The organism is Actinomycetospora flava (genome assembly GCF_037400335.1).
GTDB lineage: Bacteria > Actinomycetota > Actinomycetes > Mycobacteriales > Pseudonocardiaceae > Actinomycetospora > Actinomycetospora flava.
Genome location: NZ_JBBEGM010000013.1, coordinates 110,434 through 164,928, shown reverse-complemented (window position 1 = coordinate 164,928; position 54,495 = coordinate 110,434). Strand labels below are relative to the sequence as shown.

General features: G+C 74.7%; 61 protein-coding genes (2 of these 61 cut by a window edge). 36 read left to right on the top strand and 25 right to left on the bottom strand.

All coding sequences use genetic code 11. The annotated features are described in order from the left end of the window. From WCD58_RS26710 to WCD58_RS26685, 6 genes are all read left to right on the top strand, one after another. A protein-coding gene (locus WCD58_RS26710) for a DHA2 family efflux MFS transporter permease subunit (protein WP_373696292.1) crosses the window boundary here: on the top strand, window positions 1-996 show its 3' portion. 378 nt of this gene lie to the left of the window's left edge; 996 of the gene's 1,374 nt are visible here — the last part of the coding sequence; its start codon lies off the left edge, out of view; its stop codon occupies window positions 994-996. Between the two features lie 95 nt (window positions 997-1,091). Continuing rightward, window positions 1,092-1,298, top strand: a complete 207-nt coding sequence (locus WCD58_RS26705; protein ID WP_337706142.1) for a hypothetical protein — start codon at window positions 1,092-1,094, stop codon at window positions 1,296-1,298. 29 nt (window positions 1,299-1,327) lie between these two features. After that, complete coding sequence (locus WCD58_RS26700; RefSeq protein ID WP_337706141.1) at window positions 1,328-2,302, top strand: NADPH:quinone oxidoreductase family protein; 975 nt, start codon at window positions 1,328-1,330, stop codon at window positions 2,300-2,302. A gap of 10 nt (window positions 2,303-2,312) precedes the next feature. Then, the gene (locus tag WCD58_RS26695) at window positions 2,313-3,341 is read left to right on the top strand and encodes an LLM class flavin-dependent oxidoreductase (RefSeq protein WP_337706140.1); all 1,029 of its coding nucleotides are present in this window, start codon (window positions 2,313-2,315) and stop codon (window positions 3,339-3,341) included. Then, a complete protein-coding gene (locus tag WCD58_RS26690; RefSeq protein ID WP_337706139.1) occupies window positions 3,338-4,519 on the top strand; it encodes a thiolase family protein in 1,182 nt (393 codons plus the stop codon). The genes WCD58_RS26695 and WCD58_RS26690 overlap by 4 nt, the downstream gene beginning before the upstream one ends. After that, complete coding sequence (locus WCD58_RS26685) at window positions 4,516-5,250, top strand: enoyl-CoA hydratase/isomerase family protein (protein ID WP_337706138.1); 735 nt, start codon at window positions 4,516-4,518, stop codon at window positions 5,248-5,250. The genes WCD58_RS26690 and WCD58_RS26685 overlap by 4 nt, the downstream gene beginning before the upstream one ends. Here the strand turns inward: WCD58_RS26685 and WCD58_RS26680 are convergent. From WCD58_RS26680 to WCD58_RS26665, 4 genes are read right to left on the bottom strand one after another with little or no spacing between them, the layout of a single operon-like run. Continuing rightward, window positions 5,240-5,824: a TetR/AcrR family transcriptional regulator gene (locus WCD58_RS26680; protein WP_337706137.1), complete on the bottom strand. Its 585-nt coding sequence runs from the start codon at window positions 5,822-5,824 to the stop codon at window positions 5,240-5,242. The genes WCD58_RS26685 and WCD58_RS26680 overlap by 11 nt on opposite strands. Window positions 5,825-5,841: 17 nt before the next feature. Continuing rightward, on the bottom strand, window positions 5,842-6,954 hold the full coding sequence (locus WCD58_RS26675; protein WP_337706136.1) for a CaiB/BaiF CoA transferase family protein: 1,113 nt from the start codon (window positions 6,952-6,954) through the stop codon (window positions 5,842-5,844). Continuing rightward, window positions 6,951-7,736: an SDR family NAD(P)-dependent oxidoreductase gene (locus tag WCD58_RS26670; protein WP_337706135.1), complete on the bottom strand. Its 786-nt coding sequence runs from the start codon at window positions 7,734-7,736 to the stop codon at window positions 6,951-6,953. Before WCD58_RS26670 ends, WCD58_RS26675 begins: the two co-directional genes overlap by 4 nt. Further along, the gene (locus WCD58_RS26665) at window positions 7,733-8,545 is read right to left on the bottom strand and encodes an enoyl-CoA hydratase/isomerase family protein (protein WP_337706134.1); all 813 of its coding nucleotides are present in this window, start codon (window positions 8,543-8,545) and stop codon (window positions 7,733-7,735) included. The genes WCD58_RS26670 and WCD58_RS26665 overlap by 4 nt, the downstream gene beginning before the upstream one ends. A 77-nt stretch (window positions 8,546-8,622) precedes the next feature. On the opposite strand from WCD58_RS26665, the gene WCD58_RS26660 reads away from it, so the two are divergent. The 6 genes from WCD58_RS26660 to WCD58_RS26635 all read left to right on the top strand — a co-directional run bounded on the left by WCD58_RS26660 (window position 8,623) and on the right by WCD58_RS26635 (window position 16,603). After that, entirely contained in the window at window positions 8,623-10,215 is a 1,593-nt protein-coding gene (locus tag WCD58_RS26660; RefSeq protein WP_337706133.1) for an AMP-binding protein, read from the top strand. Further along, a complete protein-coding gene (locus tag WCD58_RS26655) occupies window positions 10,215-11,369 on the top strand; it encodes an acyl-CoA dehydrogenase family protein (RefSeq protein ID WP_337706132.1) in 1,155 nt (384 codons plus the stop codon). Before WCD58_RS26660 ends, WCD58_RS26655 begins: the two co-directional genes overlap by 1 nt. Before the next feature lie 152 nt (window positions 11,370-11,521). Continuing rightward, window positions 11,522-13,189 (top strand): RyR domain-containing protein, encoded by a 1,668-nt coding sequence (locus WCD58_RS26650; protein ID WP_337706131.1) that lies wholly within the window; start codon window positions 11,522-11,524, stop codon window positions 13,187-13,189. A gap of 197 nt (window positions 13,190-13,386) precedes the next feature. Further along, a complete protein-coding gene (locus tag WCD58_RS26645) occupies window positions 13,387-14,070 on the top strand; it encodes a hypothetical protein (protein WP_337706130.1) in 684 nt (227 codons plus the stop codon). Window positions 14,071-14,116: 46 nt separating this feature from the next. Further along, complete coding sequence (locus WCD58_RS26640) at window positions 14,117-15,718, top strand: trypsin-like peptidase domain-containing protein (protein WP_337706129.1); 1,602 nt, start codon at window positions 14,117-14,119, stop codon at window positions 15,716-15,718. Window positions 15,719-15,787: 69 nt separating this feature from the next. Next, window positions 15,788-16,603, top strand: coding sequence for a hypothetical protein (locus WCD58_RS26635; RefSeq protein ID WP_337706128.1), 816 nt, complete (start codon window positions 15,788-15,790; stop codon window positions 16,601-16,603). Between the two features lie 13 nt (window positions 16,604-16,616). Here the strand turns inward: WCD58_RS26635 and WCD58_RS26630 are convergent, their stop codons facing one another. Together WCD58_RS26630 and WCD58_RS26625 are read right to left on the bottom strand one after the other, a co-directional pair. Beyond that, window positions 16,617-17,003, bottom strand: coding sequence for a YchJ family protein (locus WCD58_RS26630; RefSeq protein WP_337706127.1), 387 nt, complete (start codon window positions 17,001-17,003; stop codon window positions 16,617-16,619). A gap of 32 nt (window positions 17,004-17,035) precedes the next feature. Then, the gene (locus tag WCD58_RS26625; RefSeq protein ID WP_337706126.1) at window positions 17,036-17,326 is read right to left on the bottom strand and encodes a hypothetical protein; all 291 of its coding nucleotides are present in this window, start codon (window positions 17,324-17,326) and stop codon (window positions 17,036-17,038) included. Window positions 17,327-17,527: 201 nt separating this feature from the next. Between WCD58_RS26625 and WCD58_RS26620 the strand changes: the two genes are divergently transcribed. Next, complete coding sequence (locus WCD58_RS26620; RefSeq protein ID WP_337706125.1) at window positions 17,528-17,740, top strand: three-helix bundle dimerization domain-containing protein; 213 nt, start codon at window positions 17,528-17,530, stop codon at window positions 17,738-17,740. A gap of 16 nt (window positions 17,741-17,756) precedes the next feature. After that, window positions 17,757-17,957, top strand: a complete 201-nt coding sequence (locus WCD58_RS26615; RefSeq protein ID WP_337706124.1) for a DUF1918 domain-containing protein — start codon at window positions 17,757-17,759, stop codon at window positions 17,955-17,957. A gap of 10 nt (window positions 17,958-17,967) precedes the next feature. Here WCD58_RS26615 and WCD58_RS26610 read toward each other — a convergent pair whose 3' ends face one another. Continuing rightward, entirely contained in the window at window positions 17,968-18,573 is a 606-nt protein-coding gene (locus tag WCD58_RS26610) for a hypothetical protein (RefSeq protein WP_337706123.1), read from the bottom strand. A gap of 316 nt (window positions 18,574-18,889) precedes the next feature. Here WCD58_RS26610 and WCD58_RS26605 point away from each other — a divergent pair, with 316 nt between their 5' ends. Together WCD58_RS26605 and ppk2 are read left to right on the top strand one after the other, a co-directional pair. Continuing rightward, window positions 18,890-19,090 carry a hypothetical protein gene (locus WCD58_RS26605; protein ID WP_337706122.1) on the top strand — a complete coding sequence of 67 codons (201 nt, stop codon included), beginning with the start codon at window positions 18,890-18,892 and terminating at the stop codon, window positions 19,088-19,090. A 70-nt stretch (window positions 19,091-19,160) separates the two neighbouring features. After that, window positions 19,161-20,024 (top strand): polyphosphate kinase 2, encoded by an 864-nt coding sequence (ppk2, locus tag WCD58_RS26600; protein ID WP_337706121.1) that lies wholly within the window; start codon window positions 19,161-19,163, stop codon window positions 20,022-20,024. Window positions 20,025-20,026: 2 nt separating this feature from the next. Here the strand turns inward: ppk2 and WCD58_RS26595 are convergent, their stop codons facing one another. Continuing rightward, window positions 20,027-20,563 carry an NUDIX hydrolase gene (locus WCD58_RS26595; protein ID WP_337706120.1) on the bottom strand — a complete coding sequence of 179 codons (537 nt, stop codon included), beginning with the start codon at window positions 20,561-20,563 and terminating at the stop codon, window positions 20,027-20,029. 18 nt (window positions 20,564-20,581) lie between these two features. Then, window positions 20,582-20,989, bottom strand: a complete 408-nt coding sequence (locus tag WCD58_RS26590; protein ID WP_337706119.1) for a GtrA family protein — start codon at window positions 20,987-20,989, stop codon at window positions 20,582-20,584. Between the two features lie 64 nt (window positions 20,990-21,053). Here WCD58_RS26590 and WCD58_RS26585 point away from each other — a divergent pair, with 64 nt between their 5' ends. Then, a complete protein-coding gene (locus tag WCD58_RS26585) occupies window positions 21,054-22,514 on the top strand; it encodes a glycosyltransferase family protein (RefSeq protein WP_337706118.1) in 1,461 nt (486 codons plus the stop codon). Here the strand turns inward: WCD58_RS26585 and WCD58_RS26580 are convergent. Genes WCD58_RS26580 through WCD58_RS26570 form a run of 3 tightly spaced genes read right to left on the bottom strand, consistent with a single transcriptional unit; the run spans window position 22,496 to window position 24,845 of the window. Continuing rightward, on the bottom strand, window positions 22,496-23,185 hold the full coding sequence (locus tag WCD58_RS26580; RefSeq protein WP_337706117.1) for a glycosyltransferase: 690 nt from the start codon (window positions 23,183-23,185) through the stop codon (window positions 22,496-22,498). The genes WCD58_RS26585 and WCD58_RS26580 overlap by 19 nt on opposite strands. Further along, window positions 23,182-24,033, bottom strand: a complete 852-nt coding sequence (locus tag WCD58_RS26575) for an NAD-dependent epimerase/dehydratase family protein (protein ID WP_337706195.1) — start codon at window positions 24,031-24,033, stop codon at window positions 23,182-23,184. The genes WCD58_RS26580 and WCD58_RS26575 overlap by 4 nt, the downstream gene beginning before the upstream one ends. Then, entirely contained in the window at window positions 24,033-24,845 is an 813-nt protein-coding gene (locus tag WCD58_RS26570) for an aldolase/citrate lyase family protein (RefSeq protein WP_337706115.1), read from the bottom strand. The genes WCD58_RS26575 and WCD58_RS26570 overlap by 1 nt, the downstream gene beginning before the upstream one ends. Window positions 24,846-25,052: 207 nt before the next feature. Between WCD58_RS26570 and WCD58_RS26565 the strand changes: the two genes are divergently transcribed. The 3 genes from WCD58_RS26565 to WCD58_RS26555 are packed head-to-tail and all read left to right on the top strand — an operon-like array spanning window position 25,053 to window position 28,662. Continuing rightward, window positions 25,053-26,084, top strand: a complete 1,032-nt coding sequence (locus tag WCD58_RS26565) for an iron ABC transporter substrate-binding protein (protein WP_337706114.1) — start codon at window positions 25,053-25,055, stop codon at window positions 26,082-26,084. Continuing rightward, entirely contained in the window at window positions 26,081-27,601 is a 1,521-nt protein-coding gene (locus WCD58_RS26560; RefSeq protein ID WP_337706113.1) for an ABC transporter permease, read from the top strand. Before WCD58_RS26565 ends, WCD58_RS26560 begins: the two co-directional genes overlap by 4 nt. Next, the gene (locus tag WCD58_RS26555; RefSeq protein WP_337706112.1) at window positions 27,598-28,662 is read left to right on the top strand and encodes an ABC transporter ATP-binding protein; all 1,065 of its coding nucleotides are present in this window, start codon (window positions 27,598-27,600) and stop codon (window positions 28,660-28,662) included. The genes WCD58_RS26560 and WCD58_RS26555 overlap by 4 nt, the downstream gene beginning before the upstream one ends. Here WCD58_RS26555 and WCD58_RS26550 read toward each other — a convergent pair. Beyond that, on the bottom strand, window positions 28,650-29,192 hold the full coding sequence (locus WCD58_RS26550; protein ID WP_337706111.1) for a TetR/AcrR family transcriptional regulator: 543 nt from the start codon (window positions 29,190-29,192) through the stop codon (window positions 28,650-28,652). The two genes, WCD58_RS26555 and WCD58_RS26550, sit on opposite strands and share 13 nt — an antisense overlap. Window positions 29,193-29,284: 92 nt before the next feature. On the opposite strand from WCD58_RS26550, the gene WCD58_RS26545 reads away from it, so the two are divergent. After that, window positions 29,285-29,935 carry a response regulator transcription factor gene (locus tag WCD58_RS26545; RefSeq protein ID WP_337706110.1) on the top strand — a complete coding sequence of 217 codons (651 nt, stop codon included), beginning with the start codon at window positions 29,285-29,287 and terminating at the stop codon, window positions 29,933-29,935. 3 nt (window positions 29,936-29,938) lie between these two features. Continuing rightward, complete coding sequence (locus WCD58_RS26540; protein WP_337706109.1) at window positions 29,939-31,300, top strand: sensor histidine kinase; 1,362 nt, start codon at window positions 29,939-29,941, stop codon at window positions 31,298-31,300. A gap of 11 nt (window positions 31,301-31,311) precedes the next feature. Here WCD58_RS26540 and WCD58_RS26535 read toward each other — a convergent pair whose 3' ends face one another. Together WCD58_RS26535 and WCD58_RS26530 are read right to left on the bottom strand one after the other, a co-directional pair. Then, window positions 31,312-31,974 carry a hypothetical protein gene (locus WCD58_RS26535; protein ID WP_337706108.1) on the bottom strand — a complete coding sequence of 221 codons (663 nt, stop codon included), beginning with the start codon at window positions 31,972-31,974 and terminating at the stop codon, window positions 31,312-31,314. A 98-nt stretch (window positions 31,975-32,072) separates the two neighbouring features. Next, window positions 32,073-32,693, bottom strand: coding sequence for a TetR family transcriptional regulator (locus WCD58_RS26530; RefSeq protein WP_337706107.1), 621 nt, complete (start codon window positions 32,691-32,693; stop codon window positions 32,073-32,075). 178 nt (window positions 32,694-32,871) lie between these two features. Here WCD58_RS26530 and WCD58_RS26525 point away from each other — a divergent pair, with 178 nt between their 5' ends. The 3 genes from WCD58_RS26525 to WCD58_RS26515 all read left to right on the top strand — a co-directional run bounded on the left by WCD58_RS26525 (window position 32,872) and on the right by WCD58_RS26515 (window position 35,758). Beyond that, window positions 32,872-33,675, top strand: a complete 804-nt coding sequence (locus WCD58_RS26525) for an SDR family NAD(P)-dependent oxidoreductase (RefSeq protein WP_337706106.1) — start codon at window positions 32,872-32,874, stop codon at window positions 33,673-33,675. Further along, a complete protein-coding gene (locus WCD58_RS26520) occupies window positions 33,675-35,228 on the top strand; it encodes an AMP-binding protein (RefSeq protein ID WP_337706105.1) in 1,554 nt (517 codons plus the stop codon). Before WCD58_RS26525 ends, WCD58_RS26520 begins: the two co-directional genes overlap by 1 nt. 89 nt (window positions 35,229-35,317) lie before the next feature. Further along, window positions 35,318-35,758, top strand: a complete 441-nt coding sequence (locus tag WCD58_RS26515) for a DoxX family protein (RefSeq protein ID WP_337706104.1) — start codon at window positions 35,318-35,320, stop codon at window positions 35,756-35,758. A 78-nt stretch (window positions 35,759-35,836) separates the two neighbouring features. Here WCD58_RS26515 and WCD58_RS26510 read toward each other — a convergent pair whose 3' ends face one another. Continuing rightward, on the bottom strand, window positions 35,837-36,055 hold the full coding sequence (locus WCD58_RS26510) for a CbtB domain-containing protein (RefSeq protein WP_337706103.1): 219 nt from the start codon (window positions 36,053-36,055) through the stop codon (window positions 35,837-35,839). A gap of 91 nt (window positions 36,056-36,146) precedes the next feature. Further along, window positions 36,147-36,890 (bottom strand): hypothetical protein, encoded by a 744-nt coding sequence (locus WCD58_RS26505; protein ID WP_337706102.1) that lies wholly within the window; start codon window positions 36,888-36,890, stop codon window positions 36,147-36,149. 107 nt (window positions 36,891-36,997) lie between these two features. On the opposite strand from WCD58_RS26505, the gene WCD58_RS26500 reads away from it, so the two are divergent. The 4 genes from WCD58_RS26500 to WCD58_RS26485 are packed head-to-tail and all read left to right on the top strand — an operon-like array spanning window position 36,998 to window position 40,312. After that, entirely contained in the window at window positions 36,998-38,545 is a 1,548-nt protein-coding gene (locus WCD58_RS26500) for an amidase (RefSeq protein ID WP_337706101.1), read from the top strand. 25 nt (window positions 38,546-38,570) lie between these two features. Further along, the gene (nthB, locus tag WCD58_RS26495; protein ID WP_337706100.1) at window positions 38,571-39,263 is read left to right on the top strand and encodes a nitrile hydratase subunit beta; all 693 of its coding nucleotides are present in this window, start codon (window positions 38,571-38,573) and stop codon (window positions 39,261-39,263) included. Between the two features lie 12 nt (window positions 39,264-39,275). Further along, a complete protein-coding gene (nthA, locus tag WCD58_RS26490; RefSeq protein ID WP_337706099.1) occupies window positions 39,276-39,878 on the top strand; it encodes a nitrile hydratase subunit alpha in 603 nt (200 codons plus the stop codon). Beyond that, window positions 39,875-40,312, top strand: coding sequence for a nitrile hydratase accessory protein (locus tag WCD58_RS26485; protein WP_337706098.1), 438 nt, complete (start codon window positions 39,875-39,877; stop codon window positions 40,310-40,312). Before nthA ends, WCD58_RS26485 begins: the two co-directional genes overlap by 4 nt. Before the next feature lie 2 nt (window positions 40,313-40,314). Here WCD58_RS26485 and WCD58_RS26480 read toward each other — a convergent pair whose 3' ends face one another. Further along, a complete protein-coding gene (locus WCD58_RS26480) occupies window positions 40,315-41,334 on the bottom strand; it encodes a coiled-coil domain-containing protein (protein WP_337706097.1) in 1,020 nt (339 codons plus the stop codon). Between the two features lie 143 nt (window positions 41,335-41,477). Between WCD58_RS26480 and WCD58_RS26475 the strand changes: the two genes are divergently transcribed. Further along, on the top strand, window positions 41,478-41,792 hold the full coding sequence (locus tag WCD58_RS26475) for a hypothetical protein (protein WP_337706096.1): 315 nt from the start codon (window positions 41,478-41,480) through the stop codon (window positions 41,790-41,792). A 62-nt stretch (window positions 41,793-41,854) separates the two neighbouring features. Here WCD58_RS26475 and fmdA read toward each other — a convergent pair whose 3' ends face one another. From fmdA to WCD58_RS26455, 4 genes are all read right to left on the bottom strand, one after another. Beyond that, entirely contained in the window at window positions 41,855-43,108 is a 1,254-nt protein-coding gene (fmdA, locus tag WCD58_RS26470; RefSeq protein WP_337706095.1) for a formamidase, read from the bottom strand. A gap of 54 nt (window positions 43,109-43,162) precedes the next feature. Beyond that, the gene (locus WCD58_RS26465) at window positions 43,163-43,798 is read right to left on the bottom strand and encodes an AmiS/UreI family transporter (RefSeq protein ID WP_337706094.1); all 636 of its coding nucleotides are present in this window, start codon (window positions 43,796-43,798) and stop codon (window positions 43,163-43,165) included. A 108-nt stretch (window positions 43,799-43,906) separates the two neighbouring features. Beyond that, window positions 43,907-44,194, bottom strand: coding sequence for an FmdB family zinc ribbon protein (locus WCD58_RS26460; RefSeq protein WP_337706093.1), 288 nt, complete (start codon window positions 44,192-44,194; stop codon window positions 43,907-43,909). 134 nt (window positions 44,195-44,328) lie between these two features. Further along, window positions 44,329-45,426, bottom strand: a complete 1,098-nt coding sequence (locus WCD58_RS26455; RefSeq protein WP_373696289.1) for a substrate-binding domain-containing protein — start codon at window positions 45,424-45,426, stop codon at window positions 44,329-44,331. A gap of 136 nt (window positions 45,427-45,562) precedes the next feature. On the opposite strand from WCD58_RS26455, the gene WCD58_RS26450 reads away from it, so the two are divergent. Beyond that, a complete protein-coding gene (locus WCD58_RS26450) occupies window positions 45,563-46,045 on the top strand; it encodes a MarR family winged helix-turn-helix transcriptional regulator (RefSeq protein ID WP_337706092.1) in 483 nt (160 codons plus the stop codon). Here the strand turns inward: WCD58_RS26450 and WCD58_RS26445 are convergent. From WCD58_RS26445 to WCD58_RS26435, 3 genes are read right to left on the bottom strand one after another with little or no spacing between them, the layout of a single operon-like run. Further along, complete coding sequence (locus WCD58_RS26445) at window positions 46,038-47,243, bottom strand: ferritin-like domain-containing protein (RefSeq protein WP_337706091.1); 1,206 nt, start codon at window positions 47,241-47,243, stop codon at window positions 46,038-46,040. The two genes, WCD58_RS26450 and WCD58_RS26445, sit on opposite strands and share 8 nt — an antisense overlap. Further along, a complete protein-coding gene (locus tag WCD58_RS26440) occupies window positions 47,240-48,085 on the bottom strand; it encodes a phosphate/phosphite/phosphonate ABC transporter substrate-binding protein (RefSeq protein ID WP_337706090.1) in 846 nt (281 codons plus the stop codon). The genes WCD58_RS26445 and WCD58_RS26440 overlap by 4 nt, the downstream gene beginning before the upstream one ends. Further along, a complete protein-coding gene (locus tag WCD58_RS26435; RefSeq protein WP_337706089.1) occupies window positions 48,085-49,236 on the bottom strand; it encodes an acyl-CoA dehydrogenase family protein in 1,152 nt (383 codons plus the stop codon). Before WCD58_RS26435 ends, WCD58_RS26440 begins: the two co-directional genes overlap by 1 nt. Window positions 49,237-49,528: 292 nt before the next feature. Between WCD58_RS26435 and WCD58_RS26430 the strand changes: the two genes are divergently transcribed. The 5 genes from WCD58_RS26430 to WCD58_RS26410 form a co-directional block, all read left to right on the top strand. After that, entirely contained in the window at window positions 49,529-50,305 is a 777-nt protein-coding gene (locus WCD58_RS26430; protein WP_337706088.1) for a cyclase family protein, read from the top strand. Next, window positions 50,302-51,912 carry a thiamine pyrophosphate-binding protein gene (locus WCD58_RS26425; RefSeq protein ID WP_337706087.1) on the top strand — a complete coding sequence of 537 codons (1,611 nt, stop codon included), beginning with the start codon at window positions 50,302-50,304 and terminating at the stop codon, window positions 51,910-51,912. The genes WCD58_RS26430 and WCD58_RS26425 overlap by 4 nt, the downstream gene beginning before the upstream one ends. A gap of 139 nt (window positions 51,913-52,051) precedes the next feature. Further along, window positions 52,052-53,533: a class I adenylate-forming enzyme family protein gene (locus tag WCD58_RS26420; RefSeq protein ID WP_337706086.1), complete on the top strand. Its 1,482-nt coding sequence runs from the start codon at window positions 52,052-52,054 to the stop codon at window positions 53,531-53,533. Continuing rightward, window positions 53,530-54,285: an SDR family NAD(P)-dependent oxidoreductase gene (locus WCD58_RS26415; protein ID WP_337706085.1), complete on the top strand. Its 756-nt coding sequence runs from the start codon at window positions 53,530-53,532 to the stop codon at window positions 54,283-54,285. The genes WCD58_RS26420 and WCD58_RS26415 overlap by 4 nt, the downstream gene beginning before the upstream one ends. Window positions 54,286-54,363: 78 nt before the next feature. Then, window positions 54,364-54,495 carry the 5' end (the start) of a helix-turn-helix transcriptional regulator gene (locus WCD58_RS26410; RefSeq protein WP_337706084.1) on the top strand. It continues 798 nt past the right edge of the window, so the window shows 132 of its 930 coding nt (coding positions 1-132); the start codon lies at window positions 54,364-54,366; the stop codon falls past the right edge of the window.

Below are 54,495 nucleotides of genomic sequence, written 5' to 3'. Positions count from 1 at the left end.
CTCGGCCCGGTGATCGGGGGAGCGCTGGTGGACGCCGTGGGGTGGCCATCGATCTTCTGGATCAACGTCCCGGTCGGCGTCGCGGCGATCGTGCTGACCGCGCTGGCCGTGCCCGAGTCCCGGGCGCCCCGTGCCCGCCGGCTCGACCCGGTCGGCCAGGTGCTGGTCATCGTGCTGCTGGCGAGTCTGTGCTACGCGGTCATCGAGGCGCCGCGCCACGGCTGGTCCTCTGCTCTGATCCTCGGCCTCTTCGGCGTCGCCGTGCTGAGCGCCGTCGGTTTCGTCGTCTACGAACGACGCCGCCGCGAGCCGCTCCTGGATCCCCGGTTCTTCCGCAGCGCGCCGTTCTCCGGGGCGACCGTGGTCGCGGTCTGCGGGTTCGCGGGTCTCGGCGGCTTCCTGTTCCTCAACGCGCTCTACCTCCAGGACGTGCGCGGTCTCAGCCCGCTGAACGCCGGTCTGGTCACCCTTCCCGGGGCGCTCGCCATCTTCGCGATGGCGCCGTTGTCCGGGTGGCTGGTGGCGACTCGGGGTCCGCGCATCTCGCTGGTGGCGTCGGGCGTCGGCCTGGGGCTGAGCGGACTGATGCTCACCGGCCTGCGCGCCGACAGCGACATGGGATGGCTGGTGCTGGCGTACGTGGTCTTCGGCCTCGGCTTCGGGATGATCAATCCGGCGATCTCGGACACCGCGGTGGCGGGGATGCCCCGGTCCCAGGCCGGTGTGGCCTCGGGGGTGGCGGCGGCGAGCCGGCAGGTCGGGGCGTCCCTGGGCGTCGCCGTGTTCGGCACGGCCGTCGCGGGACACGTCTCCGCGAACGTCGTGACCGACCTTCCCGCCGCGAGCCACCTCGCCTGGTGGATCCTCGCCGGCTGCGGCGCTGTCGTCGCCGTCGTCGGTTTCCTCACCTCGAGCAGCTGGGCGCAACGCACCGCCCGACGGACGTCGCGCCTGCTGGAGGAGCCGGAGCTCGCGCTGTCCGGAAGCCGGCCATGACCGTGCTCCGTCCCGCCACCAGCATGCGTCGCGCGCATGGGAGAGACCCGCAGGTTGCGTTGTCGGAGCCGAGATCGCCGATGGAGCGTGGGGGCATGACGCGGTACGAGGGCATCAACCGCCGGGAACTGTTCGGGCTCGCGGGCGCAGCGACCGCGGTCGCGGCGGTGTCGCTCAACAGCGACGCCACGGCGGCCGTCGCGGTCGCGGACACGGTGCAACAGGCCTTCATCGACCAGGGCGGCTCGTGCCTGTCCTGCGGCGGGGCGCGGCGAGGTCGGACCCGCGTCAATATTGACTAGTTAGTTAATATTGTGCGAGGGTCCTGCCCGTGAGAGCGGTGAGGGTCGACGGGTTCGACGGGCCCGCGGGCGTGGTGTGCGCGGAGGTCGCGGCACCCGAGGCCGGGGCCGACGAGGTGCTGATCGAGGTGCGGGCGGCGGGGGTTGCGTACCCGGACGTCCTGCACACCCGCGGCGCCTACCAGGAGCGACACGACCCGCCCTTCGTCCTCGGCGGCGAGTGTGCGGGGGTCGTGCTCGCGGCACCGGCGTCCTCGTCGCACCGTCCCGGCGACCGGGTCGCGGCGGTGCTCCCGATCGGCGCCTTCGCCGAGGTCGTCGCGGCGCCCGAGCACCTGGTGCTCCCGCTGCCCGACTCGCTCTCGTTCGACGAGGGCGCGTGCCTGCCGATCAACTACCTGACCGTGCACTTCGCGCTGGGGGAGCGGGGCGGGCTGCGTCCCGGCGAGACGGTGCTCGTGCAGGGTGCCGCGGGCGGGATCGGCACCGCGACGATCCAGCTCGCCGCGGCCCTCGGCGCGCGCGTGCTCGCCGTGACGTCCACGCCGGAGAAGGCGGCGTTCGCCCGGAAGGCGGGGGCGCACGAGGTCGTCGACGCCGCCGCGTTCCGCGCGGAGGTCGCCGAGCTCACCGGCGGTCGCGGGGTCGACGTCGTAGTCGACCCGGTGGGCGGCGACCGGTTCACCGACTCGCTGCGCTGCCTGCGCTCCCGGGGCGGGCGCCTGCTGGTCGTCGGGTTCACCGCGGGGGCGATCCCCACGGTCACGGTGAACCGGCTCCTGCTGTCCAACACCGACGTGCGCGGGGTCGGGTGGGGCATGCCAGCGTTCGCCGAGCCGGGGTTCGTCGCCGCGCAGTGGCGGGAGCTGACGCCGCACCTACGCGCGGGCGCCCTGTCCCCGCCGGTGTCGGCCGTCTACCCGTTCGCCCGGGCCGCGGACGCGCTCGCCGCCGTCGACGGGCGGCGGGTGCTCGGCAAGGTCGTGCTGCACCCCGGATCCTGAAGGAGGAGCGATGCGCTGGGGCGTCTCGGTCGCGTACTGGCCGTGGTTCTCGTGGGACGAGCAGGTCGCGCTCGCCCGCCGCGCCGATGCGCTCGGCGCGGACTCCGTCTGGGTCGCCGAGGGCTACGGCCAGGAGGCGGTGGCGCTGCTCGGCGCGCTGTCGGCCCTGACCGAGCGGGTCCGTCTGGGCTCGGGGATCCTGCAGATCCCGGCGCGGACCCCGTCGGCGGCCGCGACGGCCGCCGCGACCCTGGACCGCATCTCCGGCGGGCGCCTGCTGCTGGGCCTCGGGCTCTCGGGGCCGCAGGTGTCGGAGGGCTGGTACGGCGTCCCCTTCACCGCGCCGCTGCGCCGCACGCGGGAGTACGTCGAGATCGTGCGCGCGGCGCTGTCGGGGGAGCGGCTGACCCACGCGGGGCGGGAGTGGACGATCCCGACCCCCCACGGGCGCGGCCTCGGCAAGCCGCTGAAGATGCTCGGTCCCGGTGCCGTGCAGGAGCGTGTGCCGGTCTACCTCGGGGTCGGCGGGCCGCGCACGGTCGCGCAGTGCGGGGAGATCGCCGACGGCTGGATGCCCTTCCTGTTCAGCCCCGAGCACGCCGACGAGCTCACGGCCCCGCTGCTCGAGGGCATCGCGACCGCCGGCCGGCAGCGCGCGGACCTGACGGTGGCGCCGATGGTCCCCGTGGCGGTCGAGGACGACCTCGACGCCGCCCGCGACGCGCTGCGCCCGATCGTCGCGTTCTACCTCGGCGCCATGGGGGCGAAGGACGCGAACTTCTACGTCGACCTCGCCGTGCGCTACGGGCACGGCGCGAGCGCGCTGGCGTGCCAGGAGCGCTTCCTCGCCGGCGACCGCACCGGCGCCGCGGCGGCGCTGACCCCGCAACTGATCGACACCGTGACCGTCGCGGCGACCCCTTCGACGCTGGAGAAGCGGCTCGGCGCGTTCGCCGACGCCGGCGTCGACACCCTCGTCGCCACCCCGTTCGGGGACCGACCCGCGGTCCTCGACGCCCTGGCAGGAGCCTTCGCATGAGAGACGTCGTGATCGCCGGGGTGGGCAGCACCCGCTTCGGTCGGCACCTGGACCGGACGTTCGGCTCGCTGGTCGGCGAGGCCGTGTCGACCGCGCTCGGCGACGCGGGCGCCTCGCCCGCGGACGCCGGGCTGGTCGTCTACGGCAACAGCGGCGCCGGGGTCGTGTACGGCCAGGAGTCCGTCCGCGGGCAGCACGCCGTGCGCGGCACCGGGCTGGACGGCGTTCCGCTGGTCAACGTCGAGAACGCGTGCGCCACCGGGTCGACGGCGGTGAACCAGGCGTGGCTCGCCGTCGCCGCCGGGCAGGTCGACGTCGCGGTGGCGATCGGCGCCGAGAAGCTCAACCACACCGACCGGTCGCGGGCGTTCGCCGTCATGACCGCGGCGCTCGACCAGGACCGCCTCGACGAGATCCGCGACGACCTCGGCACGTCGGGCAGCGGCTCGGTGTTCATGGACCTCTACGCCCGCTGGACCCGCTGGTACGCCGAGCGCACGGACGCCACGGCCGAGGACTTCGCCCGGGTCGCGGTGAAGAACCACGCGCACGGCGCCCTGAACCCGGACGCCCAGTACGGCGCCACGCTCACGGTGGACGAGGTACTGGCCGCCCGCCGGATCAGCGGGGACCTGACGCTCCCGATGTGCGCGCCGATGTCGGACGGCGCCGCCGCGGCCGTGATCACCACGCCGGAGATCGCCCGCCAGTGGGGCGCGGCGCCGGTGCGGCTGCTCGCCACGGTCGTCGGGGCCGGCCGGGCCGGCAGCTACGGCGAGGTGGTGCCCGAGACCGCGCGCCGCGCCTACGCCATGGGGGGCGTCGGGCCCGGTGACGTCGACGTCCTCGAGTGCCACGACGCCGCCTCGCCCGCGGAGCTGATCGTGCTGGAGGAGCTGGGGCTGGCCCCGGCCGGCGGAGCGGTCGGGCTGCTGCGCGACGGCACGACGACGCTGGGCGGGCGGCTGCCGGTCAACCCGAGCGGCGGGCTCGGCAGCAAGGGTCACCCGATCGGCGCCACGGGGCTCGGCCAGCTCGTCGAGCTGGCCGACCAGCTGCGCGGGCGCTGCGGGGAGCGTCAGGTCGAGGGCGCCCGCATCGGGATGGCGGAGAACGCCGGCGGCTACGTCGGCCCGGACGCCGCGGCCGCCTCCGTGACGATCCTGGGTGCGGCGTGACCACCCTGCGGGTCGAGCGTGACGGGCCGGTCGCGCGGCTCGTGCTCGCGCGCCCGGAGCGCCACAACGCGCAGACCCCGCGCCTGTGGGCCGAGCTCCGGGCGGCCGGGGCCGAGCTCGTCGCCGACGAGGGCGTGCGCGCCGTGGTCGTGGCGGGGGAGGGGCCGTCGTTCAGCTCCGGGCTCGACCTCGCCGAGCGGGAGCCGGGCGGCTTCCTGCACCGGATCGCGCACGCCGACGAGGCCACCGCGCTGGCCGCGATCGCCCAGGCGCAGGACGCGTTCACGTGGATCGGCGCGGCACCGTTCCCCGTCGTCGCCGCCGTCCGTGGCTACGCGATCGGCGCCGGCATCCAGCTCGCGCTCGCCTGCGACGTCCGCATCGTCGCCCCGGACGCCGTGCTCGCCGTCGCGGAGGTGGGGCTCGGCGCGGTCCCGGACCTCGGCGCGACGACCGCGCTGCCGTCGCTCGTCGGCCTCGAACGGGCCCTCGACCTCGTGCTCACGGCGCGCCGCTTCGACGGCACCGAGGCCGTCGCGATGGGGCTCGCCCTGCGGACGGCCACGGACGTCGACGCGGAGGCCCTGGCCTACGCGCACGCCCTCGCCGCGGCGCCGCGCGCCGCCCTCGCCCCGACGAAGGCGGCCACCCGGGCGTCCGACCCGGCCACCTCCCTGGCGATCGCGGCGCGAGGTCAGGTGGCGTGCGCGCGGGGCGTGCTCACGTCGTGACCTCGCTCGGCAGCAGCGCGCCGAGCAGGACCTCGATCTGCCGCGAGAGCTCGTCGGGCCCGACCTGCCCGTCCGGGTCGTACCACCGGAACAGGGTGGACAGCATCGACAGCACGAGGTTGGCCGCGACCGTCGGGTCGAGCGGCGAGCCGGGCGGCAGGCACTCCTCCAGCAGGACGCGGAAGTCCTGGGTGCGGGCGTGCGCCCACGCGCGGAACGCGGCCCGTCCGGCGTCGGAGAGCTCGACCTCCTCGGAGAAGACGATCGCGTAGAACGTGCGGTTCTCCGTGGCCGACTCGATGTGCGTCTTGATCATCTGCCGGAGGCGGGCCGTCGGCGGCTCGCCGCTGTCCATGACCTCCTCGAGCTGGCGCCCCATGTCGCCGGTGACCTCGTCGACCATGAGGTCGAGCAGGTGCTGCTTGCTGCGGGTGTACTTGTAGACGGTCGGCCGGGAGATGCCCGCCGCCTCGGCGATGTCGTCGATCGTCGCGTTGCGGTAGCCCTTGCGACGGAAGGTCTCGGCCGCCGCGGCGACCAGCGCGGTGGTGTCGGTCGCCCGTCCTCGTGCCATGGCGCAATACTGCCCGGTCAGTATCGGGCGGGCAGGCCGGCCAGCACCGCGGCGAGCGTGTCGGCGTCGACGCCGGCCTCGCCGAGGACCTCGGCGGTGTGCTCCCCGAGCCCCGGCACGCCGCGCCGCGGCCCGGGCCGCTCGCCGTCGACCACCAGCGGCTGGCTCAGGAACCTCTGGCCGCCGACGGGTGCGAGCAGACCGCGGGCGTCGATCTGCGGGTCGGCGAGCACCTCGTCCGGCCCGCGCACGACGGCGGTGCACGGCACGCCGTCGAGGACCGTCCGCCAGTGGGCGAGGTCGTGCTCGGCGAAGCGCCCGGCCAGCCGCCCGCGCAGCTCCTCGCGCCGGGCGACGCGGTCGGCGCCCGGGACGTCGGCGAGGTCGGGGAGGCCGGCGGCCGTGCACAGGTCGCGCCAGAAACGGTCCTCGAAGGCGATCGACAGCGACACCCAGCCCCCGTCCGCCGTGGCGAAGAGCCCGTAGCCGGGGTCGTCGCCGAGCCGGTCGGGCGCCATCCCGTTCGCGGCGGGCACGAGGCGGGTCATCGCGAGGGCCATGACCGCGTCGAGCATCGCGACGTCGTAGTGCCCGCCCTGCCCACCCGTGGCGCGCCCCGCCAGTCCGGTCAGCGCCGCGACCGTCGCGAACAGCCCGGCGGCGAGGTCGGCCAGCGCAAGCCCGGGCATCGCCGGCGAGGCCGGGTCCAATAGCCCGGCGAGCGCCTGGAACGTCAGGTCGTGCGCCGGCTGGTCGCGGCGCGGCCCCGTCCGGCCGAAGCCGGAGACCGACACGACGACGAGCCCGGGGTTGGTCCCGGTGAGCTCGGCCGGGTCGAGACCGAGCCGCGCGAGGACCCCCGGCCGGAACCCCTCCAGCAGCACGTCGGCCCGGTCGACCAGCGCCCGGCACGCGGAGCGCCCGGCGTCGGACTTGAGGTCGAGGGCGACCGAGCGCTTGCCCCGGGCCAGGGCCGCGAAGTGCCCGGGGAACGCCCGCGCCGGGTCGCCGCCCTCCGGGCGCTCGACCTGGACGACGTCGGCACCGAGATCGGACAGCAGCAGGGTCGCGAAGGGGCCCGGGTACTGCTCGGCGAGGCTGACCACCTGGCAGCCGTGGAGCGGCGTCACGGCGTGATCGCGTATCCGCCGTTGACCGGGTACGTCTGCCCGGTGACCCAGGACGCGGCGTCCGAGGCGAGGAACAGGACGGCGTTCGCGGCGTCCGAGGGCTGCCCGAAGCGGCGCACGACGTACCCGCGCAGCATCTTCTTCGCGACTTCGGGGTCCGCGATCGCGGGCGCGATGGTGGGCGTCTCGATCGTGGACAGGGCCACGCAGTTGACCGTGATGCCGTGGCGTCCGACGGCCTTCGCCAGGCCGCGGCAGAAGCCCGCCGCGCCGGCCTTCGCGCCGCCGTAGACGGCGAGGTTCGCCTCGCCGGTCCGGCCGGCGTCCGAGATCACCGTGACGATCCGCCCGTAGCCGCGCTCGACCATCCCGGGCAGGACCGCGCGGGAGGCGTTGAGCACGCCGTAGAAGTTGGTGGCGATCCACGGCTGCCAGTCCTCGGGTCCGGTCTCCCAGAACGGCGGGGTGTGCGACAGCGGGTCCTCGGCGGGCCCGGCGTTGCCGGCGTTGTTGACCAGCACGTCCACGGGGCCCAGCGCCCGCCCGGCCTCCGCCACCATCGCGGTGACGCCGTCGAGGTCGGTGACGTCCCCCGGCAGCCCGACGGCCTTCGCCCCGGCCTCCGCGAGCTCGGCGGCGACGGCCTCGGCGCGGTCGGCGTGGAAGTCGTTGACGGCGACGGCGGCGCCGTGGGCGGCGCAGTGCAGCGCGACCTGCCGGCCGACGCCCTGCCCGGCGCCGGTGACGAGCACGGTGCGGCCGGTCATGTCGAGGACGTTCATCGGGAGCTCCCGGGGAAGACGGGCGTGCGCTTCTCGGCGAACGCGGCGATGCCCTCGCGCCAGTCGGCGGAGCGCTCGTGCAGGGCGGCGACCTCCAGCTCGCGCGTCAGCGCGACCGCCTGCGGGGTGTCGACGGCGGCGTTCGCGAGGTGCTTCATCGCCGCCAGCCCGAGGGGGCTGCGGGCGGCGACCACCGCCACGAGCTCGTCGACCGCGCCGACCAGGTCGTCGTCGTCGACCACGTCGACGAGCAGGTCGGTGCCGCGGAAGCGCTCGGCGGGGAACAGCGTGCCGGTGAACATGAGGTGCTTGGCGGTGGCGAGCCCGAGCCGGCGGACGAGCCGGGCCGACGCGCCGCCGCCGGGCACCTGCCCGTAGACCGCGTGCCCGTCGCCCAGCCGCGCGGACCGGGCGGCGATCGCGACGTCGCACACCAGCACCAGCTCCAGGCCGCCCCCGACGGCGAGCCCGTTGACCGCGGCGATCACCGGCCGCGGGAATGCCTCGAGACGGTCGAGCACCGTGCGCACGCGGTGCAGGAAAGCGTTCGTCGCGCTCGCCGCGCCGGGGGGCGGGTCGGCGTCGGCCAGCGCCCGGGCGTAGGCGAGGTCGGCGCCGGCGCAGAACGCGCGTCCGGCGGCGGCGACGACGACGGCCCGGACATCGGGGTCGGCCTCGGCCGCGTCGAGGCCCGCGCTGAGGCCGTCGAGGACGTCCTGGTCGAGCCCGTTGAGCACGTCGGGGCGGTTCAGGGTGAGCCAGAGCGCGGCGCCGCGGCGCTCCCGCAGCACGGCTTCGGACGAGGACATGGCGAGGAGGCTTGCAGAATACTAACTGATAAGTCAAGATTGCCCGCGTTCCCGCCCCGACACGAGGGGAGAGCGACGTGGCTCCCGTGGCACCACCGATGACGACCCCGCCCTGGGCGGTCGGCCCCTCCTACGGCGACGTCGTCGTCGAGGCCCTCACCCGCTATCCGCGCCGCGACGCGTTCGTGCTCGGCGACCGCCGCGCGACCTACGCCGAGATCGCCGACCGCGTCGCGCGCACCCAGTCGGTGCTCGAGGGGCTCGGTGTGCGCGAGGGCAGCGCGGTGGGGGTGCTCAGCCCGAACGCGCCCGAGGTGTTCGTCGTTCAGACGGCGACGGTGCTGAACGGGGCCCGCTACACCGGGCTGCACCCGCTGTCGTCGCTCGAGGACCACATCTTCCTGTGCGACGACGCCGGGATCGAGGTCCTGGTCGCGCACCCCGCCTACGCGGAGCGGGCGGCCGCCGTCGCGGAGCGCGCCGCCTCCGTGCGGCACCTCGTGTCCCTCGGTCCGTCGGAGGCCGGTCCCGACCTGCTCGAGCTCGGCGCGCAGGCGCCCGCGCGGGCCCTGCGCGCCCCGGACCTCGGCGAGGAGACCACGGCGTGGCTGCAGTACACCGGGGGCACGACCGGCACGCCGAAGGGCGCCGTCATCCCGCACCGCGCCCTGGTGCAGCTGGCGCAGTCGGTGACGAACTCGTGGGGACTGCCGGAGCGCCCCGTCTACCTGGCCGCCTCGCCGATCACCCACGCGGCGGTGCTCCCGGTGACCGCGACGCTGGTCCGCGGGGGCACGGTCGTGCTGCAGCAGGGGTTCGACCCCGACGCCTGGCTCACCGCGGTGGAGACCGAGCGCGTGAACTTCACGTTCATGGTCCCGACGATGATCTACGCGCTGCTGGAGAAGGCGGACCCGGCGTCGCGCGACCTCTCGTCGATGGAGACGCTCTGCTACGGCGCCGCCCCGATGACGCCGCAGCGCCTCGCGGAGGCGCAGGAGGCGTTCGGGCCGGTCATGCTGCAGGGTTACGGGCAGAGCGAGTCCATCGGCATGGCCACCAGCCTGCGCAAGGACGAGCACGACCCGGTCGGCCGGCCCGACCTGCTGACGTCGTGCGGGCGTCCGGTGGCCGGCGTGCGCATCGAGCTCCACGACGACGACGGGATGCCGGTCGCCGACGGTGAGGTGGGCGAGGTCTGCATCCGCTCGCGCGCGGTCATGAACGGCTACTGGCAGCGCGAGGAGGAGTCCGCGCAGGCGCTGCGGGGCGGCTGGCTGCGGACCACCGACCTCGCGGTGCGCGACGCCGAGGGCTTCCTGCACCTCGTCGACCGCAAGAAGGACATGATCATCACCGGTGGCTTCAACGTGTACCCGCGCGAGATCGAGGACGTGCTGACGGGGCACGAGTCGGTGTCGCAGGCCGCCGTGGTCGGCGTGCCGGACGACCGCTGGGGCGAGGCGGTCGCCGCGTTCGTCGTGGCCCGGCCGGGTGCCGAGGTCGACGTCACCGCGCTCACCGCGCTCGTCCGCGAGCGCAAGGGTCCCCACCAGGCGCCCAAGCAGGTCCGGATCGTGCCCGAGCTCCCGACCACGGGCGTGGGCAAGATCGACAAGAAGGCCCTGCGCGCCGTGCACTGGGCCGGCCAGACCAGGAACGTGCACTGATGGCGGCGCCCTTCGTCCTCGACGCGGACCACCGCACGTTCCGGCGCACCGTCCGCGACCTCGCCCGCACCGAGTTCCTCCCCGGCTACCTCCGGCGGGCCGGCGGCGAGGAGTTCCCGCACCAGGAGGTCAAGCGCCTCGCCGCGGCCGGGCTGCTCGACCTCGTCCTGGACGTCGAGCACGGCGGGCAGGGCGCCGACCTGATCGCCCTCGGCCTCGCGTGCGAGGAGGTCGGGTACGCCGACCCCAACCTCGGCTACGTGCTGTTCGCGACCAACCTCGTCGTGCCCCTCCTGGCGGCACACCCCGAGCCGGCGGTCCGTGACTGGGCCGCCCGCATCGCCACCGGCGACGCCCTCGCCTGCTACGCGGTCACCGAACCCGTTGGCGGCTCGGACGCCGCGGCGCTCCGGACGCGCGCCGACCGGGTCGACGGCGGCTGGCGGCTGACCGGGGAGAAGACGTCGGTGACGCAGGCTCCCCACGCCGACGTGGCGATCGTGCTCGCGCAGACCGAGCCGGGCAGCCGGGCGCGGGGCATCGGGTGCTTCCTCGTCGAGACCGCCGAGGAGACCGTCTCGTCGCAGCGCTTCGCCGACCCGGGCTTCAAGCCGCTCGGCCGCGGCTCGGTGACGATGGACGGCACGTTCGTGCCCGACGAGCGCGTGCTGGCCGCGCCGGGCGACGGTCTCCAGCGGATCCTGGCCGAGTTCGACCTCTCCCGGACGGTCATCGCGCTGACCTGCGTCGGCGCCGCCCAGCGGGCGCTCGACCTGGCGGCGTCGTGGGCGACGGAGCGGGAGGCGTTCGGCCGCCCGATCGCGGTGAACCAGGGGGTGTCGTTCCCGATCGCGGAGCACACCACCTATCTGGAGGCCGTGCGGGCGCTGGCCTACAGCACCCTCGGCCTGCGCATGGCCGGCGAGCCCCACACCACCCAGGCCGCCATGCTCAAGTGGTGGGCGCCGCGGGTGGCGTTCGCCGCGATCCAGGAGGCCGTCGTGCTCCACGGGCACGTCGGCTGGTCCGAGGAGATGCCGTTGCAGGCGCTCCTGCGCGACGTCTCCGGCTACCAGATCGGCGACGGCACCCCGCAGATCCAGAAGCTCGTCATCGCGCGCGACGTCCTCGGCCGGTCGGCCCTGGAGTCGTGAGGCGGGCGGGGGAGGGCACCGGAGCGGCGGCTCGAGGTTGTCGGACGCGGGATCCTTGCCGTGCACGGAACCCGCCGTAGGCTCCCTCGCGAGGGGCCGGACCACCAGGTGGGGGACGACGTGGAGCGACTCGACCGCCGCGTCGACGCTGGATGACGACGCCCAACGGTGCCGCGGACGCCGGCTTCCGGTCGAGCGAGAGGGAGGCCCTCGCCCGGCTCGCGGTCGGGGTCGTCGCGCTCGTCGCGCTGATCCTGGGGATCGTCGGCTTCGCACGCTTCCTGCCCGCGCCCGGCGTCGAGGCCGGCGACGGGTGGACCGACATCCTCTACTACACCCTGCAACTGTTCCTGCTCGATTCGGCGCCGCTGCAGCAGGCATCGGACCTCCCGGTCGAGCTGGACATCGCGCGGTTCCTCGCGCCGTCGACCACGTTCCTCGCGGTGTGGTTGACGGCGAAGGCGGTCTACGACTCGACCTATTTCGCGGTCCGCGCACGGAGGCTCCACGACCACACGGTGGTGTGCGGGCGGGGCACGTCGGCCCTGCTCGTCGCCCGCAGCGTCGCCGAGGAGGGCCGCACCTGCGTGATGGTCGACGGCTCGCCCATCGGCAACGGGGCTCCCCGTCATGCGGATGTCGCCGACGCCAGGGTGCGGGTCCTCGGTGTCGGCGGTGATCCCCGGAACGCGCAGGTCCTGCGGGAAGCGCGGGTGCACCGCGCCCGGGAGATCGTCGTCGCCACCGGAGACAGCACCCTGAACGCCGACGTGACAGCGGGGCTGCGCAACGTCCTCGAGGGCGTGGCGGAACCTCCGCCGTGCTACCTGGAGATGACGTCACCCGCCCTGGGCGCCGCGCTCGCGGCGCACGAGCTCACCTCCGAGTCGGCCGTCCGCGTGGAGGTCTTCGTCCCCGCAGACCGGGCGGCACGCCGGCTCCTGGACCTCCATCTGCCCGTCGGGGACCACGCAGGCTCCGTGCTGGTCCTCGGGTCCGGGGTGCAGTTCGACGCGGTCGTCGGGGAGATGGACCGGCGCGCCGACCGCCGCTTCTCGTCGGCCCCGTTGTCGGTGGCCACGGCGTCCGACGCGCCAGGGGCCGACGTGCCGGACGATCTCGCGGTCGCGATCGTGTGCGTCGACGACGACCTCGTCGCCGTCCAGGCCGGGCTCCGGCTGATGAGGTCCCTGCGCGACTGCTCCGTCGACGTCGTCGTGGTGGTCGGCTCCAGCACGAGCCTCGGCGCGACGATCACCGGCGAGGACTTCGCGGTGTCCTCGATCGGCCGTGCCCGCTTCCACGTCTTCAACAGCACCGAGCACGTCTACGCGGTGACGTCGCTGCGCCAGGGTCTCTACCTCGACATCGCCCGCGCCGCGCACGACGGCTACGTCCGCGCGGCCCGCCGCCGGGGCGAGACCGTCGACGACAACCCGTCCACCGTCCCGTGGGGCGACCTGCCCGACGACCTCCGCCAGGCGAACCTGGCGCAGGCGTTCTCGATCAGCGACAAGCTCCGCGCCCTGGGCTGTGCGGTCGTGCCCCGCGACGCCGCGGACACCCCGTTCGAGTTCGACGCCGGCGAGGTCGAGGAGCTCGCGAAGGCCGAGCACGAGCGGTGGGCGAGGGAACGCCGGGGACGGGGGTGGCGCCACGGGGAGCGTGACGACGTGTCGCTCACCCACCCGGACCTCGTGACGTGGGACGAGCTCGACGAGACCGCGCGGCAGAAGGACCGCGATGTCGTGGCCGCGATCCCGGACCACCTCCGTCGGGCGGGGCTACAGATCATCAGGGGCGGCCCGGCGATCTCCTAGACGCGGAGAAGTGCGACCGCGTTCTGTCGCGAAGAGAAGAGGCGACACGGCGATGAGGTCTCGAACGGCGGATTGACCACCTCGCACAATTCCTGCGACCGTCACTGTACGGAGTCGGGGCTCTTGTGGGGGACACGATGGCGAGTGAGCGGCATGCGTCCGGAGCGGGAGAAGCGGTACGAACGATCGTCGGTTGGGTGCTCTTCGTCCTGTGGGTGATCCTGACCGTTCTCTGGATCGCGAGCATCGTCCACGCGCTGGGCGCCGGCCATCCCGCTCCGTTGATCAAGGGCATCATCGCGATCCTGCTGATGGCCGTGCTCGCCGGCATGGAGGGCCTGGAGGTCGCGGTCATCGACCGCTGGAACCAGCTCTTCCCGGACCGCGCGCAGTCGGAGCTCGCGGGATGGCTCGCCGCCCGCCAGCTCTTCGTGGCGTTGATCGTCACCGTTGCGACGATCTTGGCGGAACCCGAAGTGGTTCCCGTTCTGTTCACGAACTACGTGATCGACGAGAACAGCGAGTTCTTCCTGAAGACCTTCACGATCGTGTGGACCACGATCACGGTGCTGTGGTGCGCGCAGATCCTGCCGAAGCACATGGCCGCGACGAATGCGGATCGCTATCTGCAACGGACGAGGCCGCTGCTGTTCCCCATCGTCCAGGTGGTCCATCACCTCGGCATCGCGAAGCCGGCCGAGACCATGGCGAAGATCGTCGAGAAGCGCCTCGACTGGCAGGCCTCGGAAGGAATCGACACCGGGGTCGAGCTCGAGGCCGCTCCGGCGAGAGGGAACCTGGCGAGCGCCTGGGCCGCCCTGATCCCGGAGAGCGATCCGGCGAGGCGGTCGCGTCGCGACGATCGGGCCACGGGGGCCTGATCGTCGCTGGGTACCGGGTCCGGCTCGAGGTGGATGCGAGGCGCGCGTGATCCGGCAGAACTGGATCAAGGAGTTCCGGTCGGCGACCACCGCCTTCGACTGGGCGACGGTGGACGAGCTGGCGCGCGCCTACGCCGACCACCTCTACGCCGCCCCGGTCCTCCCGGACGCCGTGGGTGTCGTCCTGCGGACCCTCCGCGAGGCCCTCCGGTACACGGAGCTCGAGATCGTGGCCGACGCCGCGCTCGCGCACGAGGAGGCCGCGCCGGCGATCCGCCGGTACTACGCGCAGGCCCTGGTCGACCGCGGCCGGCCCGCCGCCGCGCTCCGCCTCTACGGGGAGCTGGCCGCGGACGGAGCCCTCCCGGAGTTCGACCACGTCGAGGCGCGCGGCGGGATCGGCCGCTGCTACAAGGAGCTCTTCCTCGCGTGCGACGAGCCCGTTCGCCGCCGTCAGTACTTCGACCGGTCACTCGAGGCCTATCTGACCTCGTACTGGGAGGATCCGAAGCGCACCTGGCACGGGATCAACGCGGTCGCGCTGCTGGCGCGCGCACGCCGCGAGGGCTTCGAGCTCAGTCCGCGGCCGCCGGCCGTGGCCGATCTGGCCGTCGCCGTGCTGCAGGTCGTCGACGAGTCCGACACGGACGCCTGGACGGAGTTGACGGCGTGCGAGTGTGCTCTCGCGCTCGGGCGGCACGAGGAGGCCATCGAGCGGGCCGAGGCGTTCCTCGCCGCGGGCCCCAGCGGGTTCACGGTCGCGGCCTTCCACCGTCAGCTCCTGACGCTGTGGGAGCTCGACACCCTCAGCTCGCCGGGGACGGAGCTGCTCGCCCAGCTGCGGTCCGCCCTGCTCGACGGCGGCGGGGGAGAGGTGACCGTGGAGCCGACCGACGTCCGGGCCTCGCGGGTCGACGGCGACCTGCGAGGTCTCCGCCTGGAGCAGATCCTCGGAGCCGACCGCTTCCAGTCGCTCGAGTGGTACCGGCAGGGGCTCAAGCGCTGCCGGGCCGTGGCGAGCGTCCAGAACCGCAGCGGCGCCGGCATCGGCACCGGCTTCCTCGTCGCCGGCCCCGACCTGCATCACGCCCTCCCGCCGTTCGTCGTGGTGACGAACAGCCACGTCGTGCCCGAGAAGCTGGATCCGGAGGACACGCTTCTCGCCTTCCACGGACTCGACGACGACCGGGGGATGCCGGCCCGCTTCCGCGTCCGGCGTCAGTGCTGGTCCCGTCCGGCCGGCGGCGGCGGGCTGGACACCACGATCCTGGAGCCGGACGGCCGTCCGGACGGGGTCGACCCCACTCCGCTGGCCGCGAAGCTCCCCCGCAAGCCGCTGGAGGACCGGCGCGCCTACGTCATCGGACACCCACGCGGACTGTCCCAACCGCAGTTCTCCCTGCAGGACAACCTCCTGCTGGACTACGACCGGCACTGGGTGCACTACCGCTCGCCGACGGAAGCGGGCAGCTCCGGCAGCCCCGTCTTCAACGACCACTGGGAGCTGATCGGCCTGCACCACGGAGGCGGCCTCGACCTCAAGCAGCTGAACAGCGCCGGGGGCACCTACGCCGCGAACGAGGGCATCACCGTCGAGGCGATCAGGAGGGGCCTGAAGACCTTCCCGCCGCGCCTACGGTCGGGGTGAGGCCCTGCCTCTTCGCCTCGCGAGATCGGAAGTCCCGGGCCGACGCAACGGTGGAGGTGGCAGTCGGGAATGGCGGAGGAGCCACGCCCCGGAGCGCGTCCGGCCTCCGAGGTGACCTACGAGGCCGTGACGCCCGAGCGGGACATCGACGGCACGATCCGGCGCGCAGCCCGCTACTTCAGGCCGGGGCGGCGGTCGGGGGACGGCGGCGCGGGGAAGGGGTCGTCCGCGCCGGGCCAGTTCTGGAACATGCCGCGGCCGCTCGGACACGCCGCCAGCACCGTGACGTTCGCGTCCGTCGCGTCGCCGCTGCTGGCCGGGTTCTCGATCGCCGCGATCGTCTCGCTCGCCGGCAGGGCGGAGCGTGGGATCCGGGGCGACCTCGCGATCATGTTCTTCGCGCTGGCCATCGCCTGCCTGGTCTTCGCTCTCCAGGCCGGGTTGGCGGCGGCGAGCCGCCACGTGCCGGTGACCGAACGTCTCGCGGCGTACCCCGAGAAGGCGCGGGATCCCGAGCGGGTCCACGAGATCCGGTCCGAGCAGTGGCGGGACGAGGACATCGCGAGCCACTACCGGCTCCTCACGCGCCATTCCTACAACGCGGGGATCCAGGCCTTCCTCGCCGGACTGCTGTGCGTGGCCGTCCCGGGGCCCGGCGAGTGGAACGTCCCGCGGATCGCGGCTCTGGTCGTCGTCGCGGGCGCCATGGGGCTCGAGCTCGTCCAGCAGATCCACCGCCCACGCGTCCTCGCCGCCTTCCTGGCGCCCTCCGAGGACGACCTGACGCAGGGCTACGTCCCCTTCCGGCGCCGCCAGGTCCCGCCGCTGGACCCGGACGTCGTCGACCGCGTGCGGCGCGGCTGGTCGGAGGGCGGGGAGGCGTGAGTCGCGTCGTCGGTCAGCGGGCGGTTCCGTCCCGGTAGAACCACTGCCCGTCCTCGCGGACGAAGCGGCTGCGTTCGTGCAGGACGCCGGTCTGCGGCCCCTCGCGATGGTGGGCGCGGAACTCGACGACGCCGTCGGTGTCGAAGAGGCCGCCGCGCACGCGGTCGAGGACCTCCAGCTGCGTCCAGCGGATGGCGGGGTCGAGGGTCAGCGTCGTCGGGCGGGTCGCCGGATGCCAGGTGCGCAGCAGGTGGTCGACGTCGCCGCGGGCGAAGGCCGTGTAGCGCGACCGCATGAGGGCCTCGGCCGTGGGGGCCGTGCCGCCGGACTCGCCGAGGTACCGGCCGCAGCACGCGTCGAACGGTTCCGGGAGGCCGCACGGGCAGGGTCGGGACGCCACGGCACGCGAGTATGCCCACCGGCCCGAGGCCGCTACGCCTGGACGGCGACCTCGCCCTGCATGATCGTCGGCGGGTGCGGCAGCGCGTCGGCCATCCCGAGCTCGCCGATCAACTTCGCGGCCGCGCGGGTCGACTCCTCGGCCCCCGCCCGGTCGGCGAACACGCTCACCGTCACCAGGCTCCCGCCGCCGGTGTCGACGAGGTAGTACGCGACGAAGCCGTCGATCCCGCTCATCAGCCCGCGGAGTCTGTCGGCGTGCACCCGGATCTGCTCGACGACGTCGCTCGCCTCGTCCTGGTAGTGACGGACCGTGGTGTACATGGGGTTCTCCTTCCGTGGCGTCGCCCGTTGAGCAGCGTCGAGAACCAGCGTGCTCTCACCCCTCGTCGACCCAGCACCTCCGAACGGATGACAGGCACTGCGGTGCGGCAGCATGCGGCGTCCTCGGGACCTTCGACCCTTCCGGACGCGGATCGTTGGCACGAAGGTGGCGGCAGCAGTCCCCGAGGCGACAAGGACAGCATGACCACGGCGCTTCCCCTCCGTCCCGCGGCCGGCGACGACGCCGACGACGCCGCCGTCGCCCGCCTGGGCGCCGAGTTCCCCCGATACCCCGCGGCGGTCGTCTCCGCCGTCGTGGCGTCGTGCCGCCGCGACCTCGACGGGTCGCCGCCCGGCGCGATGCCGGAGCTGGTCGAACGCCTCGCCCGGCAGCGCCTGCGGACCACCGGCTGATCGGGGGAGGTGCGGCGTGCGCGCGCAGGTGGGGAACTGGCTGATCGTGGAAGGGCTCACCGACGCCTCGGCGCGCCGGCAGGGGCGGATCGTCGGGGTCGACCACGCCGACGGGAGCCCGCCGTACTGGGTGCAGTGGCTCGGCGACGAGCACCGCAGCCTCGTCTTCCCCGGCGCCGACGCGCACGTCGCGGAGCAGCCCGTCCCGGCGAGGTAGCCGCTGCGGGCTACGCAGGGCCGGCCGCGTCTCCCACCCGCTCGAGCCACGGCCGCAGGTACTCGCGGTCCAGTGCGGACGGGTCCTCGACGATGTCGAGCATCAGCGCGATGCGGCGGGTGGCGTCCTTGGTCAGGCGGGCGTCGTCGTCGCGGGTGAGGGCGCGGTCGGGCCCGAACCGGCGGGCCGTCTCGACGATCTCCCCGGCCGCGGCGCGCAGGTCGTCGGCGTCGGGCTCCGCCCCGGCCGGGTCCAGCCCGGCGTCCGCGAAGCGCTGCGGGAGGTCGCCGAGCTGCGCGGCGAGCCACTCCCACGGCGACGCGGTCAGGTGCGCGTCCCAGGTCCGGTCCGACGGCTCGGGCCCGTCGAAGCGGGGGTGGAAGTGCGCGGCGGAGAACGGGTCGGCGGGCCGGTCGAGGCGCCCGAACAGGTCCGCGCGGAAGAACGCCCCGTCGACGACGAGGGGCTGGGCCGCGGACTCCGAGCCCCGGTGCTCCCGGGGCTCGCGGAGCGCGATCTCGATGCGGGCACCGTGCTCCATGACCGCGTCCGGGCCGATCTCGAACCAGCGCCGGACGGTGACGGCGACGGCGGTGAAGCTGTAGGTGACGAGCATGGGCGCGGCTCCGCAGGAGTCGGGGACAGGGGCGTCCCTGCGAGTGTGCCGCGCCGTCCCGGCCGGTCCACCGGTGCGCGATGCTGGGCCATGTGGATCCTCGGAGCCGGGCGGCGGACCCTTTCGGCCGGCTCGTCGGGACGCTGGTGGCGGCCGGGTTCGGGGCGGTGTTCGTGCTCGCCAACACCGACGCGTTCCCCACGCCGTGGGCGGTGGCGCTGCGGATCACGGCGGTCGTCGCGGCCGTCGCGCTCGTGATCGCCGCGATGGTGGTGTTCCGGCATGCCGCGCGGGTCGGTGGGGAGGGCCGGGCACCGTGGGGCGCGGCTACTGGCTCGTCGTCGCCGGCGAGGCCGCGGCGCTCGTCGCGGGGCTGTGGCTGATCAACGGCGTGCTGGCCGCCCTCCTCGGCACGGCGACGGGCTCGGTCCTGGTCGTCCAGCTGCTCGCCGGCGTCGGGTCCGGGGCCGCGCTGCTGGGCTCCGGCGCGGCCGCACTCACCACGCGGACCGGTTGATCGTGTCTGTCCCATCCACGCCGGGCGCGACATGCTGGGGGCCGGTCTCGGAGAAGAGGGGGTCACGGCGATGACGACGCCTGTCGAGAAGCAGGAGCAGGGCAAGGCCAAGAAGGCGAAGAAGGCCAAGAAGGCCAAGCGCTTCCCCAAGGACCTGTACGAGGCCGAGCTGCTGCGGCTGCAGGGCGAGCTGGTGCAGATGCAGGAGTGGGTCAAGGCGACCGGGACCCGGCTCGTCGTGATCTTCGAGGGACGGGACGCGGCCGGGAAGGGCGGCGCCATCCAGCGGGTCGTGGAGAACCTCAACCCCCGCGTCGCGCGCATCGTCGCCCTGCCCGCGCCCACCGAGCGCGAGCGGACCCAGTGGTACTTCCAGCGCTACATCGCGCACCTGCCGGCGGCCGGCGAGATCGTGCTGCTGGACCGCTCCTGGTACAACCGCGCCGGCGTCGAGCGCGTCATGGGCTTCTGCACCGAGCAGGAGTACGACCGCTTCCTGCGCCAGTGCCCGACCTTCGAGGACATGCTGATCGAGGACGGGATCCTGCTGCGGAAGTACTGGTTCTCGGTCAGCCCCGACGAGCAGGAGCGCCGCTTCCGCGACCGCCTCGAGAACCCGCTCAAGCGCTGGAAGCTCTCGCCCATGGACCTGGAGTCGATCAGCCGCTGGGACGAGTACTCCAAGGCCAAGGACGACATGCTCGCCGCCACGGACACCGAGATCGCCCCCTGGACGATCGTGGAGTCCGAGGACAAGCGCCGCTCGCGGCTGAACATGATCGCGCACCTGCTGCACACGGTGCCGTGGACGCCGATCGAGCTGCCGACCCTGCAGATCCCGGAGCGCCCGCCGGGCGAGGGGTACGTCCGCCCGCCCCGCGAGCTCGCCCGCGCGGTCCCCGACCACGCGGCGACCCTGCTCGAGGACTCCTGACCTCAGCGGCTGCTGCCGTAGTGGTACATCAGCGCCGTGGCGGTCGCGGCGCCGAGGATCTGCCCGCCCGCCACGAGCTCGGGGATGCGCGCGACGTCGACCCAGGTGGCGACGCCGTCCTCCGCGGGGTCGGTGGCGTCGCCGACGTGCCGGGCACCGCGCCAGCGGTAGACGTCGATCCGGGCACGGACCTGGCCGGGCAGCGGCTCGATCGACAGCAGGTGCTCGGGCTCGCCGTCGACGTGCCGGCCGGTCTCCTCGGCGGTCTCGCGCGCGGCGGCGGTCGCGGGGTCCTCGCCGTCGTCGACCATGCCGCCGGGCAGCTCGTAGCCCCACTGGCCCGCGGGGAACCGGTACTTCCACAGCAGCAGGACCCGGTCCGCGTCGTCGAGGACCATCGCCACGGCGACCCGGGAGAGCTCGACGACGTGGTAGTCGAACCGCTTGCCCTCGGGAGCCTCGACGTCGACGAGCCGGACGCGCACCCAGGGGCTCTCGTAGGCGGAGCGCTCGCCGAAGATCGTCCAGCCGCCGGGCACGCCGGGACGGTACCCGGGTCAGCGCAGGACGGCGCCGCGCAGGACGAGGAAGGTCACCGTCGTCCCCACCCCCTGCGAGACGAACCATGCGGCCGGGACGACCCACGCCTCCTCCAGGAGCGCCGGGAGCGCGGCGAGCGCCAGCCCGTGCGTGAGGACCACGACGGCGAAGGTGGTCGCGGAGAGCAGCACCATCCAGCCGGCCGCCCCGCGCACGCCTCGCGACCGGAACGTCCACCGCCGGTGGAGCACCGAGATCAGCGCGGTGCCGGTGACGAAGCTCAGGACGCGGGCGAGGTGGACGTCGACGCCGGCGCGCACCAGCACGAGGTGCAGACCGAGGCTCAGCGGCAGGACGACCAGGCCCGCGGTGAGGTACCGCGCGCCGGCCGCCACGAGGCCGTGGGCGCGGGTCTCCGCCGTCACGATCGCCATCGTGCCGTGTCGGCGCCCGCCGCGGGAGGACCCCGCGAGCTGGAAGGATGCGGCCGTGGACGACGGCCGCGCGGCGATCGACACGCCGGTGCGGCGCCCGGCGGTGTCGTCGCGCGTCGTGGCTCTCGTCCCGCCCGCGGTGGCTCTCGTGCTGGGAGCGGTGATCCTCACCCGCGGCACCGGGCTCTGGTACGACGAGCTCTTCTCCACCGAGGTCGCACGCCTGCCGCTCTCGGAGATCCTCCGCGCGGCGTGGGAGGGCCGCGGGACCACCTGGTACCTGCGTGACGTCCCGCCCTCCTACAACCTGCCCTGGTACGTCGTGGCGCACGTGGTGCTGCTGGTGCCGGGGACGGACGGCGACCTGACGCTGCGGCTGGTCGCGCTGCTCGCGGGCGCGGCCGCCTCGGGCGTGCTGGCCGCGGCGGTGTCCCGTCTCGCGGGCGACCGCCGGGTCGGGCTCGTGGCGGGCCTGGTCACCGCGCTGAACCCCCTGGTCCTCGAGTGGAGTGTCGAGGCGCGGTCGTACGGGCTCGCGCTGCTGGCGACCGCGGGGACGGCCTACGGCCTCGCGCGCTGGCTGGACCGCGCGCGGTGGGGGTTGCTGGTCTTCGGGCTGTGCGCGGCCGGCGCGGGGCTCGCGCACTGGTACGCGCTCCTGCCGGTGGCCGGCCTGACCGTCGCGGGCATCGTGCTGGCCCCGCGGCGCGGGGTGTGGCTCGCGCTCGTCGCCGTCGTCGCGGCCGCGCCGACGCTGGGGCTCGTCGCGCTGAACCTCGCGACCGTCGCGGACCGCAACGCCGCGCTGCTCCACGACACCGCCGGGCGGCTGCCGCTGTTCGCGGCGTGGCGGTGGTCGGGCCAGGACGTCGCGCTCGCCGGGCTGGTGACCATCGCGGCGGCGCTGGGGGTGTGGCGCGCACCGACGCGACTGCTCGTCGTGGTGACCGGGTGGCTGGCGCTGCCCGTGCTCGCGCTGCTGATCGCCGAGACCGAGCTCCGCGCGATCTACGAGCCGCGGTACGTCCTGCCGGCGCTGCTCGGTCTCGGCGTGCTCACGGCGGCCGGCGTCGCGTGCTGGCCGTGGCGCGGGCGCACGCGGCGGTGGGGACCGGCCCCGGTGCTGAGCGCCGTGCTCCTCGCGGTCTCGCTGGTCGTGTCGGTGGGGCTGCTGTGGGCGCCGCCGCGCGAGCGCTCCGACGAGGTCGCCGCGATGATCGCGGCCGCCCACCGCCCGGGCGACGTCGTCATGGCCGGCGACCGCCAGTCGGCGCTCGCCCTGGAGCACTACGTGCGCACCCGCCACCCGCAGATGGCCGCCGACCTGCGCGTCCCGCCGATCGACGCGGCCCCGGACGCGGCGGTCGTCTGGTACGTCCGTGTCCGGATCATCCACGGGGAGACCGGCCCGGTGGACGGCGACGTGCTGCTCGCGAACGCGGGCCGGCGGGTCGAGGGGCAGTGGTTCCTGCGCGCGACCTGGACCTCGCTGGTCGTTCAGCGGTGGGTGCGCTGACGCGCGCACCAGCCCAGCGTCCGCACCGACTGGCGCAGCCGCGCCCGCGACGACCACGCGGAGGTCCCGACGGGCCGGGTCGCGCGCGCGACGGGGCGCGACGCCACCCGCAGGCCGGCACCCGCCCGGGTCCGGGGGCCGAGCGCGACCACCACGCTGGGCGCGGTCGTGGCGGCGGGGGAGAGGACCGCCGCGCGTCCCCGCGGGCCGAGGGCGAGGAACGCGCCCGCGTCGGGCGGCAGGCCGGTGAGCGCGGCGACGAGCAGCCGGTGCCCGCTCCCGGTGGCGCGCCGGCCGGCCGACTCGTAGGTCCCGCGCCGTCCCGCGAACACGACGTCGTGGTCCTCGAGGTGCCCGAGCAGCGCCGGCAGCGCCTCGGGCGGGTCCTGGAGGTCGGCGTCGAGGCACACCCAGGCGGCGGCGCCGGGCTCGTCGGCGAGCCCGCGGCGCAGGGCGGCGTGCTGGCCGACGTTCGCCGCGAGCTCGGTGACCGCGACCCGGCGGTCGCGGGCGGCGAGGGCTCGCGCGACGTCGCCGCTGCCCTCCGGGCACGCGTCGACGACCAGCCGCACCCGCCACGGGCGACCCGCCAGCGCGGCGGCGAGGCGGCGCACCAGCTCGTCCAGCGTCGCGGCGTTGCGGTGCACCGGGACGACGACGGCGACGGTCACCCGGCGCGCCACGTCCGGTGCAGGCCGTCGAGCAGGTCGACCGACGGCTTCCAGTCCAGCAGCTCCCGGGCGCGCGTGGGGTCGGCGACCCAGTGCCCGGTGTCCCACTCGCGACCCGGGTGGGCGCCGGGGTCGACGCCGATGCGCCGCCCGGTCGCCCGCTCGGCGAGGGCGACGAGCTCCTCGTTCGCGGTCTGCACGCCGGTGCCGAGGTTCAGCACGGTGCCCGGGGCGAGGTCGTCGGCCCGGGCCGCGCGCACGCAGGCGTCGACGACGTCGCCGACCCACACCCAGTCCCGCCGCATGCCCGGGGCGGTCAGCGGCACCCGGTGGCCCTCGCGGGCGGCGGCGAGCACGACGGGCACGAACCGGGTCGGGTGGTCGCCGGGCCCGTAGACCTGGAAGGCGCGCAGCACGGTCGCGCGCACCCCGCGGTGCGCCGCGGCCGCGAGCAGCAGCACCGATCCCGCCGCCTTGGTGGCCCCGAAGAAGCTCTGCGTGCTCAGCGGGCCGTCCTCGGCCAGCGGGCGGTCGCTCGCCGCGTACTCGGTGGAGGAGCCGAGGCGCACGACGGCCCGGCACCGCGGACCGAGCGCGTCGACCAGCCATGGACTGGTGTTGACGGCCGTGGTCGCTGCGCGCGCCGCGGCGTCACGACGGTCGCGCGCGGCGGCCAGACTGAACACGACGTCGGGGTCGGCGGCACGCACGGCGGCGGTCGCGGCGACGGGGTCGGCGAGGTCGACCCGGTCGCGCGTCAGCGCCGTGACCGACCAGCCGTCGGCGCGCAGGCGGGCGACGAGGTGACGCCCGACGAACCCGCCGGCCCCGGTGACGAGCGCGTGCATCACACCGGCACGGGGGCCGGGACGGACGCCGCCACCGCGCGGACGAACGCCTCCCGGTCGGCGGCCCGCGCGCCGGCGTCGCGGGTCCCGGCGAGGGCCACCGCGGCGTGGATGCGCGGGATCTCGGCGGCCGGGTCGCGGTCGGCGGTGTCGGCGTGGAACGAGCGGCGCAGGAACGTGAAGTCGACGCCGAGGCGCTCCATCTCGGCGGCGAGCAGCGCGCTGGGGACCGGGTGCCCGGCGTCGGGCCGGGTCAGCCCGGCGACGCCGCAGGGGTGGCCGGCCGCGGCCACGCGCTCGCGGACGTGCTCGACGGTGCCGTCGACCATCGGGGCGAACAGACCCGCGGACACCCCGGTGCGGGCCGCGCGGTCGATGCGCAGGTCGTTCAGCCCGAGGTAGGCGCGGGAGAGGGGCCGGCGCACGAGGGCGTCGACGGCGTCGACCGCGTCCTGGGTCTCGATCATCGCGGCGACCCCGCAGCGGCCGCGGACGAGCGCCAGCACGCCGTCGAGCTCGGCGGGGCGCCGCAGCATCGGCACGAGCAGCTCGTCGGCGCCGAGCGCGATCGCCCGGTCGACCTCGCCGGCGGTCCAGCGGCCCACGGGGTTGATCCGGCAGACGACGGTCGCGGCCGTGGCGGCCCGGACCGCGCGGAGGTCCCGCGCGGTGTCGCGGTTGATCTGGGTGTCCTCCCCGGCCTGGCGCCGGGCCTTGCCCCGCCGCTCCCAGTCGATCACGACCCCGGTCACGCCGGCGGCCACCAGGCGCGCCACGTCGGGGCCGGACGTCGAGAAGACGAAGAGGTCCACCGGTCTCCCATCACCTCGCGGGGGTGTTAGCGAAGGCTGCGCTGATCTGCACCCCTTCGGCCGAACGTCACCACACGGTGTCAGGCGCGAAGGCGCTGCATACGGCCAATTTTGGGGGTGGATCACGGCCTGTTTCCGGGGTCTCGTGAGGTAAGGCGCGCCTGACTCGTCACCGCGCGTACGGACGACGATCCGAAGGAGTCGTGGATGCCCGTGCCGGGCCGAGGTGTCTGGTTCGTCCGGATGGTGCTGGCCGTGGTGGCCAGCACCGTGCTGCTGGCCGCCTGCGGTGGGGCGCCGGCGCCGGAGGACCGGACGTTGACGCTGTACAACGCCCAGCACGAGGGCCTCGGTCGCCTGTGGGTGGACGAGTTCACCCGGCAGACCGGCATCCCGGTGCAGATCCGCGACGGCGGCGACTTCGAGCTCGGCAACCAGATCGTCGCCGAGGGCGCCGCGTCGCCCGCCGACGTGTTCCTCACCGAGAACAGCCCGGCGATGTCCCTGGTCTCCGGTGCGAACCTCCTCGCGCCCGCCGACGGCGCCACCCGCGGCCTCGTGCCGCCGCAGTACGCCTCGACCCGGGGCGACTGGGTGGGGATCGCGGCGCGGACCACGGTCGTCGTCCACAACCCCGCCCTCGTGCCCGAGGACCAGCTGCCCGACTCGATCCTCGACTTCGCCCGGCCCGAGTGGCAGGGGCGTGTCGCGTTCCCGCCCGGCGGCGCGGACTTCCAGGCGATCGTGTCCGCGGTGAACGCGCTGAACGGGGACGCCGCGACCCAGCAGTGGCTGGCGGGGCTGAAGGCCAACGGGCGCATCTACCAGAGCAACACCGCGACGATGCAGGCCGTGAACCGTGGGGAGGTCCCGGCCGGGATCATCTACCACTACTACTGGTACCAGGACCGCGCCGAGGCGGGCGCGAACAGCGCGAACACCGAGCTGAAGTTCTACACCAACGGCGACGCGGGCGGGTTCCTGTCGGTGTCCGGCGGCGCCGTGCTCGCCTCGAGCAGCCACCCGGCCGAGGCGCAGCAGCTCCTCGCCTTCCTGGCCGGCGTCCCCGGGCAGGAGGTGCTCGCCCGGTCGGAGAACCTCGAGTACACGGTGGGCGCCGGCGTGCCCGCCAACCCGGCGCTCAAGCCGTTCTCCGAGCTGCGGCCGCCGCCGGTCGACCTCAGCACCCTCAACGGTCCGAAGGTGGTCGGGATGATGCAGCAGGCCGGCCTGCTGTGACGGCGGCGGCCCCGCTGCGCGTGGCCGTCGCGTCGGTGGCCGCACTCCTCGCGCTGGTCCCGGTCGGCTACGTCGTGGCTGCGGCGATCGCGGTCGGGCCGGCCGGTGTGGCCGAGCTCGTCTGGCGCCCGCGGGTCGGCGAGCTGCTGATCAACACGACGGTGCTGGTCCTCGCGACGTCGTCGGCGTGCGTCCTCCTGGGCACCGCGACGGCGTGGATCACCGAGCGGACCGACCTGCCCGGCGCGCCGGTGTGGGGTGCCCTGTTCGCCGCGCCGCTCGCGGTCCCGGCCTTCGTCAACAGCTACGCGTGGGTGTCGGTCCTGCCCGGTGCCGACGGGTTCGTGGGTGCGCTCGTGGTGACGACGATGTCCTACTTCCCCTTCGTGCACCTCCCGGTGGCCGCGGTCCTGCGCGGTCTGGACCGCGACCAGGAGGACGTCGCCCGCGCGCTCGGCCTCTCGGCGCGCGCGGCGGCGCGTCGCGTGGTCCTGCCCGCCCTGCGCCCGGCGATCGTCGGCGGCGCGCTGCTCGTCGGGCTGCACCTGCTCGCGGAGTTCGGCGCGCTCGCGCTGCTGCGCTACCCGACCTTCACCACCGCGATCTACGACCAGTTCCAGTCGACCTTCGCCGGGCCCGCGGCCGCGATGCTCGCGAGCGTCCTGGTGGTGCTGTGCCTGCTCCTCCTGACCGCCGACGTGGCGCTGGCCGGACGGGCCCGCCAGGCGCGGGTCGGCGGCGGCGCGGCGCGGCGCCGGGCGCGGACACCGCTCGGCGCGCGGCGGGTGCCCGCGCTGCTCGCCGTGGGCCTGCTCGTCGTCGCCGCGCTGGGGGTGCCGCTCGGGAGCGTCGTGCGCTGGATGGTGACCGGCAGCTCGACCACCGTCGACGCGGCGGCGCTCGCCACCGCCACGGCCACCTCGATCGGGCTCGGGCTGCTCGCCGCGGCGGTGACGACGGCGCTGACGCTGCCGGTCGCCTGGCTCGCGGTCCGGCGCCCCGGACGGTTCTCCCGCCTGCTCGAGCGCACCACCCACCTCGGCAACGCCCTGCCGGGCATCGTCGTCGCGCTGGCCCTCGTCATCGTGGCGATCCGGGTCGTGCCCGGGCTCTACCAGACCACGCCGCTGCTGGTCACGGCCTACGCGATCCTGTTCATGCCCCTGGCGCTGGTGAACCTCCGGGCCGCGCTCCTGCGGACGCCGCCGGAGCTCGAGGAGGTCGCCCACGGGCTCGGGTCCCGTCCCGGCGCCGTGCTGGCCCGGGTCACCGTCCCGCTGCTCGCGCGAGGTGCCGGAGCCGCCGCGGCGCTGGTGTTCCTCGCGGTCTCCACCGAGCTCACGGCGACGCTGCTGCTCGCGCCGACCGGCACCGCGACGCTCGCCACGGAGTTCTGGGGCCCGGCCGTCGCCGTGTCCTACGGCGCTGCCGCCCCGTACGCACTGACGATGATCCTGATCTCGGTCCCCGCGGCGTTCCTGCTGACCCGCCAGGTGCACGCCGGGACACGCCCGTGACCGGGGTGGTCGTCGACGGCGTCACGAAGGCCTTCGGCGCGACCCCCGTGCTGCACGGCGTCTCGCTCACGGCCCCCGTCGGCACGCTCACGGCGGTGCTGGGCCGCTCGGGCTGCGGCAAGACGACGCTGCTGCGGATCGTCGCGGGGTTCGACCGCCCCGACACCGGCACCGTCGTGGTGCAGGGGCGCCCGGTCGCGGGCCCGGGCCGCGTGCTCCCGCCCGAGCGGCGCGGCATCGGGTACCTCACCCAGGAGGGCTCGCTCTTCCCCCACCTCACGGTGGCCGCGAACGTCCTGTTCGGCCTGCCGTGGCGCGAGCGGCGCCGCGGCGACGCCCGGGTCGCCGCGCTCCTCGAGACCGTCGACCTCGAGCCGTCGCTCGCGCGGCGTCATCCCCACGAGCTCTCCGGCGGCCAGCAGCAGCGGGTCGCCCTGGCCCGGGCGCTCGCCCCCGAGCCCGCGGTCGTCCTGCTCGACGAACCGTTCTCGTCGCTCGACGCGGGGCTGCGCGCCGACACCCAGCGAGCCGTGGTGAAGGCGCTCGCCGCGGCCGGTGCGACCGCGCTGCTCGTCACCCACGACCGCGCCGAGGCGCTCGGGCTCGCCGACCAGGTCGCGGTGATGCGCGACGGGGTCATCGCGCAGGTCGACGCCCCGGGGACGATCTACCGCGACCCCGTCGACCCGCACGTGGGAACCCTCGTCGGCGACGCCGTCCTGCTCGACGGCCGGCACGACGGCGCGGGCGCGGTGTCCTGCGCGCTCGGCGTGCTCGCGGCGCGCCCGGGCCGGGCCGGGATCCCCGTTGCCGCCGGTCCGGTGCGGGTGCTCGTGCGCCCCGAGCAGATCGGCGTCGGGACGGCCGGGGGCGGGGTCCGCGCCCGCGTGCGGTCGCGGGACTTCCGCGGGCCGGACGCCACCGTGGAGCTGGACCTCGAGGCGCCCGGGGCCCTCGGGGCGGAGGTCGTCACCGCCCGCCTGCCGGGCGACGCCGCCGTCGCACCCGGCGACGACGTCCCGGTCACGGTGCGCGGCGCGGTCACGGTCTACGCGGTGTAGCCGTCGACGAGCCTCACCAGGTCGAGGACCTCGGCGTCGAACCTCTCGGTGTCCGGGCGCGCATCCATCTCCCGCACGACCGCGGCGTGGAGCCCGGCGTGGACCGTCAGCGCGGCGTCGTCCCCGGCCAGCTCGGCGAACACCGCGAGGACCGGGTCGGCCCGGGCGCCCGCCAGCAGCCGGTAGTGGCGGCGGTGGCGCAGCGCCCAGTCCCGGTAGGCGTGCGCGACGGCGCGCCAGCGCCGCTCGGACGGTGCGCTGCGCGTGCGGTCGAGCGACGAGCGCAGGGCCCGCGCAAGGGTGGTGACACCGTCGGCGACCAGGGCCTCGATCAGCGCGTCCCGGGACGGGAAGTGGTAGCGCAACGTCGCCCGCGACACCCCGAGCCGTGCCGCGATCGCCCGGTAGGAGAGCCCGTCGCCGCCCTCGGCGAGCTGGTCGAGGGCGGCGTCCTTGATGTCGAACAGCAGCTCCTGGACCCGCCGCTCGCGCCGGCCGTGCGGCTCCGGCGGGAGGACGAGGCTCGTCATCGTGGTCGCTCGGCTCCCGGGGCGCGCCAATTCGGACATCCGAGGTGAGGCTAGCCTTCGGAACCGGGGCCTCATCTCCCTAGAATGAGGGGGTGAGCAGCGCGGATCCGGTCGCCGTCGACGGCCCCGTCGCACCCGGGACGGTGCTCGTCGTCGACGACCACCGCGTCTTCACCGACGCCCTGCGGACCAGCCTGGGACGCCAGCGCGACGTCTCCGCCGTCGTGGTCGCCCACTCCGTCGGCGAGGCCCTCGCGCACGTCCGGCGCACCGCGCTCGACGCGGCGATCGTCGACCTCGACCTCCCCGACGGCTCGGGGCTCGACGTGGTGGCGGCGGTCCGGGAGCTCCGTCCCCGCGCCCGCACGGTGGTCCTCACGGCCCACGCCCGCTCCGACCTGGCCGAGCGGGCGGTCGCGGCCGGTGCTGCGGCCTTCCTGGCCAAGGAGGGCACGCTCGACCGCGTCCTCGCCGCCCTGCGGGCCCCGGCGCCCGGCGCGCCGGTCGTCGACGCGGCGGTCCCGGCCGGACACGTCGAGCTCACGGCGCGGGAGTGCGACGTGCTCCGCCTGCTGGGACAGGGGCGCGAGCCCGCCCGCATCGCCGCCGAGCTGAGGCTGTCGCTCCACACGGTGCGGGGACACGTGAAGACCCTGCTCACCAAGCTGGACGCCCACAGCCAGCTCGAGGCGGTCGTCGCCGCCCACCGGCAGGGGCTCATCAGCGTCGGCTCGCGGTACTGAGCCGTGCCGGCCGACGGAGGGGTGCTGCGTCGCGCGGTGCTGCGGCACGCCGTGGTGACGGTCGTCGTGCTGCTGGTCGCCCTCGTGTCGATCGCGTCGGGCGTCGCCCTGTTCGCCCGGCAGGACGCCCACCGCACGGCCGAGAACACCGCGCGCCAGGTCGGGACGGCGGTCGGCGACGCGGTGTCCCGGCACGATCTGTCCGCTCCCGTGGACGACGCCACGCGACGGGACGTCGACGCGGCCGTCGAGCCTTTCCTCGCCGGCGGCATGATGTCGCGGGTCAAGATCTGGTCGCCGCGCGACGGCGTAGCCCGCATCGTGTACTCCGACGAGCGGCGGGTCGAGGGCGAGACCACCCGCTACGACCCGGCGGTGATGGGGGCCCTCGGCTCCGGGGGTTCGCTGGTGAAGGAGGTCCCGGACGACGCGGAGCACCGCTACGAGTTCGCCCACTCCCGCACGCTGCTCGAGGTCTTCTCGACGTTCCGCGACGCGCGCGGCGCCGAGGCCTGGCTCGAGCTCTACATCCGTGTCGACGAGGCCGCCGCGGTCCGGGCGACCGCCGTGCCCGTCGCGGCGGTGGCGACGGGGGGTCTCCTGCTGCTCGCGGTCCTCACGCTGCCCGTGTCGATCTCGCTGGCGCGACGTTCCGAGCGCGCCCGCGCCGAGCAGCGGGCGGCCCGCGACTACGGGCTCGCGGCGGCCGAGACCGCCCGCCGGGAGATCGCCCAGCGTCTGCACGACGGCGTGCTCCCGGACCTGGCCGGCGTCGGCCTGCTCCTCGAGGTCGTGCGGAACGAGGACGGGCTGCGCACCGGGACGTCCGCGACCGTGCTCGGCGAGGCGCACGCCCTCCTGACCGACGAGATGCGGCAGCTGCGGGACCTCCTGGACGACCTCGTCCCGCCGAGCATCGGCCCGGGCGGGCTCGCCGGGGCCCTGGAGGAGCTCGCCGAACGGCTGGCGTCACCAACCGCCGGCTCGATCACCGTCGACACCGCGCTCGTGGGCCCGCTGCCCGACGACCTCGAGCTCACGCTCTACCGGGTGGCCCACGAGCTGGTGCGCAACGCGGTGCGCCACGCGCGCGCGACGAGCATCCGGGTGTCCGTCGCGGCGGGTGCCGACGGATGGGCGGTGCTCGAGGTCGTCGACGACGGCGACGGGTGCGACGTCGCAGCACCCACCGCCGCCGGGCACGTGGGGCTGCTGCTCGTCCGCGGTGTGCTCGCCGACCGAGGTGGGCGCCTCGAGCTGGAGAGCGCGCCCGGTCGCGGGACGAGGGCGGTGGCGCGCGTGCCCGTGGCCGGTCGGCCGGGCGTGCGCGCTCGGCGCGGCCCGCGCGACCGGGCGAGGGCCTGACCCGTCCGCACTCAGGCCACGGCGTCCCCTACCGCGGAGCGCCGCGCCCGGTAGGCCGTGAGGTCGGTGACCGCGGCGGTGCTCCCCGCGAGGCGGGCGAGCAGGTCCGCCCCCACCGTCCGGCCGGCGCGGGACAGGAGGTGGTGCGCCTGCCGGGCGCGGACGGCGAGGTACTCGTCGCGGCGCCCCGTCGTCGGCAGCACGGTGTGCTCGAGCCACGCGGTCGCGGGCGTCGCCGGCGGCGCCTCGTCGGCGCCCAGGCCGCGGTCGACCGTCCAGACGAAGCGCGCGGCCCGGCGGACGCGGCGGCGGCCCTCGGCGGGCGCGCCGTGGTCGGGGTGGTGGTTCTCGTGGCGGACGACGTCGGCCAGCAGCAGGGCGGCGAACCGGTCGGTGTCGAGACCGGAGCCGTCGAGGACGCGCCCGAGCAGGGGGAGCGCGAGCTCGTGCGGGGACAGCACCGCCTCGAGGTAGTCGTCGAGGAAGGGGTCCCGGCCGTGGTGGCGGTCGGCGATCGCGGCGAGGGCGGCGAGCACCGGCGCCGGCAGGTCGCGGCGCCCGGCGCGGCGGATCCGCCGCGTGACGAGACCGGCGAGCGCGAGGCCGTCGAGGGGGGTCGTGGGTGCCGCGGTGAGCCAGGTGTCGAGCTCACGCGCGAGGTCCTGATCCAGCATGGCGGGGTCCTCTCCGGTCCGGATGACGACCTCGAGACTGCGCGCCGGCGACGGCCGCGACGATCGGGTGCGCCCCCGCTCCCGGGGGTGCCAGCCCCTCAGACGAGACGGGTCAGGAGGAGGCGCGTGCCCGCACGCAGGTCGTCGAGGGCCGCGGGGTCGCCCGAGAGGTGCCGCAGCAGCGCCTGCTGGAACAGCCCGTCGAAGGCGGCGTAGGCGACGCCGCGGGAGCACCGCGGCTCGACGCCGACGAGCGCGGCGTAGGCGTCGACGATCCGCCCGATCATCCGCTCGAGGCTCGCGTCGATGTCGGCGACGTCGAGCCGGAACGACTCCTCGAACAGCGACTGCGAGCGCAGGTCGTACCAGAGCCGGTGCAGCAGCGCGTCCTGCTCGAGCGTGGCCGCGAGCCCCTCGCCCGCGTCCCGCAGCAGCTCCTCGGGGTCGGTGGCGTGGGCGGCGATGGTGTCGTAGCGCTCCACGCAGCGCGCCTTGTAGCGGCTGACGCAGTAGGTGATCAGCTCGACCTTGTCGCGGAAGTAGTAGTGCAGGACGCCGAGGCTCGACCCGGAGGCCTGCGCGATGTCGCGCAGGCTGGTGCGCGCGTAGCCGCGGTCGGCGAGGGTCGCGAGCGCCGCGTCGGCGAGCTCGCGGCGGCGTTCCCCGAACTTGTCCGCGCGCCGACGCGAGAACCGGCTCTCGGCATCGGTGCTGGTCACGGACGATCCCTCCGGGGTGGAGCACGGTCGGGTCAGCCTAACCCGCCGTCTCGGACATCCGTCCAGCTTTCGTTGGACGATCGTCCGAAGACGTCCTTGACGGTCGTTCCGCGTCCTCCCTAGCGTGTGATCCACACCACCGACACGACGCCACCGACACAGAGATGTGGGGAGTCCCATGAGCGCGTTCGACCTGACCGGCCGCCGGGTCCTGATCACCGGAGGCGCGCAGGGCCTCGGCGAGGGCATGGCGCGGGCCCTGACCGGCGCGGGGGCGGCGGTGATGCTGGCCGACATCGCGAAGGACGTGGGGGAGAAGACCGCGTCCGCGCTGTCCGCCGACGGCCACACCGCGCGGTTCGTCGCGCTCGACGTCACCGACGACGCGCAGTGGGAGGCCGCGGTCGCCCAGACCGTCAGCGAGCTCGGCGGGCTCGACGTCGTGATCAACAACGCCGGGCTGGAGGTCACGCAGCTGCTGGCGGACACCGAGCCGGACGACGTGCGCCGCATGCTCGAGGTCAACCTGCTGGGCACGATGCTGGGCATCAAGCACGCCTTCCGCGCGATGCGCCCGGGCGGCCCGGCCGGGCAGGGCGGCGCGGTCATCAACGTCGCGTCGGTCGCCGCGACGATCGCGTTCCCGTCGATCGGCGGCTACTCGGCGACCAAGTCCGGCGTCGACCGCCTGACCCGCGTCGCGGCGATGGAGTCGGGCAAGCTCGGCTACGGCGTGCGGGTCAACTGCGTCTACCCGGGCCTCGTGCCCACCGCGATGGGCCAGAAACTGGCCGTCGAGACCGCCGGCCTGGGCCTGTTCGAGAGCCCGGAGGCCGCCGTCGGCGCCGTGGTGGAGCTGACGCCGTCGGGCCGCCTGGGCGAGGTCGCCGACATCGCCGACGCCGTGGTCTTCCTGGCCTCCGACGCCTCCCGATTCGTCAACGGCGCCGGGCTCCCGGTCGACGGCGGCATGGGCATGTGATGCGGCTCGTCGACTTCCTGGACAAGGGGGCGTCGCGCGACCCGGGCGCCCCCTGTCTGGTCTGCGACGGCGAGACCGCGACCTACGCCGAGGTCCAGGCGCTCACCGGACGCATCGCGGCGGCGCTGGTGGCCGACGGCGTCGCGCCCGGCGACAAGGTCGCGATCCTGTCCGCCAACGACCCGACCGCCTTCACCTGCGTGTTCGGGATCAGCCGCGCCGGCGCTGTCTGGTGCCCGGTGAACCCGCGCAACGAGGCGGCCGAGAACCGCGAGCTGCTCGCCCTGTTCGGCTGCTCGGTGCTGTTCTTCCAGGCGGCGTTCGCCCCGCTCGTCGACGCCATCCGCGAGGCGCTGCCGCGGCTGCGCACGCTGGTGTGCCTCGACGGGGACCTCCCGTGGGCGCGCGGGCTCGAGGACTTCCTCGCCGGCGCGGGAGCCGAGCCCGTCGACCGCGACAGCGGCGACGACCTCGCCCTGATCGTCGGCACCGGGGGCACCACGGGGACGCCCAAGGGCGTGATGCTCACCGGCACCACCATCGAGACGATGACCGCGATCACGCTCATGAGCTACCCGTGGCCGGGACGCGGCGCCCCGCCGACGTACCTGGCGCTGGCCCCGCTCACCCACGCGGCCGGGGTGCTCTGCTTCCCGGTGCTCTGCCGGGGCGGCGCGATCGTGATCATGCGGGCGCCCGACGTCGGCGGCTTCCTCGACCACGTCGAGCGCCACCGCGTCACGCACACCTTCCTGCCGCCGACGCTGATCTACATGGTGCTGGACCACCCGACGCTGCCCGGGCGCGACCTCTCCTCGCTGCAGTGCTTCTGGTACGGCGCCGCGCCGATGTCGACGTCGCGGCTGGAGGACGCACTGACGCGCATCGGTCCGGTGATGGCCCAGCTCTTCGGGCAGACCGAGGCGCCGATGATGATCTCGACGATGGCGCCGGAGGACCACTTCGAGCCCGACGGGTCGGTCGCCCGCGCCCGGCTCTCGTCGGCGGGCCGGCCCACGCCGCTGGTGACCGTCGGGATCATGGCGGAGGACGGCACGCTGCTCCCGCGGGGCGAGCGCGGCGAGATCGTCATCCGCGGCTCGCTGGTGATGCGGGGCTACCTCGACAACCCGGAGGCGACGGCCGAGGCGTCGCGGTTCGGCTGGCACCACACCGGCGACATCGGCTACCTCGACGAGGACGACTTCCTGTTCATCGTCGACCGGGCCAAGGACATGGTGATCACCGGCGGTTTCAACGTCTACTCCACCGAGGTCGAGCAGGCGCTCATGGCCCACCCGGCGGTGGCGGACAGCGCGGTGATCGGGCTGCCCGACGACAAGTGGGGCGAGCGGCTCACCGCCGTGCTCACGCTGCGGCCGGGCAGCACGCTCGACCCGGCCGAGCTGAAGTCGTTCGTCAAGGCGCGGATCGGCAGCGTGAAGACGCCGAAGCAGGTCGAGATCTGGGAGGACCTGCCGCGCTCCAAGGTCGGCAAGGTCCTCAAGGCCGACATCAAGAAGTACATCCTGGAGCTCGAGCCGGAGCGGTGAGGTGACGGGTGCCGGCATGCGCCCCGCGCATGGTTTGTATCCGTACTTCGCGTTGGTGCGGTCTGTCCGGATCGACAGACTCGTTCCCCATGACGACGACACACGAGACCACCGCCCGAGTCGACTCCTCGGCACGGCGTTCCGACACCCTGCGGTACGCGCAGCCGGCCGTGCTCCTCGCGTTCCGGTGCGTGGTGACCGTGCTCTTCCTGCTCCACCCCGTCGGCATGCTGGGCCTGCTCGGCGGCGAGGCCCCGGGCGGCGTGATGGTGGCGATCTCCGTCGTGGAGATCGTCTGCGTGCTGCTCGTCGCCGTCGGGCTGTTCGCGCGGCCCGCGGCGTTCCTGCTCTCGGGCATGCTGGCGTTCGCCTACTTCGTCATCCACCTGCCCGGCGGCTGGAACTGGATGGACAACGGCGGCGAGCCCGCGGCGCTCTACAGCTGGATCTTCCTGCTGCTGTTCGTGCTCGGCCCCGGGCCGCTCAGCCTCGACGGGCGTCGGCGACGGGGTGCGGCGGCCGCGAGCTGAGGTTCCGGCGAAGGGTTCCCCTCGCTCCTCTACCCGACCGAAGGTGCCCTTCGGTCGGGGAGGAGCGTGCTCACGGGCTCAGTGGCAGGGGAAGCCGAGGAAGTGCCGGGCGTCGTGGACGAGCTCGTGGATGTAGCTCGTGTCGCCGAACACCGAGGTCGCGCCCTGGTCGATGCCGATGAAGTAGTAGAGCACCAGCCCGACCACGAGCGCGCTGAGCAGCCACGGCAGTGTCTCGGACGCGGGGACGGCGACGGCGGCGGTCCGGGACTTCGCGGTGGCGACGCCAGAGGTCACGGGGGTCTCCTCGGGGCGAGAGGTGTGGTCGGCGTGAACGAGCAAACCGCCTCACCCGCGACAGGTCAACAGGTGACGACGTTTCGGATCGTCACGATTCCGCGTGCCGGCGGCCGTAGGAGGCCACCGCGTCGGTGAAGGACCGTCGCCGGTCGCTCTCCGGGACGATCGGGCAGGTGGCGCAGAAGCTCGGGCCCGCGGCGCGGTGCGTGCGGAACGCCAGGCAACAGGTCCGGCGGTCGGCGTAGAGCCACGGTTCCCCGTCGACCTCGGCGGCCTCGACGCGCACGAGGTCGGCCAGCCCGGCGTCCGCGAGGACCCGCCGGGCGTCGTCGAGGTGGCGGGCGTGGTCGGGCTCGGGCCACGACAGGTGCACGTAGGTGACCGCGACGGCGTGGGCCACCGCGCCCGCCAGCACCCGCCGCCCCGCACGGGTGCGCCGGTGCAGGGTCGCCACGACGGCGTCGAACCCGGCGAGGGCCGGCCCGTCGCGCGGGCGCGGAGCGAACGCCACCTCCCGCACCCGCCCCTCCTCGCACCGCACGGACAGCGCGTCGGGTGCGGTGGACACCGACCGGCCGGCCAGCACGCGTGCGGCGAGCGCGGGCGGCACGACCCGCTGCGCGTAGCTCTCGAGGAGCAGCGAGCCCGCGACCGCGTCGCTGTCCGTGCCCCGCGCCGCCCGGACGTCCGCCAGCGCGTCGTCGAGGCCCGCGCCGAACAGCCGGGTGGCCGGCAGCCACTCGGGGGAGGCGGGCGTCCCGACCCAGGCGCGGAAGCGGTCGCCGACCGCGTCGCGCCCGGGGACCAGGATCTCCAGCCCGTCGTCCGGCACCCGCTCAGGCTAGGTCCCGATCATGTGAACGCGTCAGCGGGCGTTGACCGATCGGGCGGACGTTCCTAGGGTTCGTGAGACCCACGCCACACCCTGAGGAGCGAGCCATGCCGCCTCTGCCCGGGCCCGACCACGACGCGCTGGCGGCGGTCTCCTCCGGTTACGGCCTCGGGCTCTCGTCCGACGACGTCGCCGAGTACCACCCCGCGGTGACCGGGCTGCTCGCCTCCTGGGACGTCGTCGCCGAGCTCTACGAGGCGGAGGCGCCGGCGCCCCCGCAGCGGGAGTGGTCGCGGCCCGACCGCGCGGACAACCCGTACAACGCCTGGTACGTGCAGACGTCGATCACCGAGACCGACACGGGCCCCTTGGCCGGGCGCACCGTCGCGATCAAGGACAACACCGCGGTCGCCGGTGTCCCGATGACCAACGGCTCGGACACCGTGCAGGGCTTCGTCCCGAGCACCGACGCGACGATCGTGCGCCGCCTGCTCGACGCGGGGGCGACGATCGCGGGCAAGGCGGTGTGCGAGGACCTCTGCTTCGCGGGTGCGTCGATCACGGCGAACACCGGCGACGTCGAGAACCCCTGGGACCCGTCGCGGACGGCCGGCGGCTCGTCGAGCGGCAGCGGCGCGCTGGTGGCCGCGGGCCTGGTGGACATGGCCACCGGCGGCGACCAGGGCGGCTCGATCCGCATCCCGGCCGCCAACTGCGGGCTGGTCGGGCACAAGCCGACGTGGGGCCTCGTGCCCTACACCGGCGCGTTCCCCATCGAGTTCACGATCGACCACGTCGGCCCGATCACCCGCACCGTCGGCGACGCCGCGCTCATGCTCTCGGTGATCGCCGGCGTCGACGGCCACGACCCCCGCCAGCCGGCCGACCTCGAGCCCGCCGACTACCTCGGCGCCCTCGGGCAGGGTGCCCGCGGCCTGCGGGTGGGGGTGCTGCGCGAGGGCTTCGGGCTCGCGGAGTCCGAGCCGGAGGTCGACGACACCGTCCGCGCCGCGACCCGCGCGCTCGCGGGCGCCGGTCTCGACGTCCGCGACGTGTCGGTCCCGTGGCACCTCCACGGCCCGAAGATCTGGGACGTCATCGCCACCGAGGGCGCGACGTCGCAGATGATCGAGACGTCCGGGTACGGCCTGAACTGGAAGGGCCTCTACGACCCCGAGCTGATGCACCACTACGGCGCGCAGTGGGCCGCCGACCCGACCGCGTTCTCCCGCACCGTGAAGTTCGTGCTGCTCGCGGGCCGCTACAGCCTCGACACCACCCACGGCCGGCACTACGGGATGGCCCGCAACCTCGCGCCGAAGCTCGCCGCCGCCTACGACGCCGCGCTCGCCGACGTCGACGTGCTGGTGCTCCCGACCCTGCCCCAGCGCGCCACCGTCCGCCCCGACCGCGACGGGCCCGTCGTCGAGACCCTCGGCCGGGCGCTGGAGATGCTGGCCAACACCGCGCCGTTCGACGTCACCGGCCACCCCGCGTGCTCGGTGCCCGCGGGCCTCGCCGACGGCCTGCCCGTCGGGATGATGATCGTCGGCCGGCAGTTCGGCGACGCCACGGTGCTGCGCGTCGCCCACGCCTTCGAGGAGGCCGTCGGCGGCTTCCCCGCCCCGGCCGGCGCACCCGCCGCCATGGCCTGATCCGTCACCAGCGAACGGAGACCCGATGAACGGCATCCACGACCTCGGCGGGCGCGACGGGCTCGGTCCCATCAACCCGACGCCGGAGGAGCCGGTGTGGAAGGCGGAGTGGGAGAAGCACGCCCACACGTTCTTCCCGCTGGCCTTCCGCGCGGGCTTCTTCGGCGTCGACCAGTTCCGCTACGGGATGGAGCAGATCGAGCCCGTCGAGTACCTCACCTCGACCTACTACGAGCACTGGGTGCACTCGGTGATCCACCACGGTGTGCGCCACGGCCGGCTCGACCCCACCGAGATCGAGAAGCGCACGCAGTACTACCTCGAGAACCCCGACGCGCCGCTGCCCGAGGGCCAGGACCCCGACGGCGAGCTGGTCGCGTTCATCGAGGCCGTCATCCCCGCCGGCGCCCCGGCCGGCCGCGACACCGGCAAGAAGGCGAAGTTCGCCGTCGGCGACCGCGTCACCGTCGTCGCCGACGCCCCCAAGGGCCACACCCGCAGGGCCGGCTACATCCGCGGCAGGACGGGGGTCATCGACCTGGCCCACGGCGAGATGATCTACCCGGACACCGCGGGCAACGACCGTGGCGAGGCGCCCGAGCACGTCTACACCGTCCGCTTCACCAACGAGGAGCTCTGGGGCGCCGAGGAGGCCGAGCCGAACGGCTCGGTGACCTTCGACGTCTGGGAGCCCTACATCGTCCCCGCGACCAGCTAGGAGCGCCGAGCCATGAGCGCACCGGAGAGGGCCACCCAGGCGGAGATCGCCGCCCGGGTCAAGGCCATCGAGTCCATCATGATCGAGAAGGGCCTGATGACCACCGAGGCGGTGGACCGGCTCGCGGAGATCTACGAGAACGAGGTCGGCCCGCAGCTCGGCGCGAAGGTCGTCGCCAGGGCGTGGACCGACCCCGAGTTCAAGAAGCGGCTGCTCGCGAACGCCAGCACCGCCTGCGCCGAGCTCGGCATCGGGGGCCTGCAGGGTGAGGACATGGTCGCCGTCGAGGACACCGACGACGTCCACCACGTCATCGTCTGCACGCTGTGCTCGTGCTACCCGTGGCCGGTCCTGGGCCTGCCGCCGAACTGGTACAAGATGCCGCAGTACCGGGCGAGCCTGGTGCGGGCGCCGCGGAAGGTGCTGCGCGAGGAGTTCGGCTACGACGTGCCCGCGTCGGTCGAGATCCGTGTCTGGGACTCCAGCTCCGAGCTGCGCTACTGGGTGCTCCCGCAGCGTCCGGCGGGCACCGACCGGATGACCGAGGAGGAGCTGGCCGAGCTGGTGACCCGCGACTCGATGATCGGGGTCGGGCCGACGAAGGCCGCTTCGTGAGCTCGCCGGGCTCGCCGGGCTCGCCGGTCCGCGACGCCACCGAGCTCGGCGAGGCCCGCCGCCGCGTGGAGTCGCTGATCGCGGGGACGCCCGGGGGCGACGGTGACGCCGCGTTCCGCGAGCCCTGGGAGCTGCGGGCCTTCGCGCTCGCGGTCGCGTCGTACCACGCGGGGCAGTACGAGTGGTCGGAGTTCCAGCTCTCGCTCATCGCGTCGATCCGGCAGTGGGAGGCCGACGGCGCCGGCGACGCGACCGCGCCGTGGAGCTACTACGAGCACTGGCTGACCGCGCTGGAGACCGTGCTCGCCGGCAACGGGCTGCTCTCCGAGGCCGACCTGGACGAGCGCACCCGCGCGGTCCTGGCCACCCCGCGGAACGCCGATCACCACGAGGCGCACCGCGAGCCGGTGGCGATCGACCCGGCGGTGCGCTGAGGTCAGGCGGGCTCGGACGGCGAGTCGCCGTTCGTTCCGACGAGCACCGGGGCCTCGCGCGTCCCCACCGTCTCGGGGGACTCCCGCGGCTCCGGTGCCACGGCTCCGGTGAGCTCGCCGACCACGGGCAGGTCGAGGGTCCGGCGCAGCTCGCCGAGCTGGGCGAGCGTGCGGCGCCGGCGCTCCTCGAGCTCGGCGACGGCGCGCTCGGCGGCGTCGTGCCGGGCCTCCGCCGCCGCCTCGACCTCGTGGGCGCGCTCCTCGGCGCGGCGCCGGCGCTCCTCGGCGTCGGCGAGGGCCGCGGACACCTCCTCCTGACGCGCCGCGAGCGCGGTCTCGACGGCCTCGCCGCGACGCCGGCGGGCGGTCTCGGCCTCCTCGTCGCGGCGCCGGCGGTCCTCGGCGGCGTCCTGCTCGCGCCGTTCGATCTCGGCGCGCGTGCGCTCGAGCAGATCGCGCTGCTCGGTGTCGATCTCCACGCGGTGCCGGTCGAGCTCGTCGCGGGCGCGCTCCGCCTCGATCCGAAGCGCCCGGGCCTCCTGCTGGGCGCCGAGCACGATGGCGGCGGCCTGCTCCGCGGCCTCGCCGAGACGGGCCCGGGCGCGCTCGCCCGCCTCCGCGGTGATCGTCGCCGCGCGGGCCTCGGCGTCGCCCACGGTGGCGCGGGCCCGGTCCCGCGCCCGCTCCGCGACCGCGCCGGCGTCGTCGGCCGCGGTCGCCCGGATCGCGGCGGCCTCCTCCTGCGCGAGGCGCAGCAGGTGCTGCAGGCGCGCGGAGATCCCGTCGACGGCCAGCGGCGCGGTGACGAGGCGTTCGACGTCGGCGTGCACGGCGCGGAGCTCGGCGCGGGCCTGCTCCTCGGCGCGCACCATCGCGTCGCGGTCGGTGGTCATGACCTCGAGGTCGGCCTGGGCCTGGTCGAGCGCCGCCTCGACCTGACCGCGGTCGTAGCCCCGGCGCACGACGTCGAAGCCGACACCCCACCAGGGAACCCGCCGCTCGCCGTTCTCCCCCCGCTGCATGTGCCCCTCCCCGGTGCCGCCGGCCGAGCCGTCCCACCGACGAGTCTTGTCCCGCGCGCGGGCCGGAGGTAGGGCCGTTCGGCGTCGCGGTCGGTCACGGTCGGGCCACGCTGCGGTGTCCGGCTGTCCGTACCGTGGACGGGATGACAGCGACCGAACGGATCGTGCCGGGGGCCGGGTGGGTGCGCCCCTGGGTCCAGCTCGTCGAGATCTCGGTGTCGGCGCCGATCGTCATCGGTGTCCGGACGGCGCGTCTCGTCCTGGGCGGCTGGCCGCCGAGCGCGCGGGAGCGCCGCGAGATGCGCCGGATGGTGGAGGAGAAGGTGACCGCGTTCGGCCGTGTCGGCTACGCCGCGGTCTCCCGGCCGCCGACGGACGCGGCGCAGTTCGTGAGCGGCGTCCTCGCCCCGGTGCAGCGGAGCGTGCGGGGCAACCGGCGACGTCTGGCGGGCCGCTGACGCGACGGGGCGGACGGACCACGTCGGGGGCGCGTGGTCCGTCCGCCGGGGGGGGGGGGACCTCAGGCGCTGGACTTCGGCACCCCCTGGCCCGGGTCGATCCGCACCGGGCCGCTCTTGGTCGGCTTGACGTCGAAGTCGAAGATCCCGGTCGGGATGTAGACCGTCGAGCACGAGTTCGGGATGTCGACGACGCCGGACAGGCGGCCCTCGATCGGCGCCGCGCCCAGGATCATGTAGGCCTGGATGTCGGAGAAGCCGAAGGTCGTCAGGTAGTCGATCGCGTGCAGGCAGGCGCGCTGGTACGACAGGTGCGAGTCGAGGTAGCGCTGCTCGCCGTCGAGCGTCACCGACGTCCCGGAGAAGGCGATCCACTCGCTGTACTGCGGGTCGGTGTTGCCCGGGATGAAGATCGCGTTCTCGGAGACGCCGTAGGTCTGCATGCCGCCCTTGATCAGGTCGACGTGCAGGTCCATGAACCCGCCCATCTCGATCGCGCCGCAGAACGTGATCTCGCCGTCGCCCTGGGAGAAGTGCAGGTCGCCCATCGACAGGTTCGCGCCGTCGACGAACACGGGGTAGAACACCCGGCTGCCCTTGGTGAAGTTCTTGATGTCCTGATTGCCGCCGTTGTCCCGGGGCGGCGCGGTGCGGGCGGCCTCGTTGCGGGCGCGCTCGAAGTCGTCGCCGGTCAGCGAGCCGAGGATCGCGGAGTCCGGCTGCGGCGGCAGCGCCAGCGGCGGCACGCGCTGCGGGTCGGTGTCGATGAGGGCCTGCTCGCGGCGGTTCCACTTGCGCAGCAGCTCGTGCGACGGCGCGGTGCCCATGAGGCCCGGGTGCACGATCCCGGTGAACTCGACGTGCGGGACGTGGCGCGACGTGGCCTTGCCGCCCGTGAAGTCCCAGATCACCTTGTACGCGTCCGGGAACTGCTCGGTGAGGAAGCCGCCGCCGTTGCGGGTCGCGAAGACACCCGTGTAGCCCCAGCCCTGGCCGGCGAGCGGGCCCGAGTCCTCCTGGGGGATGGGGCCGACGTCGAGGATGTCGACGATCAGCAGGTCGCCGGGCTGCGCGCCCTCGACCGCGATCGGCCCGGACAGCACGTGGACCGAGTTGAGCGGGGCGTTGAGGATGTCGTCGGCGGAGTCGTCGTTGACGATCGCGCCGTCGAACCACTCGCGACAGTCGACGCGGAACACGTCGCCGGGCTTCACCCGCACCTGGGCGGGCACGTCGGGGTGCCAGCGGTTGTGGCCGACGATCTCCTGGTCGGTGAACTTCTTGTTGCTGTCGAGCGGGAACACCTTGCGTGGCATCGGTTCTCTCCTCGATGGACGTGTCGTGGGGTGGACGTGTCGTGGGAGGTCGGGTCAGGCGATGGCGTGCTCGCCGGCGGGGGCGGGCGCCGCCGGCGTCCGCGCGCGCCGCGCCCACGGGACGAGCGCGAGGAAGACGACGACGCCGAAGATCGCCAGGCCGATCGCGAGCGGGACGCCGATGTCGGAGTAGACGCCCGTGAGGAGCAGCAAGGCGGGGATCCACGCGGTCACCCAGCCCTGGATCGCGCACACCGCGCCCGTGTAGCGCCCGATCCCGTCGCGCTTGCGCCCGAGCAGCACGAAGAACAGCGACCAGAGGAACGCCCAGTACAGCCAGATGACGCCGAAGGCGGGGTCGGCGAAGCGGGTGAAGTTCAGCGCGGAGAACACCAGCGCGGTGATCGCGACGAACAGGCAGAAGTAGCCGAGCCCGGTGCCGTCGAGGTCCCAGGTCAGGTTCACCGCGACGTAGAGATAGGTGAACGAGAACAGGAAGAGCCCGGACGCCGCGAGGATGACGTCGGCGTCGCCGTCCGCGGTGAAGATCAGGTAGAGCGGCGTGATGATCTGCAGCCCGCCGACGAAGAAGTTCATCGGGGCGGCGGACCTCGCGTCGATCCAGCCCAGCAGCATGACGCCGTTGATGAACAGCACGGCGCCCACGAAGAGCAGGCCGACGCTAGCCACGGGGCGGCGCCGTTGCGGGATGCGGCATGGGAGATCCCTTCTCGGAGAGGGCAGGGCGGAGCGACCGGGCCGACCGTGAGGGGTCGGACGGTGCGGGGGACGGGACGGTCAGGGGCGCGGGAGCGCCGCGGTCCGCGGGTCGAGGCGCGGGGCAGGGCCCGGTCGGACCGGGCGGGGCGGCGGGGCCGACACCACGGCCGGCTCGGTGCGCGAGGCCTCCGCGCGGTCGATGGCGGCGACCTGTGCCCGGCGGGTGCCGCCGAGCCTCGGCGCGGTCATCACGCGCGCGGCGTCGGCGCCGCAGGCGGGGCAGGCGACCGCGGCCGGCGCGGTGCCCATGGGGCGCATGACGTCGACGGGGCCGTCCTCGGCGCACCGGTACGCGTACAGGGGCATGCGGTGGATCCCTTCGCCGCGACGTCGACCGAGGGGGATGTGGCAAGCAGGAAATGATTTCCTCGGAAAGTTAGCGAGCGGCCGTCCGGGGTGTCAACGACCGTCGCGGGCGGTCGCCCACCGGCGACGCAGCGTCACAGCTGCTGCACGACGTCCCAGGTCAGGCCGTCGGCGACGGCGAGGAAGACCTGCTGGTGGAGGTGCCGGTCGCGCAGCTCGACGGTGCCGCGCGGGCTCTCGTACGCCAGGCCGTCGGCCACCGACATCATCGCCGGCACGTCCATCGAGCCGGCCCGGCGCATCAGCTCGGTGAGGAGCCGGACGCCCTCGTAGCAGGACTCGCCGAGGCTGTTGAGCACCGGCGCGTCGTCGCCGAACTCGCGGAAGTAGGTGGCGGCGAACTCCAGCCCGGAGCTCGTGGCGAGGTCCTCGAAGTAGCCCGCCGAGGTCATCAAGCCGCGCGTGCTCTGGGACCCCGAGGCCAGCAGGACGTTCTCCTCGATCAGCGAGCTGAACCGCAGGATGTCCCGGTCGAGCCCGGACGCGGCGAACGCCCGGTTGAAGGCGACCGCGTCGTCGCCGATGAGCAGCATGAGCACGGCCTCGCAGCCGCTCGCCTCGACACGGCGCAGCACGCCGGAGAAGTCGGACGTCCCGAGGGGCACGAACATCTCGTCGCACACGGTCCCACCGATGCGCCGCAGGTGGCGGGCCGCGGTGGCGGCCGACCGGCGCGGCCAGACGTAGTCGTCACCGACGATCGTCCAGCGCCGCACCCCCGCGGTGCTCGCGAACCAGTCGAGGGTCGGGGCGAGCTGGAGGTCCGGCGTCTCGCCGGTGAGGAACACGCCGGGGCGCTGCTCGCCGCCCTCGTAGAGCGCGGTGTAGGCGTACGGGACGCGGCCGCGGATGCGCGGCGCGACGGCCTCGCGGACCGCCGAGATGTGCCACCCGGTGACCGCCTGCACCGCCCCGGCGCTGACCAGCGCGTCCACCTCGATGGCGACCTCCGCGGGGCTGCGGCCGCCGTCGACCGGCACCAGGTTGAGCTCGCGACCGAGGACCCCGCCGTCGGCGTTGATCTCCTGCATCGCGAGCTCCGCGCAGCTCTCGCAGGAGGGGCCGAAGATCCCGGCGGGACCCTGCAGCGGGATCACCAGGGCCATGTCGAGGACGTCGCGACCGCGCGACGCACGCACCGTCCCCGCAGCGGGAACCAGCGACTCGGCCATTGCTCGACGCTAGCGAGCACACCCCGCCGCGTAGCTACTCCGATCGTACGAGCCGGTCCGCGTCCGGGGGGTCCTCCGGATGCAACCTGGCTGTGCTCCACTCCGTGGCACCCCGCGACCTGGCTACCATCGTCGCGTGCCAGCCACCGCCGGAGGGTCCATCGGAGACGGCGAGGAGTCGCTGCGGCTCCTGTCGCTCGTCGAGCGCACCCTCACCGCGCGCCTGGAGGAGGCGCTGCGCGGCGTCGGTTCCAGTCTGGACCAGTGGCGGATCCTGCGTCTGCTCGCCGAGCGCGGCGGCTGTCCCATGAACGTCGTCGCCGAGCACGTGCTGTTGCTCGCACCGAAGCTCAGCAAGCTCGTCGACCGCATGGTGTCGGCGAACCTCGTCCTGCGCCGCCGCGACGTCGAGGACCGGCGCCGCGTGCTGATCGTCGTCTCGGCCCGCGGACGGCGGGCGCTGGCGGAGTGGGACGAGGTCACCGCCGACGTCCGCGGCCAGTTCCGCGACCTGCTCGGTGCCGACGCCGAGCAGTTCGAGGCGCTGCTGCGCCGCCTGCAGGACGGGCTCGACCCCGCCGCCGCCGAGGCCCTGGAGCAGCGCACCGCCGTCACATGAAGTTCCGCGTGTGCAGGGCGGACAGCTCGGCGGCCTCGTCGGGCGGGAACCCGAGGCGCGCGAGGCGCTGACGCCGGCCCTCGTCCATGGCGTGGTGCAGCTCCTGGACGCGGTCGTAGCCGCGGGCGATCGCCTCGGGCGCCCACGACCCGGCGGCGAGCAGCACCAGCGCGTCGAACACGTCGGCGTTGAGCCCGGCGGTGTCGACCAGCGCGTCGTGGCGGCGCTCGATCGCGGTGCGCAGGGCGCCGCGCAGCGTCGGGTCGAGCGTGCTCTGGTGCTCCAGGTGCGCCACGCCGAACGCCACGTGGCGCGCCTCGTCCACCCGCGCGAGGTGGGTGATCCGGGCCGTGACCGGGTCCGGGGCGTGCTGCTCGAGGAACCCGAGCAGCGCGAGGAAGCTCCCCTCGCCGAGCACCGAGAGCAGGAACGACGCCAGCGAGAAGTCGGGCTCGGCGAGCAGGGTCGCCAGCGACGAGCGCCCGCCCGCCGAGGACGTGCCCATCGGCCCGCCGTGCAGCATCGCGCGCCGCGTGAACACCTCCATGTGCCGGGCCTCGTCGGCCGCCTGCACCGCGAGGAGCTGCTGGACCTCGCGGAAGTGCGGGTGGACGCGCGCGAGCAGCCCGGCGGGCACGACGAGCGCGGCCTGCTCGTTCTCGACCAGGTAGGTCATGACCTGCACGACCGCGGCCTCGACGTCGGCGGGCACCGGGTCGGCGGGCGTGGCCGCCCAGTCGACCGCCGTCGCCGGGTCCCACTGCGCCGCCGCGGCGTGCGCGTAGAGCCGGGGCGCGAGGTCGGCCCAGACCACCTCGCGCCGGTCGATGTCGAATCCCGTGTCGGGGCCGCCGGGTTCGACGAGCGCTCCCCGGGCGGCGAGGCCCCACCGGGCCGGGGGACGGTCGACGATCCCGTCCACCCCGGGCCCGCCGGCGCGCTCGGCGCCCTGCCAGCGCTGGAGCTCGGCGGGGCCCCGCTCCAGCGTCCAGGTCGCGCTGCGGTCGGCGACGACGGCGAACCGGTGGCCGCGGCGGCGCGCCCAGGCGCGCAGGTGCACGCCGAGGACCGGGTCGCCGCCGGTGACCTCGACCCGGCCGCCGACGGGGACGGCGCGCAGCGCGCGGTCGACGAGGAGGCGGGCGCCCCGCTCGAACCCGAGGAAGCCGAGGTCGAGCGGGGTGTCAGGGCCCGTCACGGCCGGTACTCCGCGGCGGTCACCCCGCCGTCGGCGTCGTAGAAGCCGACCTCGTCGACCGCCCTGTTGAGGGGCCCGAAGCCGCTCGTGCGGCCCGGCACCCACTGCTTGAGCCCCTCGAGGTCGAGCAGCGGGCGGACCTCGGGGTCGGCGTACGACATCGACTCCAGCAGCCGCACGAACTCCGCGGCCTCGTCCCGGGGCGCGGTGTCGACGATCGCCATCGTGCAGTGGTCGAACACCGGCGTCTGGGCCAGCACCCGCGTCGCCCCGGCCGGCAGCGTGCCCTCCTGCCCGAACAGCAGGTGGTTGCCATCGATCATGCAGGCGGCGTCGACCTCGCCCGCAACCAGCGCCCGCGCGGCGTCGCGCTCGCCGCCGATGTGGTCGCCGTGCAGGCCGACGCCGACGTCGAAGCGCCGGACCGCGACGTCCCGCAGGCCCTCGCCACGGAGGAACGACAGCGGGATGAGCGTCGACTGCGGCGAGTCGACCGCGCCCACGGCGACCGTGCCGCCGGCGAGGTCCGCGACCGTCCGCGCGGGCGAGTCCGCCCGCACCACGATCACCGAGGTGAGGTCCTGGTCGGTGTCGCGCATGACGGCCGAGGCGACGCGGCGGCCGCGGGCGGCGGCGAGGCGCTCGCTGCGGATCCACGCCAGCGGCGAGTTCCAGGCGGCGTGGATGTGGCCGGCGACGAGGTCGTCGACCTGGCGCTCGTAGTGCGAGTACAGCAGGAAGTCGAAGTCGAACCCCTGGTCGCGCAGCCAGCGCCGGAACCCCTCCCAGATGGTGACGACCTTCGGGTCGTAGGCGACCCCGCCCATGATCAGCGTGGTCATCAGGCACCCCCGAACAGCGGGAGGCCGAGGGTGGCGCGCCCGACGAAGTCCTGCAGCGCCTCGGTGGTCGGGGCCATGACCCGCGCGGCCAGCGCGTCGCGGTAGCGGCGCTCGATGCCGAGCTCCTTGCGGAAGGCCGCGCCGCCGCACAGGCGCATCACCCCGTCGGCGACGTCGGCGGCGGCCTCGGCGGCCACCGCCTTGACCTGCAGCACCCGCAGCGTGGCGTCCGGCCGTCCGGACCCGAGCGCGGTCAGCGTGTCGGTGAGGAACGCGCGCGTCGTGTCGACCCGGGTCCGCAGCGCGGCGAACGTCCGCTGCGTCGACTGCTGCTCGGCGAGGGTCTGCCCGAGGTGCTCGAGCCGCGTCGTCGTCACGTGCCCCGCGGCCTCGTCGACCAGGGCCTCCATCAGTCCGAGCGACACCGCGGCGTTGCCCACCAGGAAGGTCGGCAGCGCGGTGCCCAGCGCGATGTCGAGGCCCGCGCCGTCGTCGCCGAGCCGCGCGGAGGCCGGGACGACGGCCCCGTCGGCGCTCATCGGGGACGACGCGTTGCCGCGCAGGCCGAAGCCGTCGAAGGAGCCCGCGACCTCGACGCCGTCGGTGGCGCCGGGGACCAGCCACAGCGTCATCGGCCCCTCGGCCGACACCGGGCGGCTCGACCACACATAGCTGTCGGCTTCGCCCGCCGAGGTCACCCAGCTCTTCGCGGCGTCGAGGCGGACCCCGTCGTCGACGGCGGTCGCGGTGCTCACCGGCGCCCAGAAGTGGCTGCGCGAGCCGCGCTCGGAGAACGCCAGCGTGGACAGGTGCCGGCCCGCCGCGACCTCGCGGCGCACGTCCTCGGGACCGTGCGGCTCGATCACCGAGACCGCCGAGTAGTGCATCAGCACGACCATCGCGGTGGAGGCGTCGGCGCGCGCGATCGTCTCGAGCACCTGCGCGACGTCGGCCAGGGAGCCGCCGGCGCCGCCGACGTCGGGGGAGCTGAGCAGGCCGAGCGCGCCGGTGGCCTCGAGGGCCTCGACGTCGGCGCGGGGGTAGGCGCCGGTGCGGTCGATCTCGGCGGCGGCGGGCGCGACGGTGGCCTCGACGGCGGCGGCGACGGCGTCGCGCACCGCCTCGGGGGACAGGGCGGTGGGAACGGACACGAGGACTCCTCGGAGATCGCGTGGAAACGATCACGACGGAGTCGGGGCGCCCTACGGGGGCGTGGCCGGCCGCCGTGACCGTGCGGACGCCGCCCGACCGGGCGGCACGACGGCGGCTCAACGACGGCGGTGCACGGCGACCTCCTCCCACGGATCCGGGCGGGCCCATCCTGTGGTCATCGACGCCGTCCCGACAAGCGCGCGGCGTGCGTGAGCGGCATGTCCGTCCTTTCCGTCGGGACCCGGTCGGGTGATGATCCCCGGAAACGCCGGACCGACCCAGGAGACGACCATGTCCGTGCTCGCCGCCCTCATCGACGCGCTGCGCTCCGGAGCCGTCGAGGTCGTCGACCTCACCACGCCGCTGCAGTCCTCGACGCCGATCCTGGAGCTGCCTCCGCCGTTCGCCAACACCTCGCGGTTCCGGCTCGAGGAGCTCTCGCGGTACGACGACCGCGGGCCGGCCTGGTACTGGAACGACATCCACACCGGCGAGCACACCGGCACCCACCTCGACGCCCCCAACCACTGGGTCACCGGCCGCGACGGCCCCGACGTCTCCCAGGCCCCGATGGCGACGCTGGTGGCGCCGGCGGTGGTGATCGACAAGACCGCCGAGGTGGCGGCCGACCCGGACTTCCTGCTCGAGGTCGCCCACATCGAGGCCTGGCAGGCCGAGCACGGGCCGCTGCCCGAGGGCGGCTGGCTGCTCTACCGCACCGGGTGGGAGGCCTACGGGGCGACGCAGGAGGAGTTCATGAACGCCGACGAGGCCGGGCCCCACACCCCCGGGGTGTCGGCGGAGTGCGCGCGCTGGATCGCCCAGGAGTCGTCCGTGACGGGGTTCGGGGTGGAGACGGTCGGCACCGACGCCGGCGGGGCGGGTGGCTTCGACCCGCCGTTCTCCTGCCACCACTTCCTCATGGGCGCGAACAAGTGGGGGCTGACGAGCCTGCGCAACCTCGGCCGCCTGCCGACCCGCGGCGCCGTCGTGCTGGTCAGCCCGCTGCCGATCGTCGGCGGCTCCGGCTCGCCGACCCGGGCGCTCGCGCTGGTCGAGCACCCGTGACGACGGTCGCCGAGCAGGTCGGGACCCTGCTCGCCGACCTCGGCGTCGGGCATGCGTTCGGTGTCGTCGGCAGCGGCAACTTCCACGTGACGAACGCGCTGCGCGCCGCCGGGGTGCCCTACGTCGCGGCCCGCCACGAGATGGGCGCGACGACGATGGCCGACGCCTACGCGCGCACGTCGGGCGAGGTGGGCGTCGTGACCCTGCACCAGGGGTGCGGGCTCACCAACGCGCTGACCGGCGTCGGCGAGGCGGCGAAGTCGCGCACACCGCTGCTGGTGCTGGCCGCGGAGACGGCGGGCAGCGCGGTCCGCTCGAACTTCCGGGTCGACCAGGACGCGCTCGCCCGCGCGGTGGGGGCGGTGCCCGAGCGGGTGCACTCGCCGGCCTCCGCGGCCGCCGACGTCGTGCGGGCCTACGGGATCTGCCGCGACCAGCGCCGGACCGTGGTGCTCAACCTGCCGCTGGACGTGCAGGCCGCGCCGGCGGTCAGCGCCCCGGCACCGGCACGGACGACGTGGCGGGCCCCCCGTCCGGACCCGGCGTCGGTCGCCGAGCTCGCCCGCCTGCTCGACGGCGCCGAGCGCCCCGTGTTCGTGGCGGGCCGGGGCGCGCGGGGGGCCCGCGCCGAGCTGGAGGCGCTGGCCGAGCGGTGCGGCGCGCTGCTCGCGACCTCGGCCGTCGCGCACGGCCTGTTCACCGGGGCCCCGTGGTCGCTGGGCATCTCCGGGGGCTTCTCGACGGCGCCGGCCGCCGAGCTGATCGCCGACGCCGACGTGATCGTCGCGTGGGGCGCCTCGCTGACGATGTGGACGACGCGCCACGGGGACCTCACCGCGCGCGCCACGCTGGTGCAGGTCGACGACACCGCCGAGGCGCTCGGGGCGCAGCGACCCGTCGCGCTCGGGGTGCTCGGGGACGTGGCGGCGACGGCGCGGGACGCGCTCGAGGTCGTCGGGACGTCGCCCGGCTACCGGACGCCGGCGATCGCCGAGCGCCTGCGCATGCACGGCCCCGACGTCCCGGACGAGGTCGTCGGCGATCGGATCGACCCCCGCGTGCTCTCCGCGGCCCTGGACGACCTGCTGCCCGCCGAGCGCACCGTCGCCGTCGACTCCGGCAACTTCATGGGCTACCCGGCGGCCTACCTCGGCGTCCCCGACGAGGCCGGCTTCTGCTTCACGCAGGCGTTCCAGTCGATCGGGCTGGGGCTCGCGACCGGGATCGGCGCCGCCCTCGCCCGCCCGGATCGCCTGCCGGTCGCGGCGTGCGGCGACGGCGGGTTCCTCATGGGGATCAGCGAGCTGGAGACCGCGGTCCGGCTCGGGCTCGGCATGGTGATCGTGGTCTACGACGACGCCGGCTACGCCGCCGAGTTCCACCACTTCGCCGGCGACGACCACACGACCGTGCGCTTCCCCGACACCGACCTGGCCGCCATCGCCGCGGGCTACGGGTGCACCTCGGCGGTGGTCCGCTCGACGGCCGACCTGGGGGTGGTGGGGGACTGGCTCGCGGGCCCCCGCGACCGGCCGCTGCTCCTGGACGCGAAGGTCGTCTCGGACGGCCCGTCCTGGTGGCTGGCGGAGGCGTTCAAGGGCCACTGATCGCGGCACGAGCCTCTGGTAGTTCCCCGGCGCGGCGTGCCGTGTCCTCGGGACACGGGTCGCGCCGACCGGTCTTGCCCCGGCACGAGTCGGCGCCCTACTGTTCGAATATGTACTTCAGTACACTTTCGGTTGCGTCGTGAGCAGCACCGTCTACGACCTCCTCGCCGGCACGGCCGCGGACCGGCCCGACGCGCCGTTCCTGGTGTTCGCCGGCGACGACGGCACCGGGACCGTGTCCTACGCCGAGCAGGTCCGGCGCGCCGACGAGACCGCGGGCCTGCTCGCCGCCCTCGGCGTGGGACCGGGCGCGCGGGTGCACCTCATGACGCCCAACCGCCCGGAGTTCCTCGACGTCTGGTTCGCCTGCGCCCGGCTCGGGGCGGTCGTCGTCCCGGTCAACCCGCTCTCGACCGCGGACGAGGTGGCCCACCAGCTCACCGACTCGCGGGCGGTCCTGTCCGTCGTCGACGACACCCTGCGCGCGACGGTCGCGGCGGCCGCGGGGGAGCGGACGGTGCTGGGTCTCGAGGAGCTGGTCGCCCGCCGCGGCGGCACGCCGCCACCGCCCGTCGTCGCGGACGCCGAGCTCGCCGCGATCATGTTCACCTCGGGCACCACCAGCGCGCCGAAGGGCGTGCAGGTCACGCACGCGAACTACCGCCGTGTCGGCGAGCTCGTCGCCGACCACCTGCGGGTCACCGCCGACGACCGGTGGCTGATCACCCTGCCGCTCTTCCACGGCAACGCCCAGTACTACTGCCTGGCGTCGGCGCTGGTGGCGGGCGGTTCGGTGGCGGTCGCGGCGCGCTTCTCCGCCACCGGCTGGCCCGCGCAGGCCCGCGACCTGCGCCCGACGCTGGCGAGCCTCTTCGCCGCGCCCATCCGCATGGTGCTGGCCCGCTCGACACCGTCCCCGTCCGACGCCGACAACGCCCTGCGGCTCGTGCTGTTCGCCCAGAACCTCGCCCCGGCCCAGGCGCAGGAGTTCGAGACGCGGTTCGGGGCGCCCCTGATCCAGCTGTACGGGATGACCGAGACCGTCGTCCCGCCGTTCATGAACCCCCTCGACGACCGGCGCCGCTGGGACTCGATCGGTCTGCCCCTGCCCGGGATCGAGGTCCGGGTGGTGGGGGAGGAGGGCGAGCCGGGCGAGCTGCAGGTCCGCGGGCGGCCCGGGATCGACGTCACGTCGGGCTACGACGGGCGGCCGGAGGCGACCGCGGCGCTGTTCGACGACGGCTGGCTGCGCACCGGCGACCAGGTGCGGCTCGACGACATCGGCCGCGCCTTCTTCGTCGACCGCGCCAAGGACATGATGAAGCGGGCCGGCGAGAACGTCGCCGCCAGCGAGGTCGAGCAGGTGCTCGCCGCCCACCCGGCCGTGCTGGAGGCCGCCGTCCACGGGGTGCCCGACCCGGTGTACGACGAGGCGATCGTCGCCCACGTCGTCCTCGCGCCCGGGGCGCACGCCGAGCCCGACGAGCTGATCGCCTGGTGCGCGGAGCGTCTCTCGAAGTTCAAGGTCCCCGAGACGGTCGTCCTGCGGGAGGAGCTGCCCCGCAGCACGATCGGGAAGATCCTCAAGAACGCCCTGCGCGACGAGGTGCTCGCCCGATGACCCGCATCGCGCTCATCACCGGCGGCAACCGGGGCCTCGGGCGCGCCGCCGCCGAGGCGCTCGCCGACGACGGCGTCGACGTCGTGCTCACCTACCGGTCGCACCCGGAGGAGGCCGACGCGGTCGTCGCCGACATCGAGTCGCGGGGCCGGCGGGCGCTGGCGCTGCACCTCGACGTCACCGAGCACGCGTCGTTCCCGGCGTTCCGCGACGAGCTCCTCGGCCGGCTGACCGGCTGGGACCGCCGCGACCTCGACATCCTCGTCAACAACGGCGGGTACGAGGGCCGCACGCCGTTCGGCGCGATCGAGGCCGAGACGGTCGACGCCCTCTACGCCGTCCACGTCCGCGGCCCCATCCTGCTCACCGACCTGCTCGCGCCGGCGATCCGCGACGGCGGGCGGGTCGTGTTCGTCTCGACCGGCCTGACCCGCTACGCCGCGAACCCGTTGTTCAGCGTGTACGCGGCGATGAAGGGCGCGATCGAGGTCTACACGACGTACGCCGCCAAGGCCCTCGGCCCGCGGCGGATCACGGTGAACACCCTCGCGCCCGGCGCCACCGCCACCGACATCGGCGGCGGGCTGATCCGCGACGACGAGCGCTACCGCGCCATGATCACCGCGAACCACGCCTTCGGCCGTGTGGGCGAGCCCGACGACATCGGCGGCGCCCTGCGCGCGATCACCGCCGAGAGCGCCGGCTGGATCACCGCGCAGCGCATCGAGGCCTCCGGAGGCCAGATGCTCTAGCGCTCGGCTGCACGCCGGGTCGGATTCCGTGCACGTGAGGTGGGGTCGGATCGCCCACACCCGGGGCATGCTGTACCGATGGCCGGCGCCGACACCACACCGGCGGTCTCCGAGCAGGACGACGAGGAACTGTTCGAGGAGATCGCCTCGAGCCACTTGCGCTGGGACCTCGACCTCTCCGGCGGCACGTCGCCGAGCGCCGACCGCTGG

Bases quoted from the DNA above. Each gene is read 5' to 3' on its own strand.
- WCD58_RS26440 (WP_337706090.1), bottom strand. From the start codon at position 48,085: ATGACCACGCTGATCATGGGCGGGGTCGCCTACGACCCGAAGGTCGTC.
- WCD58_RS26475 (WP_337706096.1), top strand. From the start codon at position 41,478: ATGACAGCGACCGAACGGATCGTGCCGGGGGCCGGGTGGGTGCGCCCC.
- ppk2 (WP_337706121.1), top strand. From the start codon at position 19,161: ATGACGACGCCTGTCGAGAAGCAGGAGCAGGGCAAGGCCAAGAAGGCG.
- WCD58_RS26650 (WP_337706131.1), top strand. From the start codon at position 11,522: ATGACGACGCCCAACGGTGCCGCGGACGCCGGCTTCCGGTCGAGCGAG.
- WCD58_RS26575 (WP_337706195.1), bottom strand. From the start codon at position 24,033: ATGCACGCGCTCGTCACCGGGGCCGGCGGGTTCGTCGGGCGTCACCTC.
- WCD58_RS26480 (WP_337706097.1), bottom strand. From the start codon at position 41,334: ATGCAGCGGGGGGAGAACGGCGAGCGGCGGGTTCCCTGGTGGGGTGTC.
- WCD58_RS26695 (WP_337706140.1), top strand. From the start codon at position 2,313: ATGCGCTGGGGCGTCTCGGTCGCGTACTGGCCGTGGTTCTCGTGGGAC.
- WCD58_RS26455 (WP_373696289.1), bottom strand. From the start codon at position 45,426: ATGGCCGAGTCGCTGGTTCCCGCTGCGGGGACGGTGCGTGCGTCGCGC.
- WCD58_RS26550 (WP_337706111.1), bottom strand. From the start codon at position 29,192: ATGACGAGCCTCGTCCTCCCGCCGGAGCCGCACGGCCGGCGCGAGCGG.
- WCD58_RS26625 (WP_337706126.1), bottom strand. From the start codon at position 17,326: ATGTACACCACGGTCCGTCACTACCAGGACGAGGCGAGCGACGTCGTC.
- WCD58_RS26535 (WP_337706108.1), bottom strand. From the start codon at position 31,974: ATGCTGGATCAGGACCTCGCGCGTGAGCTCGACACCTGGCTCACCGCG.
- WCD58_RS26500 (WP_337706101.1), top strand. From the start codon at position 36,998: ATGCCGCCTCTGCCCGGGCCCGACCACGACGCGCTGGCGGCGGTCTCC.
- WCD58_RS26680 (WP_337706137.1), bottom strand. From the start codon at position 5,824: ATGGCACGAGGACGGGCGACCGACACCACCGCGCTGGTCGCCGCGGCG.
- WCD58_RS26520 (WP_337706105.1), top strand. From the start codon at position 33,675: ATGCGGCTCGTCGACTTCCTGGACAAGGGGGCGTCGCGCGACCCGGGC.
- WCD58_RS26705 (WP_337706142.1), top strand. From the start codon at position 1,092: ATGACGCGGTACGAGGGCATCAACCGCCGGGAACTGTTCGGGCTCGCG.
- WCD58_RS26565 (WP_337706114.1), top strand. From the start codon at position 25,053: ATGCCCGTGCCGGGCCGAGGTGTCTGGTTCGTCCGGATGGTGCTGGCC.
- WCD58_RS26415 (WP_337706085.1), top strand. From the start codon at position 53,530: ATGACCCGCATCGCGCTCATCACCGGCGGCAACCGGGGCCTCGGGCGC.
- WCD58_RS26515 (WP_337706104.1), top strand. From the start codon at position 35,318: ATGACGACGACACACGAGACCACCGCCCGAGTCGACTCCTCGGCACGG.
- WCD58_RS26460 (WP_337706093.1), bottom strand. From the start codon at position 44,194: ATGCCCCTGTACGCGTACCGGTGCGCCGAGGACGGCCCCGTCGACGTC.
- WCD58_RS26620 (WP_337706125.1), top strand. From the start codon at position 17,528: ATGACCACGGCGCTTCCCCTCCGTCCCGCGGCCGGCGACGACGCCGAC.
- WCD58_RS26610 (WP_337706123.1), bottom strand. From the start codon at position 18,573: ATGCTCGTCACCTACAGCTTCACCGCCGTCGCCGTCACCGTCCGGCGC.
- nthA (WP_337706099.1), top strand. From the start codon at position 39,276: ATGAGCGCACCGGAGAGGGCCACCCAGGCGGAGATCGCCGCCCGGGTC.
- WCD58_RS26690 (WP_337706139.1), top strand. From the start codon at position 3,338: ATGAGAGACGTCGTGATCGCCGGGGTGGGCAGCACCCGCTTCGGTCGG.
- nthB (WP_337706100.1), top strand. From the start codon at position 38,571: ATGAACGGCATCCACGACCTCGGCGGGCGCGACGGGCTCGGTCCCATC.
- WCD58_RS26665 (WP_337706134.1), bottom strand. From the start codon at position 8,545: ATGTCCTCGTCCGAAGCCGTGCTGCGGGAGCGCCGCGGCGCCGCGCTC.
- WCD58_RS26430 (WP_337706088.1), top strand. From the start codon at position 49,529: ATGTCCGTGCTCGCCGCCCTCATCGACGCGCTGCGCTCCGGAGCCGTC.
- fmdA (WP_337706095.1), bottom strand. From the start codon at position 43,108: ATGCCACGCAAGGTGTTCCCGCTCGACAGCAACAAGAAGTTCACCGAC.
- WCD58_RS26670 (WP_337706135.1), bottom strand. From the start codon at position 7,736: ATGAACGTCCTCGACATGACCGGCCGCACCGTGCTCGTCACCGGCGCC.
- WCD58_RS26655 (WP_337706132.1), top strand. From the start codon at position 10,215: ATGGCGGCGCCCTTCGTCCTCGACGCGGACCACCGCACGTTCCGGCGC.
- WCD58_RS26525 (WP_337706106.1), top strand. From the start codon at position 32,872: ATGAGCGCGTTCGACCTGACCGGCCGCCGGGTCCTGATCACCGGAGGC.
- WCD58_RS26635 (WP_337706128.1), top strand. From the start codon at position 15,788: ATGGCGGAGGAGCCACGCCCCGGAGCGCGTCCGGCCTCCGAGGTGACC.